The sequence below is a fragment of the Rhizobium sp. BK060 genome (genome assembly GCF_014193145.1).
Classification (GTDB): Bacteria; Pseudomonadota; Alphaproteobacteria; order Rhizobiales; family Rhizobiaceae; genus Rhizobium.
This window is the reverse complement of record NZ_JACHYW010000002.1, coordinates 281,748-338,423: the sequence shown is the minus strand read 5'-3', so window position 1 is coordinate 338,423 and position 56,676 is coordinate 281,748. Positions and strand designations below refer to the sequence as shown.

Here is a 56,676-nt window from a genome sequence, read left to right as displayed (position 1 = left end):
AACGTGACCTATGGTCATCGCTTCCATGCGCCTGAGGCCATCACCGTCAAGCGCTTCGACGACTACGTCGCCAATCTCGAAAAGGCGAAAGTCATTCTCGACGCCGATCGCCGCAAGGACATCATCCTGCACGATGCCCGCGACATCGCCTTTGCGAGCGGCCTGGAACTGGTCGAGGACGAGGGGCTGCTGGAAGAGGTCTCCGGCCTCGTCGAGTGGCCGCTGGTGCTGATGGGAAGCTTCGAGGAAGATTACCTCTCGATCCCGGCCGATATCATCCGGCTCACCATCAAGACGAACCAGAAGTGCTTCGTGACGCGCCCAGTCGGCGGCGACACGCTTTCCAGCAAGTTCATCCTCGTTTCGAACATCCAGGCGAGCGACGGCGGCAAGGAGATCATCCACGGCAACGGCAAGGTCGTACGCGCTCGCCTTTCCGACGCGCTGCACTTCTGGAAGCGCGACCAGGGCGATCTGCCGGATCTGGAAACGCTGGAGGCTTCGGCCGCAAAGTTCAACCTCGACCTTTCCAAGCCGCTCGACCAGCGCATGGCCAAGCTCGACGCGCTCAACGTGACGTTCCATGCCAAGCTTGGAACGCAGGGCGCGCGCGTGGAGCGCATTCGCGCACTGGCGGCCAAGCTCGTGATGCAGATCGGCGCCGACTACAAGCTGGTCGACCGGGCAGCAGTGCTTGCCAAGGCGGATCTTCGCACTGAGGCGGTTGGCGAGTTTCCGGAACTGCAGGGCCTGATGGGCCGCCGCTATGCGGCACTCCAGGGCGAGGATGCATCGGTGGCAGCAGCGATTGAGGACCACTGGAAGCCGATGGGTCCAACCGACCGCGTTCCGGAGGACAAGGTTGCGATCACTGTCGCGCTCGCCGACAAGCTCGACACGCTGACCGGCTTCTGGGCCATCGACGAGAAGCCGACGGGCTCGAAGGATCCCTTCGCGCTTCGTCGCGCAGCGCTCGGCGTTATCCGCATCCTGCTCGAGCGCAAGGTCCGCATTCCGCTGCTGACGCCGATTGCGTCGCATATCGCGCGGATTGATAGCGATCTCGGCGTGACGAAAGCTGCAAGTACGACGCTCCAAGACGGGGACGACCTTGTCTCACTTGGTGTTGCTGAAAGCGAATCGTCACGCGAACTCGACCTCCTCTCCTTCTTCCATGACCGCCTGAAGGTCTACCTTCGCGATCAGGGCGCGCGCTATGACCTCATCGATGCCGTGGTTACGCTCGAGGCCGACGATCTCTTGATGATTGCCCGTCGCGTCGAGGCGCTGACCGCCTTCATCACGTCGGAGGACGGCAAGAACCTTCTGGTCGGCACCAAGCGCGCCACGCAGATTCTGGCCGCCGAGGAGAAGAAGGGCACGGTGATCGCCGACGGCGTTTCGGAAAACCTGTTCCGGCTCGCCGCTGAGAAGGAGCTCTTCGCCGCGATCAACAAGGCCTCGGCCGAGGCTTCGGCAGCCGTGGACAAGGAAGACTTCCGCTCGGCCATGGAAGCGCTCTCCAGGCTGCGCGCGCCGGTCGACCGCTTCTTCGACGACGTGCTTGTTAACGACGAGGACGCCGCCATTCGCGCCAACCGATTGGCGCTCCTGCGTCTGATCCGCGAGGCAACCGGTACGGTCGCCGACTTCTCGAAAATCTCGGGCTAAGGCGCGCCCGCGCATCTGATGTGACGTGCGGATGGCACCTTAAGATCCGGCGTCATTTGCAGAATTTCCTCCTTGTTCAGATTCTGAACCAAGGATGGAATTCTGCCCGCGTCAGCTCATCACCCCGAGAGTGGCGGCAGCGAGAACGCCGTAACGAACGGTCTTCGCGATAGTCACGAGCAGCAGGAACATCGGGAACGGTTCGCGCAAAACACCGGCAACGATGGTGATGGGATCGCCGATGATCGGCATCCAGCTCAGAAGCAGAGACCACTTGCCATAGCGGTGATACCAGCGCTGCGCTTTGTCGAGCGCAGGCTGGCTGACCGGAAACCAGCGCTTGTCGCGAAATCGTTCGATGCCGACGCCGAGCAGCCAGTTGACGGTCGAGCCGAGAACGTTGCCTGTTGTCGCCACCACGATCAGCGCGAGGACCGGATACTGCCCGGTGAGGACGAGGCCGACGAGGCCGGCTTCCGACTGCATTGGGAAGATCGTTGCTGCCGCAAAAGCCACCAGGAAAAGGCCGGAATAGACCGCAAGATCGGTCATGCCCTGTCCGCGCGAATCCTTCGCTGCACCCTTTTCCCCTTCCTCACGTTTGATGGCGGACTGGAACTATCACGTCCTTGGGGTTATTCCAAAGCCATGGAGAAGATTCTCGTCAGTGCCTGCCTCATGGGCCATCCCGTCCGCTATGACGGCAAATCGAAGCCGCTCGCTCACCCTGCGATAGCGCAGTGGATCGAGGAAGGCAGGCTGGTAACCATCTGTCCCGAGATGTCTGCCGGAATGCCGGTGCCGCGCCCGCCGGCCGAAATCGACGGTGGGGCTGCGGGCGAGGATGTGCTTGCCGGCAACGCCCGCGTCGTCGAGATCACCGGTGGCAATGTGACGGACGAGTTCAGGCAGGCCGCCGAGAACGCCCTGGCGATCGCGACCCAGACCGGCTGCCGCTATGCGCTGCTGATCGACGGCAGCCCTTCTTGTGGCTCGGGCTTCGTCTATGACGGCACGTTCTCCGGGCACAGGCTCGCAGGGAATGGCGTGACAGCGGCGCTCCTGAAGCAGGCCGGCATTGGCGTCTACTCTGATCGCGATATCGAGGCGCTTATCGCGCGGCTCGCTGCGGACGAGGCAACGACGGGCGACTGAAAGACCCGATAGCTCCCCTTACGCAAAACGGCCGCCGAGTCGCTCCGACGGCCGTTTTCTCGTTTGGTCCTTGACTTCAGGCGGCGCGGCGAACCTGCGCGGCATAATCGTTGCCGCCGCCGACACGGAAGCCGCGGATCAGGTTGAGGAGCTCGTCTGTATCGTTGGCGAGCGACTCAGCCGATGCAGTAGTCTCCTCCGCCATCGCGGCGTTCTGCTGGGTCGCGGCATCGAGCTGGTTCATCGAGGACGAGATCGAACGCAATGTCGTATCCTGCTCGGAGGCGCTATGGGCGATCTTGGCGACGATCTCGTTGGCGGCCTTGATCTGGTCGGAGATGCGCTTCAGTGCCTCACCGGCTTCGCCGACCAGGCGGACGCCGTGATCGACCTGACCGGACGAACGGGCGATCTGATCCTTGATCTCCTTGGCCGCGGCGGCCGAGCGCTGTGCCAGTTCGCAAACTTCCTGAGCGACGACCGCAAAGCCCTTGCCGGATTCGCCGGCGCGTGCAGCTTCGACGCCAGCGTTCAGCGCCAGCAGGTTCGTCTGGAAGGCGATTTCGTCGATGACGCCGATAATCTTGCCGATTTCGGCAGACGACTTTTCGATGCCGCTCATCGCTTCGATCGCTTCGGAGACCACCGCATCGCTGCGGCTCGCTTCCGTGCTGACGGCATGAACGCGCTTGCTGGCTTCATGGGCGCCGTCAGCGGTCTGGCGGACTGCGACGGTCAACTCGTCGAGCGCTGCCGAAGTCTCCTCCAGGCTCGCGGCCTGGCGTTCGGTGCGCTGCGACAGATCGTTGGAGGCACGGCGGATCTCTTCCTTGCTGACGGCGATGTCGCCGCCCTTGGCGCTCACTTTGGCCATCGCGACTTCGAGATGCCCGAGCGCATCGTTGAAGTTCTCGCGGAGGGCAGCGTACTTCTGGCCGAGATCGGCGCAACGGACCGTCAGGTCGCCATGGGCAATCTGCTCCAGCGCCTGACCGATGGTCGAGACGACGTGGTTCTGGGCGACCGCTTCCTCGCGCTGCAAGCGCTGACTGCTTTCGCGCTCGCCGTCGAGGGCCATCTGCTGGGCGGCCTCGCGCTCGGACATGGCGTGGCGCTCCCTGACCTTCTGCTGCAGAGACTGCGTCGCCTTGGCCATCATGCCGACTTCGTTGTTCATGTCGGTGTGCGGGATTTTGATCGAGACGTCCTCATCAGCCACCGATTGCAGGGCATTGTGAACGTCCTTCAAGGGGTTTGAAATGCCGCGGATGACCAGGTAGGCAGCCACAATGGCGACGAAGAGTAGGACGATGCTGCTAGCCAATGCGGCCAGGATCGTGTCATCGACTTGGGCATCGAGATCATCCATGTAGACGCCGGTGACGACGACGACCTTCCAGGGGTCGAAGGCCAATGCATATGCCGTCTTGCGAAAATCTCCGGCCGGCTGGCCGGGCTTCGCTGTGGAGTAGTATTCGACGAGACCGCCGCCCTGCTGCCCAAGCTTGACCAGTTCTTCGCGATAGAGCTTGCCTTTGCTGTCCGGCTGCCCCTTGTTGAACTGCCCAACCTTCGAGGCATCGTAGTGGAACATCATCTGGATGTCGTAGCTATAGCCGAAGAAGTAACCATCGGGGTCGTATTTCATGCCGTTGAGCGTAGCGTAGGCCTGCTTCTGGGCCTCTTCCTGGGTCATTGCGCCGGCGGTCACCTTCGCCTGGTACTGCTTGAGAACGGAGACCGCGGACTGAACCTCAGAACGCAGCATATCATAGCGTTCCTTATAGATCGCATTGACCGAGGAGCGAACCTGGATGGTGGTTCCGATTGCAAACGCTACCATCAGGCCAACGACCAGCAAAATAAGCTGTCTGGAAATCTTCAAATTCTTCATCATGCCTCGCAACAGAGCTCGGTTGGGATATCCGGCGCGGTTTCCTACCGCGTATACGAGGGCTGATTGGCCACCCCCTCTTACTGCTGCGAAATTGACATGCGGCTACCGGTCGGCGCTAAAAATGGTCAGGTTATTCTAAGGAATGCTTAACCAGTCTCTACATGTTTCCATGATGATGAAATCGGGAAGTTTCTGAACAAATACAAACAGAAAAATGCGCCCCTATACGTTGGAGTTAGAGTGAAGGAATTGCCAATTTCCAAGTGATGATGGCCCGAAGGATAGCGGAAATTTCGCGTCAGTTGCGCGTCCGCAGGTTGAAACGCACACGCCAGAGCATGTTCTCCAGTTTTCCGCTGGCGGTCGTTAAGCTATATTTCCGGCATGGTTGAGGCTTTGCATGCCTTCGGTGAATTTGTTCTCGATCCCGGCTGCCGCCTGCTGCGGAACGGGCGCGCCGTCGCGCTCGGCCAACGTGGCATCGCCCTTCTTGAAGCGTTGCTTGAAGCCCGTGGGAGCATTGTTTCCAAGGATGTGTTGATGGAGCGTGTCTGGCCCGGAATTGCCGTCGAGGAGAGCAACCTGACCGTGCAGGTCGCGGCGTTGCGCAAGGCGCTTGGCCCTGCACCCGACGGACAGGAATGGATCGCTACGGTGCCGCGCGTCGGCTACCGTTTCATCCGGACGAATGCGGAGGCGAAAGCCGCTGCGACCGCCCCAGAATTGCGGCCGACACTCGCTGTCCTCCCCTTCAGCAATCTCAGCGGCGATCCAAGGCAGGACTATTTTGCCGATGGGATCGTCGATGACATCATTGCGGCACTAAGCCGGTTCCGAAGCTTTGCCGTGGTCGCCCGGGACTGCTCTTTTGCCTACAAGGGCAGTGCAATGGATGTGCGCAAGATCGCCGCCGAACTCGGCGTCGGCTACGTGCTCGAAGGCAGCATCCGACAATCCGGCAATCGGCTGCGTATCGTGGCTGAGCTTGTCGAGCGCCAGAGCAGCACGCACATATGGGCGCAGACTTTCGATGGTACTCTGGACGAGATATTCGACTTTCAGGATCGCATCACCGACAGCGTCGCAATGCTGATCGAACCACTGATCCAAACGGCCGAGATCGAGCGATCACGGCGCGAACGGCCCAGAAGCGTGGCCACCTACGACATCTACCTGCAGGCCCTGGCCAAGATCTCGACCGAAATCGAAGGCGACAATGCGGCCGCCTATGCCCTTCTCATGCAGGGGCTCGCCGCCGAGCCCAACAATGCGCAGCTGCTTGCCCATGCGACATGGGCGCTCGAGCATCGCTACACGATGGGCTGGCCAGCGCTCACCGAGGACGATGTGCAGGCATGTGGCGCACTGGCACGGCGGGCTCTGGAGCACGGCGCCGGCGATGCCATGGTCATGGCCCATTGCGGCGTCGCCTTGATGCAGACGGTGAAGGATTACGATTGGGGTCTCGCGGTTCTGCAAGCGGCGGCCGAATCCAATCCCAACAATCCGATGGCCGTCGTAAGGGCGGGCGTCGGACATCTTCATTGCGGCAATGTCAGCGATGCGCTCAGCCACTTCCACAGGGCCAACCGCCTGACGCCTGGCGACCGAGGCGCGCACTTCTCACTCTGCGGCATCGCTCACGCCCATATCGTCCTCGGTGAGTACGACCAGGCCCTGGCCTGGGCTTCAAGAGCGCTAGCCAGCAATGCGAATTTCGAGCCAACTCTATGGGTGCTCATTGCTGCGAGCGCGCATCTCGGGCGCATGGAGGAAGCCCAGCGGCACGTCGCGGCCTTGAAACGACGGACGCCTGATATCACGATTGAACGCATCCGCGCCGGTCAAGCGGGCAAATATCCGGATCGCATCGCTGCCGTCCTTGACGGGCTGAGAATAGCGGGTGTCCCGGAACGCTAGGGGCCTGATCCTAGTTTCGGATCGTTTCGGAACTTTTCCTTGAGCGTTTCAGGACCGGAATGGCTCATCCGGCAGAGACTGCTTCCCACAGCAAAACTGCAAGTGGGTGACGGCCATGATAACGACGCTGACCATCCTTTCCCTCGATCAGGGACGTATCTACTCCCCTCCGCCTGAGCCAGTTCCAGAACAGACGGCTATCGAAGGCGAGGTTGGAGCATCCGCCGTTGCGGAGGCGCAGGGCACTCAGCACTATCTGCGGCGGGTGAACGTTTCGACAGGATTGCAGGCCCTTGCGCATCTGCTTGCGCCGACCTTTGGAGGCACACCAGCCGGCAAGGCCCATTAGAGACGAAAAATGCGTCCCCGCTTCTCTCAGGGACGCATTTTATCCCCCGCGAGGGGTGGACCCGGTCGACCGAAACTTTGGTCAGGCTGGGGCAGGGAACTGGAGATCAGAACCGAAGTTCAAACTTGGAAACGTCGAGCGGGGCCGTTTGTTCCTTCGGCGCATCTGCCACGCCTGCCGCGATCGGCTTGACGTCGCCACCGATGACCGCAGCCGTCGTCGAGGCGCGGTCGATGTTGTCGGACGGCTGTGTAGCGGCCGTCATGGACACGGCCGGAGCCTTGGTTACGAAAACGACGGGTGACCCGCCCATCCAGCCTTCGGTGCGATAGAGCTTCTTCTCGCCGTTCACGTCGCGAATCTCAGAGGATTGCAGCGAGCCGGGTGTGAGGGTCGGGACGGTGTAGTCCTTCTTGCGCTCGACAGATTCGAGCGGCGGGCAACTTTGGCAGCTTTCCTGGCTGATGCTCCCGCCATTGGTGCGCGTGTCCTTGCCGACCACATCGATCGAAGAGGCGCAGGCGGAACCCGCGGCAAACACAGCTATCGCAGCAAAGAAGACCTGACGCATGGAACACTCCGTCTCACGTTGAGAAGAGACTAGCGCGCCTTTGTTTCCATCCCGTCAGGGGAAAGGGTAAAAATTTAGGGAACTGACCCGATTTCGCGTTTTGCTCACGCCTTTTCGCGCTGTTCGGTAGCAAATGCCGCCTGTGACCGCTTCTGCGCACAAAAGCCCGAGCGCTCTACCGGCTCACATGAAGCGTCGCGAAACCATCTCGACACATTGCAGGCTTCCAGCTTTTCGATCGCAGGATGTTTCTGGATCGGATCAGGATGTGCTAGAGGTTGTGCGAGGGTCGAGGGACGCAACATGTCCAACTTATTGCTGAGGGAGCTTTCCTTATTGGGGCACCGCTGCCCGATCATCACGGCGGACCATGAGGATTATGATCGCTATCGCAAAGTATGGAATGGTGTCGCCGATCGGCGGCCTGCGGCGATCGTCCGCCCGCAGAGTGTGGATGACGTCCAGAAGGCCGTGCACGCAGCTGCTGCATCTCGCGCCCTGCTTGCGGTGCGCGGCGGCGGCCACAGTCTTCCGGGATTCTCAACCTGCGATGCGGGACTTGTTCTCGATCTGTCGGAGCTAACCGCGATCGCCATCGATCGAGATACGCGCACGATCGAGGTAGGCGGCGGGGCACTCCTTGGCGATCTCGATCGCGCGACAGTTCCTGAAGGTTGCCTGGCGTGATCTCGCATACAGGTGTGATAGGTCTGACCCCGGGGTGGAGGCATGGGATGGGCCAGCAGGAGATACGGCCTTACCATCGACAGCTTGCTGGGCGCGGAAATCGCGACCGCGGCTGGAGGCATCATTTGGACAAGCGCAACGTCCGACCCTGAACTCTTCTGGAGCATCCGCGGCGGCGGTGGAAACTTTGGCGTCGTTACACGATTTAAGTTCAGCATGCATCCGCTTGGTTCCATCGTCGTCGGCCAATGGAACTATCCTGCGGGCGACATGAGGCAAGCCCTACAGGCGCTGCTCGACCGAGCGCCAAGGAGGCCTCGCTAAACAAAAGCAAGTTGGTGGCAGATCTACTGAACGTTTTTTTCGCGTTCGATCGCACGCCAGCCGATATCGCGGCGGCAGAAGCCGTTGTCCCAATCGACCTTATCGAGCAGCGCGTAGGCGCGCGTCTGCGCCTCGCCGACCGTCTTGCCCGTGGCAGTGACGTTGAGCACCCGCCCGCCGGTTGCAACCAGCGCACCGTCCTTCAGCGCCGTACCGGCATGAAACACCTTGACGCTCTCGCCCGCGTCCGGGATATGGCGGATCGGCGTGTTCTTATCGTAGGAGCCCGGATAGCCCTTCGATGCCATCACGACAGTCAGGGCCGGATCGTCCGTCCATTCGGCGGACACCTGATCGAGCGTGCCATTGGCGGTGGCAAACAGGAGCGGCAGAAGATCGCTCTTCAGTCGCATCATCAGCACCTGGCATTCGGGATCGCCGAAGCGGACATTGTATTCGATGAGCTCGGGACCCTTGGCGGTTATCATCAGGCCGGCGAAGAAGACGCCGGAGAAGGGATAGCCGCTTTCGGCCATGCCGCGCATGGTTGGTTCGATGATTTCCTTCATCGTGCGTTCGACCATGTCGGCCGTCATCACGGGTGCCGGCGAATAGGCGCCCATGCCGCCGGTGTTCGGGCCGGTGTCACCCTCGCCCACCCGCTTGTGATCCTGGGCGGTTGCGAGCGGCAGGACGTGCTTGCCGTCACAGAGGCAGAAGAAGCTCGCTTCCTCACCATCAAGATAGGCTTCGATGACGACCTCGGCACCCGCCGCACCGAAGGCACCCTCGAAGCAGTCGTCGACGGCGGCGAGCGCTTCATCGACGGTCATGGCGACGGTCACGCCCTTGCCGGCAGCAAGGCCATCGGCCTTGACGACGATTGGGGCGCCCTGCTCGCGGATATAGGCCTTGGCCTTAGGCGCATTGTTGAAGCGCCGATAGGCACCGGTAGGGATGTCGTAGCGGGCGCAGATATCCTTGGTGAAGCCCTTCGAGCCCTCGAGCTGAGCCGCGGCAGCCGACGGGCCGAAGACGGGAAAGCCTTCGGCGCGCAGCTTGTCGGCTATTCCCGCCACGAGCGGTGCTTCCGGGCCGACGACGACGAAATCGATCGCCTTGCCCTTGCAGAAGGCAATGACGGCATCATGGTCGTCGACATCGACGGCAACCATTGTCGCGTGCTCGGCAATGCCCGGATTGCCCGGAGCGGCGTAGAAGTCCGTCATGGCAGGCGATTGCGCCAGCTTCCAGGCCAATGCGTGCTCGCGTCCGCCCGATCCGATCAACAGAACCTTCATGCCCGTCCCTTTCACGTTTCCGTCTGGCGGTTAAGGGGAGAGCGCCGAAAGGTCAAGCAGGAATGCTTGAGCAAGAAGCCTTACCAGCCGCCGCCACCACCACCGCCACCGCCGCCACCGGAGAAGCCGCCCGAGGAACCGCCGCCGGAAAAACCGGAGGACGAACTGGAGGGCGGTGCCGGGATCGTGGAAGCAATCGTCGAGGCCATCGATGAGGAGAAGCCGCCGATGCGATCGGAGAAATTGCCACTGCCGAAATTGCCGGAATACCAGGATGGGGCGTAGGCGGCCGCGGCTACTCCCGCTGCTGCCGCGGCAAGCCAGGTCTCGAAGGCGCGCGACCAGGGCTTTTCGACGCCGAGCGCGACAGCATAGGGCAAGAGCTTCTCGAAATGCTGCGGCGACATCTCGGGCGCCCCCGCCATGTTCATGCGGTCCTTCTCAGCCAGCGTCATGTACTGACGCAGGCCGTCGATACCATCCATCAGCTTGGCCCCGAGCGGGGTCGGCGCACCCATGATGAAGACGTAGAGGAGGTTCAGCAGGATGACGCCGCCGATGGCAAACAGCATCGGCGTCTCGTGGAGTTCGACCAGCGACGAGAACAGCGCCAAGGCCAGAGACGACACGATGCTGAAGCCGACAAAGGTGGCGATACCGATGGCGATCACGGACATGATCTTCGCGCCGAGCGACCTGCCGGGGCGGAACGACTTGGCAAAGCCGGCAACGAAGACGGAAATAAAGACGACAACGACGATCGGAATGATCATCAAAGCGATGGTCTCCGGCTCCAGCGTGCCAAAGACGAAGAGGGCCACCAACGAGGCGGCGCTGAGTGCGATACCGCCCGTCGTGTAGCCGGTATTCGCGTTGTAGTATTTGCCGCGGTGCTCGCGCTCAATGGCGGCCCGGAAACTGTCCCCCGCCGACTTCACCTTCGTTCCGTTGGCCTCGTCAATCGTCAGGGAGCCCTTGGCGCCGACGGCATTCAGCAGGCTCGTTTCGCCGGCCTCAAGCTTCTCCTTACCGACCGGCTTGTCGGTGCGGCGGATGATGATCGCGTTCTTGAGGTCTTCCAGTACCACATAGCCGCGCACCGCCAGATTGAGGGCCGTGGCCGACAGCGCCGTCCAGCCCTGCCCGGAGAAACCGCGATTGTCGATATAGTTCACCAGTGCCGGCGAGATGCCGTCGGGCGGGTCCCAGCGCGGCACCAGCACGCCGCGGGCCGGATCGCGGCCGACCTTCAGCCAAGAACGCGTATAGTAGAGGAAGACGAGGAGAAGGCCACCGAAGCCGAGGAAGTAGTCGCGGTTGTCGCTCAGCCACCAGCGCCGTGTGTCGTCGGCGCTCGGCGGATCGATCGAGCCCTTCGGCATCTTGACGGCAATCGTCAGCCCTTCGCCTGCGTTGAGCGGCCGGGTCGTCGAAAACAGCAGTCGGCCGCCGCCCCCGGAAACGCTTGCATTCCTGTCCGTCGCCCCCCGCGGGCCAGTGAAAAAAGCAGTGTCGGTCGCGCTGACACCGTCAGGAAGGTTGACCGTCGCCGTCGCCGTCAGGATCGGGAAGATCCAGCCGTTGCCGGTAACATTCCAGTAGAGCTCATCGTGATTGTCGAAGTAGCGGATCTGGCGATTGGTGCGGTAGGTGAAGACGTATTCGTGGCGGCCATAGCTGACTGTGACGTCTTCCGAGCCGGCATAGATGCGGATACCGCCACTGATGGACTCGGTATGCCAAGGCTCGTCGCGACCATCGCGCTTGACCGAGATAACGTCGAAGTCGACGCGGCGGAGGCGGCCTTCTTCATCCTGATAGGTCAGCGGAAAATCGCGAAAGATGCCGCGCCGGATACGATTGCCTTCGGCATTGACGGTGATCGTCTCCGTCACCGTCATCGCCCCGCTCTTCTCAAGCGCGATGTTTGACGCGAAAGCGTTAATCACCTCCGCAGCGATGGCGCCACGCGCCGCAAGCATCAGAAACAGAACGAAGCAGAGGCCGGAAAGCCGTCGGATCATCATACCCCTCGCCTGCGGCGTCCCGGCCGCGTCAGATAGTGTCAGCCCTCGTCGGCATAGGTCACACCAAGCCCTGCCAGCGTCCGCCAGTAGGCAGGGAAGGTTTTGCCAACGCAGTCCGGATCAAGGATCGTGATGCCGGCGATCTTTAGGCCGGCGAGCGCAAAGCTCATGGCGATGCGGTGATCGGCGAAGGTGTCGATGTTGGCCGGCAGGCGCTGTCCGGCGAGATCCGGATCGGACTGGACGATCAGGTCATCGCCTTCCTCGCGCGCCAGATCCTGACGGATCTGCGTGAGGCCCGTCGAGACCGCTCGAATGCGATCGCATTCCTTGACGCGCAGATTGGCGATGCCGACGAAACGAACCGGCGTCTCGTTGAAAGCCGCAAGAACGGCAAGGGTCGGAACCGCATCCTGCATCTGCGAACCGTCGATGACGGCCGGAAGATGCGGGAACTTGGCGATCAGGTCATAGGCCTTCGCATCCGGCTGCGTGAACGCGCCGTTCGCAACGCCGAGGTCGATCTTGCCTGACGTCAGCACTTCCGCCGCCCAGAGGTAGGTCGCGGCCGAGGCGTCCGGCTCGACCACAAAGTCGGCCGCGGTGTAGCCGGTCGGCTCGACGCGCCAGGTCACCGGGCTGGTCTTCTCGACCTTGGCGCCAAAGGTGCGCATCGCCGCCGTCGTCAGATCGATGTAGCCGAGCGCGCCGATATCCTCGCCAAGTAACTCGATCGTCACCGGCTTGTCGCCGCCGGCGGCCATCATCAGGAGCGCCGAGACATACTGGCTCGACAGGCCTCCATCGATCTGGATGCGGCTCGCTTCGAAACGGCCGGTGCCCTTGACGGTAACGGGCGGGCAGCCGGTTTCGGTCGATGCGTCGATGCCAAGCGAACGCAGCGCATCGACGAGCGGGCCGATCGGGCGCTTGCGCATGTGTTGGTCACCATCGACGACAACCGTGCCATCCACCAGGGCGGCAGCGGCCGTCAGGAAGCGCGTCGCCGTTCCGGCGTTGCCGAGGAAGAGCGGCACCTGTGGCGGCAGCAGCTTGCCGCTGCCCGTGACGACGAAGCTCGTGTCATCCGGCTCCTCGATGATCACGCCCATGCCGCGGAGAGCGTCGGCCATATAGCGGGTGTCATCGCTCTTCAAAGCGCCGGTCAGGCGGCTGGTACCCTTGGCGAGACCCGCCAGAAGCAACGCGCGGTTGGTGATCGACTTCGAGCCGGGGGGGACGGCGCGGCCTGTCAGCGGCTTGTCCGGCGGGATGATGGTGAGCTTCTCTTTACTCATAACCTTGTCTTTTCCGTCTTTGCGCGAAGGCCGTTTCCAGCCACGATCATGCCCTGCTCATAGCAGCTTTTACGTAAAGGCAAATGGCGGATGTCAGAACTTTACCGTCGGAACGGCGCGATCCGCTTCGTTGGTGATCTCGAAATACTCGCGCTTCTGGAAACCGAACTGGCCGGCGACCAGATTGGACGGGAAGCTCTCGACCTTGACGTTCAGATCACGAGCCGCGCCATTGTAGTAGCGGCGGGCCATCTGGATTTCGCTTTCCATCGTCTCGAGCGAGGTCTGCAGCTCGCGGAAATTCTCGTTCGCCTTCAGGTCGGGATAGGCTTCGGCGAGAGCCAACACACGGCCGAGCGCCTGGCCAAGCAGGCCTTCCGCCTGGGCGCGACCGGCGACATCGCCTGCTGGAACTGATTGGGCCTTGTTGCGGAGGGCAACGACCTCTTCGAGCGTCGTCTTCTCGTGCGCGGCATAGCCCTTGACCGTCTCGATGAGATTGGGGATCAGGTCGGCGCGGCGCTTCAGCTGCACATCAATGCCGGACCAGGCTTCCTCAGACATCTGCCGTGCGCGAACGAGGCCGTTGTAAATGAAGACGGCATAAAGCGCGGCCAGAACGACAAGGCCAAGAATAATATACATCACGAATCCCCCGCAACGACCGAAAGTATGCCGGGAGACTATGCGCGTTACCGCAGATTGTCATCCCGCATTTCCGGTCTCTTCGGGACAATCAAAGACAAGGGTAGCGAAAAATCACGATACCGTCGCGCCGGCCGACGTCCCAATTTTCATCTTGCACGGTTGAAACAAACGTGCCCGAGAAACTTGCGACGAGGATCATTCAGACCATGGCGCAGTACTTTTCCTCCTCAACATGCTGGCCATCGCTTCGTACTTCTTTGTCCAGAAAATGGCGCGCCCGGTGGAGCGCCGTGTCGAGGCCAGAAGCGACGATCGCCACTGACTGCCGCCCTTCAAGCGGCAGTTTTCGCCAGATTCACCCCACCTGCATCCGTCATTAGGAAGGCCTCGCCGCAGGCCTTGGCGAGCGTCCGTACGCGCAGAATGTAGCTCTGACGCTCGGTAACCGAGATCACACCGCGGGCATCCAACAGATTGAAGACATGGCTTGCCTTGATGCACTGGTCGTAGGCCGGGAAGACGCACTTGTGCAGCTTCTGGTTATCGCTGTCGCCCGGCGCGCCGGCCGCGAGGAGCGCCTGGCATTCCTTCTCGGCGTCGATGAAGTGCCGGTGCAGCATTTCCGTGTTGGCGTACTCGAAATTGTGGCGGGAATATTCCTGCTCCGCCTGTAGGAAGACGTCGCCGTAACTGATCTTCTCGTCGCCCTCGCGACCGTTGAAGTTCAGGTCGTAGACATTGTCGACGCCCTGGACGTACATCGCAAGGCGCTCAAGGCCGTAGGTCAACTCGCCCGAGACAGGCGAGCATTCGATGCCGCAGACCTGCTGGAAATAAGTGAACTGCGACACTTCCATGCCGTCGCACCAGCACTCCCAGCCAAGACCCCAGGCGCCGAGCGTCGGGCTTTCCCAGTCATCCTCGACGAAACGGATGTCATGCAGCAGCGGATCGAGGCCGATCGCCGCGAGCGAGCCGAGATAGAGCTCCTGCAGGTTCGGCGGGTTCGGCTTCAGGAGGACCTGATACTGGTAATAGTGCTGCAGGCGGTTCGGGTTCTCGCCATAGCGGCCGTCCGACGGGCGACGCGACGGTTGCACGTAGGCAGCTTTCCATGGCTTGGGGCCGAGCGCACGTAGCGTCGTTGCCGGGTGGAACGTACCGGCGCCAACTTCCATGTCGTAGGGCTGCAGCACCGCACAACCCTTGTCCGCCCAATAATTGTGAAGCGTGAGGATCAGCGCCTGGAACGAGCGCTTCGGGTTCATGTGGTCGGGGATTGCTGCAGACATGGAACGGCTTCCGAATTCGTACAAAAGTGCGCGGACAGGTGCCACGACGCGCCAGATGGGTCAAGGCTTTTGCGGCTCTACTCGTCCTCGTCCTTTTTCAGATGGTATTCGCCCGTAACCGGATCCTTGACAAGTGTGCCGATGGCACCCGTCTGGCGCTCCTTCTCGGCACGGCGGGATCGCTCGGCGAGCCGCTTTGCATCAGCAATGAAGCGACGGTAGAGAAGCCAGGCGCCAACCACCAGCACGACAATGATTATCAGTTGCGGCATGATGCCAGCCTTTTAATCCCTCACAGCCCGTATCGACTCCACAATGCCTTCTCCTCGGCGGCCTCGACAAGTCCGATCGCGAGACCGGATCCGGCACCTTCCAAGTTGGCTGACGATATACCGGGAATGCGCCTTCCGAAAAGACCGCGCGCAGGCATCACCAGCTCGAGTTTGGTTTTGGCCCCATAGCGGCGCTTCAATTCCTGGCGCATGTCGCCGAGGCCGTCGATCAGGCCGAGTTCGAGGCCGCGCGTGCCCGTCCAGAAGAGCCCGGAGAACACCACATCGTCGTTCTTCAGTTTGCCGGCACGTCGTTCGCGAACCATGGAGATGAAGACCTGATGGATCTCCAGCTGCAGGGTCTTCAGGTATTCGATATCCTTTTCCTTCTCGGGCTGGAATGGATCAAGGATCACCTTGTTTTCCCCCGCAGTATAGACGCGGCGTTCCACCCCGATCTTCTTCAGCAGCTCCGGGAAACCGAAGCCACCGGAGACGACGCCGATCGAGCCGACGATGGAAGTGGGGTCGGCAATGATTTCGTCGCCAGCAAGCGCGATCATGTAGCCACCGGATGCCGCAACATCTTCTATGAAGACAAGAACCTTCTTCTGCTTTTCACGTGCGAGTTCGCGGATGCGGGTAAAGACGAGCCGCGATTGCACCGGGGAGCCACCCGGCGAATTGAGCGAGATCGCAACCGCCGGCGCATCCTTGAAGGTAAAGGCCTTCTCCAGGACCTGCGCCGCAGCGGCGAGATTGAGAGTGGGCCGGAACTGGCTTCCGCCGCTCATGATCGGGCCGTGAAGTCGAACCACGGGGATCACCACACCTTCCTTGCGGAAACGCTTCGGCAGCAACCTCTTCAAAAATCCGGCCATTTTCCATCCTTTGCGGCGACATCAGCAAACGTCTTCCATGTATGCAACGGAGCGACAAACGCAATGGTCGCTGCAGAAAACATCTCCCATTCACAAATCTTATTGCGAATGACTTGCATTATCATTCCAATCAGACATACTGCTCCTACTGGTAAAAAGGGCGAAATTGCATGGACATCGTAAATACGAACACAAAGGCCGGCTGGCGACACGAGCGCGAAGAGGCATCGCTTTCCGATGTCTACCGCTCAATCCAGACGCAGAAACATGGGACGCGCTGGCGGCGCATTGCCGCGTTCCTCGGGCCCGGCTACATGGTGGCCGTCGGCTATATGGATCCCGGCAACTGGGCGACTTCGCTCGCCGGCGGTTCGAAGTTCGGCTATGCGCTGCTGACCGTCGCCCTCCTGTCCAACCTGATGGCGATCGTCTTGCAGTCGCTCTGCGCGCGCCTCGCCATCGCGTCCGGCCGCGACCTTGCACAGGCCTGCCGTGACGCCTACCCGAAGTACGTCTCCATTCCGCTGTGGGCGTTTGCCGAAATCGCCATCATCGCGACCGACATCGCCGAAGTGATCGGCACGGCGATCGGCCTCAATCTGCTCTTCGGCATCCCGCTTGAGCTCGGCGTGCTTATCACGTCGCTCGACGTGTTCCTCATCCTCTATCTGCAGAAGATCGGCTTCCGCTGGGTGGAAGCTTTCGTGATCGCCCTGCTCGCCATCATCGCCGTGTGCTTTGGCGTGCAGATCTTCCTTGCCGACCCGGAATGGGGTGCGGTGATCCGGGGCTTCTTCCCGACGACCGAGATCGTTTCCAACCCTGAGATGCTCTATCTCGCGCTCGGCATTCTCGGCGCCACCGTGATGCCGCACAATCTCTACCTGCACTCGGGCATCGTCCAGACCCGCGCTTACGGCCACACGGTGCCGGAAAAGCGCCAAGCGCTGACCTACGCGACGATCGACTCGACCATAGCGCTCTGCTTTGCGCTCCTGATCAATGCATCGATCCTGATCCTTGCGGCGGCTGCCTTCCATGCGAACGGCAAGACGGACGTCGTGGAATTGGGCGAGGCATCTTCGTTGCTCGCACCGTTGCTTGGCCTGGCAATCGCTCCAACACTCTTCGGCATCGCACTCCTGTGCTGCGGCCTGAACTCGACGGTTACGGCAACGCTTGCCGGCCAGATCGTCATGGAAGGCTTCCTGAAGATCCGGCTTCAACCGTGGGTTCGTCGCCTGATCACACGTGCGATCGCCATTGTTCCGGCCGCCTTCGTCACGATCTGGTATGGCGACAAGGGTACGGCGGAACTGCTGATCCTGACCCAGGTCGTGCTCAGCCTGCAGCTTTCCTTCGCCGTCTTCCCGCTCGTGATGTTTACGGCGAGCAAGGCGAAGATGGGCGCGCTGGTCGCCCCGCGCTGGCTAAGCGCAATCGCCTATGTGATTGCAGTCCTGATTGCCGGTCTCAATGTCAAGCTGCTGTTCGACTTTGTCACCGGCTAGCGCCTGGCATAGGCCGCCCGGCCATTGTTGAGATCGTCAACGAAGGGGGAGAATTTATGCGTCCCCTCCTCGTGCATGATGAGTGGCGCGCGCAGCGAAAACCGCGCGCGCGACCCTTTTATGGCCGTGACGAGGATACGCACGGCGTTCTCGCCCTCGCGCGGATGGATCGCGGTGACTTCGATGCCGCCGAAACGGCGTCCGCAGGCATCGATGATTTCCGCAATCGATTCCGGCCGCGCGATCAGGGACAATTGCCCGCCGGGGATCATGATCGCCCCGGCCGTCCGCACCCAGCTTTCGAACGTTCCTTCCGTCATCGCGTGTGCCTCCGCCTTCAAGGCATCGGGTGTGCGGCGATCGCCCGCATCGTTGAACGGCGGGTTCATGATGACGTGATGAAAGCTCTCGTCGGGGAGACCGGCTTCGTTGCGCGCCTTCGCCCTTAGCGTCACATCCGCCTCGACGACGGAAACGCGGCCCGCCAGATAGGCATTTTCAGGCAGGAGGACGCTGCGGCGCGCATAGTCGGCCATCTCGGCGGAGCGCTCGAAGAGCACGACTTCGGCGGCCGGCAGCCGCGACGCGACGGCCAAGCCGGCGGCACCTGCGCCGGCACCGAGATCCGCGACCTTGATCGGACGGTCGTCGGCCACAAGCGCAGCTAGCAGCATTGCATCCATGCCGGAGCGATGCCCCCTGCCCTTCGGCTGTACCACATGGAACAGCCCCCGATGAAAAGCGTCGATCGTCTCGGCAACATCTCCCGTCATCTCAGGCTCACTTGGGAGCGCGCAGTTCGTCGCCGAGCCCGGCATCCGCGAGGATCCGCCGTGCCCGATCTGCCTCCTCGTCATCGACAAGCAGCCGGCGCTGCAACATGTCCAGCGACCCTTCCAGAACGCTCATGCCTTGATCGGCGATGAAGCAGTGGATCCCCGCATCCTTCAGCAGGCTCTCCGCGTAGGAGAGCAACACGGGATCATTGGCGCGAATAAGTTCATGCATTTGCCGGAAAATCCCTTTCAAATTTGCGCGACGCGACAATTCACCCCTTGCCGCGCCAATCGCCCCTTTCTATTGTCCAACTCAATAATTTAACAGGAGTCCGGGTCGTTGGGCGTGGTCATACCGCTTGAAGAAAGCAAAAACAAACTGGCATCCGTCAAGCCGCTGGTCGATTTGACTAAGGCGGACATGCAACGGGTGAACCAGCTTATCCTCTCCAAGGCCGGTTCCGATGTCCAGATGATCCCGGAGGTGGCCAACCATCTCATCTCGTCCGGCGGCAAGCGTCTCCGTCCGATGCTGACTTTGGCGTCGGCCGCGCTGTTCGGCTACAAGGGCGAGAACCACATCAAGCTTGCGACATCAGTCGAGTTCATGCACACCGCGACGCTGCTGCATGACGATGTGGTTGACGAGAGCGACCTTCGCCGCGGAAAGTCCACCGCCCGGATGATCTGGGGCAACCAGGCGAGCGTGCTCGTCGGCGACTTCCTGCTCGGCCAGGCGTTCCGCATGATGGTCGATGTCGGCTCGCTCGATGCGCTCGATGTGCTCTCCTCGGCGGCTTGCGTGATCGCCGAAGGAGAAGTGCTGCAGCTCTCCGTCGCTAAGAACATGGAAACGACCGAGGACGACTACCTCGCAGTCATCCGCGCGAAGACCGCGGCGTTATTTGCCGCCGCCGCGGAAGTCGGCCCGATCGTCGCCGATGCCGGCAAATCCGGCCGCAACGCGCTGAAGTCCTACGGCATGAATCTCGGCCTAGCCTTCCAGCTCGTCGACGACGCGCTGGACTACGGTGGCAAGGCAGCCGATCTCGGCAAGAATGTCGGCGACGACTTCCGCGAGGGCAAGATCACGCTCCCGGTGATCCTCGCCTATCGCCGCGGCACCGAGGAAGAGCGCGCTTTCTGGCGACAGGCCATTGAAGGCGGCGAGAGCAGCGACCAGAACCTCGAAAGGGCGCTTGGCCTGATTGCCAAGTACGGCACGCTGAACGACACCATTGCCCGGGCGGTTCACTACGGCACGATTGCACGCGATGCGCTCGCGCCGCTTCCCGAGACGGCATGGAAGTCGGCCCTGATGGAAGTCATCGACTTCTGCATTGAGCGCGTCAATTAATCGACGGTCACTGATCGCGGGCTGAATTTATTGCAGGGCCGCTTCAAAAAAGCCATCCTGTTGTGAGTCAGTCATTTCAACTGATTTTGCAGTCGGACGAGGCCGGCTGCCCGACAAGAGAGGTTTTCTAATGCGGCAAAAACTTGCCTTCCGTCTTCTTTCGAGCGCAGCCATGGCAGCGGTCCTATCGCTGGCAGCGCTCGGCGGCGTGAATGCCGAAGAGACGGCCAAGAAGGACGATGCCGCCACGGTGATCTTCGATCCGGATAGCGTCACGAGCTTCTCCGGCGCATTTTTGGCTGCCCGGACGGCCGATGTCGATCACGATTACGAGACGGCGATTGAGCTCTACAAGAAGGCGTTGCAAATCGAGCCGGGAAATCCGGAGATTCGCCAGCGACTGATGATCTCGCTACTTCTGAACGGCGACATCAAGGATGGCGTGAAATATGCCAACGACCTGAAAGGCGACCCGACGGTCGAGCGCATCACGACCATCGTGCGCAGCATGGATGCCATTCGCCGCGGCGAGTACAAGACAGCTGAATCACTTCTGAAATATACCGGCCCGAACGATCTCGACCGGATGATGAACGATCTGCTCGCTGCCTGGGCTCGTGTCGGCGCCGGCCGTGGCAAGGATGCGCTCGCCATGGTTCAGAAGATGAAGGGGCCGGATTGGGTCGGCATCTTCAAATCCTACAATGCCGGCGCGATCGCGATTGTGAACGGCGACGTAAGGGCGGCTCGCCAGAACCTCAACGACGCCGTGCTCGACAGGGACGGCGGCGCGACGGCTCCCGATACCTTCATGCGCGCCGTCATGGCTCTCGCTCGACTGGAAGCCTCGCAGGGCAACAAGCAAAAGGCACTCGACGCGATTTCCGTCGGCGACAACCTGCTGCCGAACTACGCGCCGCTGAACGCATTGCGCCAGAGCATCGAAAAGGGCGAGAAGCAGGAGCAGCAGATTCAGACCGCCAAACAGGGCGCTGCGGGCGTGCTGTTCTCCATCGGGGGCGCGCTGAACCGCGATGGCGCCGAGGATATTGTCTCGCTCTACCTGCAGACAGCCAAGACGCTGGATCCGGATAGCGCCGATACACTCGTCATGCTCGGCGGCATTGCCGAGAAGCAGGAGCAGATGGACCGCGCGATTGCGCTCTACAAGCAGGTGCCGGAGACCTCGCCGATGCGCCGCATCTCCGAGCTGCAGCTCGGTCTTGCCCTTGCGCAGGGCGGCAAGGTGGAAGAAGCGCGCAAGCACCTTCAAAGCCTGATCGCCTCTGATCCAAAAGACGTTCGCAGCTACCTCGCCTACGGCAGTGTGCTGTCGGATGCGAAGGATTACGCCGCCATGGCCGACAACTACGACAAGGCCGTCGAAGTCCTCGGCCCGCTGCCGGGCAAGGGCGCATGGACGGTCTTCTTCCAGCGTGGCATTGCCTATGAGCGCCTGAAGAAATGGGACCAGGCCGAGCCGAATTTCCGCAAGGCGCTGGAACTCAACCCCGACCAGCCACAGGTTCTGAACTACCTCGGCTACTCCTGGATCGACATGAACCGGAACCTCGATGAGGGGCTGGGGATGATCAAGAAGGCGGTCGATCTGCGTCCGGATGACGGCTATATCATCGACTCTCTGGGTTGGGCCTATTTCCGGCTGAACCGCTTCGACGATGCGGTGGAGGAGCTGGAGAAGGCAGCGCAGATCAAGGCCGGCGATGCGACGATCAACGACCATCTGGGCGATGCCTACTGGCGTGTCGGCCGCAAGCTCGAAGCTGTCTACCAGTGGAACCGCGCTCTCGGCTCTGAGCCTGAGGCTTCCGAGATCCCGAAGATCAAGGAAAAGATCGCCAACGGCTTGCCGCAGGATACGGACAACTCCAAGGCCGCCGACAAGAAGCAGCCGGATCCGGCCCCGGTCGAACCGAAGCCCACGGACAAGAAGTCCTGATAGGCGATGCCTGCGACGAGGTTGCGCGATGACGTAGCTGTCATCGAGGACGCTCCGGCAAAAATCAATCTGGCCCTGCATGTGACGGGCCAGAGGTCCGACGGCTACCATCTGCTCGATATGCTGGTGACCTTCACCCGGCTTGGCGACCGCTTGGAATTTAGGCCGGCGGAGGACGACGAGTTCGCGATCTCAGGGCACTTCGCCGAGGCGCTCGTCGACGACCGCGACGACAATCTTGTCCTGAAGGCGCGGGACATTCTGCGCGACACGATCACTTGCGAGGGTGGCTTTGCTCCCGCGGTTCGCATCCATCTCCAGAAGAACCTGCCGATTGCATCCGGAATCGGCGGCGGATCGGCCGATGCGGCAGCGACGCTTCGCGGTCTGATGCGGCTCTGGAACGTCTCGTTTTCGAATGCGACCATCGAGGCGATCGCCGTCCGGCTCGGTGCCGACGTGCCCATGTGCCTGGCGAGCAGACCACTGATCGCGCGCGGCATTGGCGAAGAGATCACGCCTGTCGACAACATGCCGGCCTTTGCCATGATACTGGCAAACCCGTTGAAAGGCGTATCGACGCCCGAGGTTTTCCGGAAGCTGGCGATCAAGACCAATCCGGCACTCGACATGACACCCCGTTCCACCTGGGTCGAGACGATAGGCTCGATGCGCAATGACCTTGAGCCGGTCGCTCGGGACCTGCTGCCCGAAATTACCGAGATCTCGGCGATGCTCAAGAAGCAAGGCGCTTCCCTTGTTCGCATGTCTGGTTCGGGCGCGACCTGCTACGGCATCTTCGATACGCTTGCAGCGGCTGAGGACGCGGTCGCAGCGCTTCACAGCGAGCGACCGGACTGGTATTTCGAAGCAACGGAAACGATCGCTGGAGGGCATGATGCCAAGACTGGATGAAACGCGTTCCTTCATCCCTGTCGGCATTGCCGTGCTGACGGTCTCGGACACACGGACGCTCGCCGATGACCGTTCCGGCGATACGTTGGTTTCCAGGATCACGGAGGCGGGTCACCGGTTGGTCGACCGCGCGATCGTCCCCGACGACCGACAGGCAATCGCTTCGCGTGTGAAGGCCTGGACCGAGCGCGACGATATCGACGTCGTGATCACCACCGGCGGAACAGGCTTTACCGGCCGCGACGTTACGCCGGATGCGCTGGAACCGCTTTTCGAGAAGAAGATGGATGGCTTTTCGGAGGTGTTCCACCGTATCTCCTACGACAAGATCGGCACGTCGACGATTCAATCACGCGCCACGGCGGGAGTTGCCAACGCGACCTTTATCTTCGCGCTGCCCGGCTCGCCCGGCGCCTGCAAGGATGCCTGGGACGGCATCCTGAAAGCCCAGCTCGACTACCGCCACTTGCCCTGTAATTTCGTGGAGATCATGCCGCGCCTCGATGAGCATCTGAAGCGCGGCGGGGGCAAGTAACGGACTGCTTCGGCAGAAAAATGCAAACCTGCAGCGCTATGTCCCAATGCCCGGAAGAGTAGGCATCGTCTCCCAGCTATCACCCGACAGCAGGATGCAGCTTACGCCGCGAACATCCGTGATGAGCAGCGTCCACGTGCCGCTCTGCGCGGCATAGACCTCAAGCATGGCGTTCTGGTTGACCAATCCGACTGCCGTCAGTTTTTCGGCAAAGTTCTTGTCGAGGAAATTAACGACCTCGGATCGGCCTGCGCAACTGCGCATCATCTGCGATGCTGCCGAATGCGGATGCGCGATCATCGATGTCGCCAATATGACGGCCGACAACAGGCCGCGGATCATATTGCGTTTCATGACGCACCTCCTTTTGCCGGAAACCGGCAGAAGAGGAGACTTCCGCTGACCTGTTCTGCCGTCTAACGGCATTCCATGGTCGACCGTCACGAAGCGAGGCGCTCGGGCGGCGCCATGCAGGAATTATAGCGCAAAATTGTATCGGGCGCCATCTTTTGCGGAGAGGTCGAAGGACCAGCACGCGTTTGCTATCGGGCGGCGCGCGCGACCCATGATGGAATCAGTTCGCTGGAAAGCTTGCGCAGCTTCTGCCCTTTCGCGAATTCGGAAAGGCGCATACCGCTTCTTGCCGTGGCCATCGCCTGCTTCTTGGGAAGGAGAAGTCCAAGCTCGAGCGGCGACGAGGCACGGCCGATGCGCTGCAGGAAGGGCCGTCGATATCCCCGCGAGGCAGTGAAGCGCGCCGGCAACTTGTTTAGCGCCATGTACTCGGCAATCTCGTCGATCCAGCCCGTCTGTGGCCGCGCTCCCGGCTCGACGAAAAGCAGCCACTCGCCCCGCGCCGAGCGCACTATATCCTTGATATCCCATTGCGAATGAAACCGGCAGCCGGCGGCATCGGCCACCCTTGAGGTCCCATCCCTTGAGTCGTGGTCAAGCACTACGACATCGCTGACGAGCCCCTCCACCGCGCCTGCAACCAACACCGATAACGTCTGCGCCAGTTCAGGTTCCTGATCCCGGCATTCGAGTACAACAGTCAACATTGCCTATTCATAGAGCGCCGCACAAAAATTTGCCAGCGGCACTTTCCTCATTTTGTTCTTGCATTGTTCTCATTTTGCCGATAGGAATTTAATCATCAAAACGGATGGAAGCAACGCTTCCGCCAGCGGAGAATCCGATGAACGAGCAGCCCCTTGCAGGGCAGGCCGCATTCGCGCCTGCCAATACGGCAGATATTGCCGATGCGATGATCGTATCTGCCGGCCTGCGGATCGATGTCGACCGCCGCCGGGGACGCGCAGCCGGACTCAATCCGAGCGGGCGCTTCGAGCCGTTGCGCCGTGAGACTTTCGACGACGGCTGGCAGAACCTTGAGGACCTACCTCCGTTCAAGACCGAGGTTCAGATCGAAAAGCCCCGTACGGCCATCACCCGCAATGAATCGCCGGACATTCCCTTCGACCGCTCGATCAATCCCTATCGTGGCTGTGAGCATGGCTGCATCTACTGCTTCGCGCGGCCGACGCATGCCTATATGGGGCTTTCGGCCGGCCTCGACTTCGAAGCAAAGCTCTTTGCCAAACCGGATGCGGCGAAGCTTCTGGAGCGCGAATTGGCGAAGCCCGGCTATAAGCCGCGCGTGATCGCGATCGGCACCAACACCGATCCCTACCAGCCAATCGAGAAGGAATGGCGCATCATGCGGCAGATCCTCGAGGTGCTTGAGAAGGCGAACCATCCGGTTTCGATCGTAACCAAGTCGGCAATGATCATGCGCGACATCGACATTCTCTCGGCGATGGCGGAGAGGAACCTTGTCCGTGTTTCGCTGTCGGTGACGACGCTCGACCGAAAGCTGGCGCGAACCATGGAGCCGCGCGCCTCGACGCCGACGCGTCGGCTGGAGGCCATCCGCGCGCTCTCCGAGGCAGGTATCCAGACATCGGTGATGGCTGCCCCGATGATTCCGGCGCTCAACGATCATGAACTGGAGCGCATTCTGGACTCGGCTCACGCCGCTGGCGCTGCGGAAGCGGGTTATGTGATCCTGCGCCTGCCGCTCGAAGTGTCACCGCTGTTTCGCGACTGGCTGCTGCAAAATTATCCTGACCGCTACCGCCACGTCATGTCGCTGGTTCGCTCGATGCGCGGCGGCAAGGATTACGACGCCGAGTTCGGCAAGCGAATGAAAGGTGCTGGACCCTATGCCTGGCAGATTGCGCGCCGCTTTGAAATGGCGACGAAACGGCTCGGTATGACCCGACGCAGCATGCCACTGCGGGACGACCTGTTCGTTCCGCCCGATGGCAGCGGCGTTCAACTCTCGCTGCTTTGATGTTTGAGTTTCGCGGATGGTCGCCCTGCCCTTCCGCGCTCAAGTCCCCGGCCCGCCGCCCTGATCCGGGGACTTGCAGGAAATCGGGTTGGCGTGCGAGGTTCAGCCGCATGAAACGTCGCACGTCACCCGATTCTCCCATGCTTTTCGAAGATGTCCCTCTCGTGCCGGATTTCCGGCTGGAACTGAAGGCGCGCAAGGCCGGCCACTGGCCGGTCGCCGGCGCCGATGAGGCGGGGCGCGGACCTCTCGCCGGCCCCGTCGTGGCGGCCGCTGTCATTCTCGATCCCAAACGCATTCCTGATGGGCTGAACGATTCGAAGCAGCTTTCAGCACAGAAGCGCGAGGAGCTCTTCGTGCAGATCCTCGCAACGGCGACGGTGTCTATTGCCTCCTCAAGCTCGACGCGCATCGACGAGACGGATATCCGCAAGGCGAGCCTCGATGCCATGCGCCGCGCCATCTGTGGCCTGTCGATTCCTGCAAGCTATGTCCTGACCGACGGGCTCGACGTTCCACCCGGTCTTGCCTGCCCCGGGCAGGCGGTCGTCAAGGGTGACGCACGCTCCGTGTCCATCGCTGCCGCCTCGATCGTTGCCAAGGTGACGCGGGACCGAATGATGGCACGCGCCGACAGCACGTTCCCGGCTTACGGCTTTGCCGCGCATGCAGGCTATGGCACCGCGCAGCACCGGGCCGGCATCGAAAAACACGGCCCCTGCTCGCTGCATAGGATGACGTTCAGTCCGCTGAAAAAAGGCGCGTTTGTCGACGGCGAATGACGTCAGGTCAGACTCGAGACGCCCGCTACGATCTGCTCCCTGTGGCGTTGGATATAGGCGATGTCCTGCCGGTAGAGCCGGTCATGCCCTTCCTCGATGTTGCGCTGATACTTCGCCGATCCCTTTGAAGCTTCGGTCTCCATGAAGGAAACGAGGGCTTCGAGCCGCGTGATGATGCCGTCGACTGCCGTAGCGCGAAGCTCGCTGTTCAGCCCATATTCTTCCAGGAAGACACGCGCCCTTTCGATCTGCCTCTCTATACGGGAGAGTTCATGTGCGACGATTGCCGAAGAGAGCGGCGCCCAGCGATAGATCGCATAGGCCAAATCCCATATCCGGGAACCCGGATGCGCAGTCTCGAAGTCGATCACTCCCGCGAGTTTGCCGTCTCTCAGGACGATGTTGTAAGGCGCGAAATCGCCATGGCAGATCACATCCAGTGGCTCGCGTGGCGGCAGTTGCCATGTTCGCTTCGCCCAGTTGGCGGCGATCGGCGCGGTACAGTCGTGGTAGCGGCGCAGCCAGCCTGCCGCCGATAGAAGTGCTGGAGCGGATTGCATCTCGGCATCCCGCTCAATGTCCGCAATCTTTCCCGGGAGAAAGGTGACACGCTCCCAATCCGCGTCGAGACCGGCCGGCCTCGGTGCAGTATCGAAACCGTGCGCCTGCAGATGCGCCAGAAGCGCCTGCACGCTCCCGCTCCACGGGCGGGCGCAACGCCACACCAGGTCGCCACGGCGGAACGGCCGGTCACCACTGCCTTCTCCCAACATTCAATCCCCGATGTGCTCCGGAGACGCACATGTGCGCACAAACAGAAAAGCCCCGCAATGCGGGGCCTTCTTTTCAGAAGCTGTTGCTCACCTCAGTTGAGGCGGCTCTTGACGTGGCTGACAGCGTCGCTGAAGAGCTCGGACTGAACCTTCGTGTCCGCCTTCTTCGCCAGGACGTTTTCGGCCGCAGCGATCGCCAGATCGACGGCAGCGGAACGAACCGCCTTCATCGCATCGGCCTCTGCCTGCTTGATCTTCTGTTCGGAAACCGCGGTGCGGTTCGCGACGAATTCTTCCGTCTTCTTCTTGGCTTCGGCGGTCAGCATTTCGGCTTCGCGCTCGGCTGCAGCAACGATGTGTGCAGCTTCGGCTTCGGCTTCCTTACGCTTGCGCTGATACTCAGCCAGCAGATGCTGGGCCTCTTCGCGCAGACGCTTAGCTTCCGAGAGCTCGTTGCGGATCTGATCTGCACGGTCGTCAAGCGACTTTGCCATCATGCCGGGAACCTTGAGGTAAACAACCAGCGCCAGGAATAGAACAAGGCCAACGAATGCGAAGAATGTTGCGTCGAGTGCAAATTCCATCGATCAAGCCCCCTTTTTTATGTCAGCGACCGCAGCGGCAACATCTGCCTTTGCCGAGGTGCCGATCAGCTGTTCCACCACAGCCGTTGCGGTTTCTTCCGCGATGGTACCGACGTCAGCGAATGCCTTCGCCTTGATGTCTGCGATGCGGCCTTCCGCAGCCTTGAGCTTTTCGGCCAGGCCTGCTTCAACGGCCTTGCGGTCGGCTTCCGCCTTCAGCTTGGCAGCGTCGCGAGCGGCAGTGCCGATCGAGTTCGACTTGGCGCGAGCAGCAGCCAATTCGGCTTCATAAGCGGCAACGTCGGCGTCGGCTTCCGCCTTCAGGCGGCTTGCCTCATCGAGGTCCTGCGAGATGCGATTGTGGCGCTGCTCGAGGATACCGCCGATGCGCGGCGTGATGACCTTTTGCATGAGCACGTAAAAGACGACGAACGTAATCGCCAGCCAAAGCAGCTGCGAGGCGTAAGTCGTCGAATCGAAAGGCGGGAATACGCCGCCACCATGATGCTCGGCTGGTACGCCGGTCTCGGTGTGGACATCGCCTGCTGCCGGGGCGGCATGCGTGTCTGCACCAGTTTCTGCGGTTCCCGCCGGGGCCTCTTCGGCGTAAGCCGGGGTCACAAAAAACATGCTCACCTCCAGGTGTACTGCAAATGCAAAGGATCACGGCATGCGGACTGCAGGCCGTGATCCTTCAATGCGCCTGTATTAAACGGCGAAGAGCAGGAGGAGAGCGACGAGCAGCGAGAAGATGCCCAGAGCTTCCGTAACGGCGAAGCCGAAAACCAGACGGCCGAACTGGCTGTCAGCAGCAGACGGGTTGCGCAGAGCGCCGGACAGGTAGCTGCCGAAGATGTTGCCGAGGCCGAGAGCCGTACCGGCCATACCAAAGCAAGCCAGACCTGCACCGATGAACTTTGCTGCTTCCGCTTCCATGTTGAACTCCTTTGAAATGGTTGTGTTGCGGCGAATTGACTGACGCCCGAGGGACGTCAATGTCGGTATCCCTTAGTGGCCACCCGGATGGATCGCGTCGTTGAGGTACATGCAAGTCAGCACCGCAAAGACGTAAGCCTGGAGGAAGGCGACGAGGAACTCGAGACCGGTCAGGGCGACCGTCATGATCAGAGGAAGAACGGCGCCACCGATGCCGACCGCACCCAGTGCTCCGAGCGAGGCGACGAAGCCTGCGAACACTTTCAGGGTGATGTGACCAGCCAGCATGTTGGCGAAAAGACGAACGGAGAGCGAAATCGGGCGGGACAGGAAGGAAATGATTTCGATCGACACAACGAGCGGCAGAAGAATGCCAGGAACCCCCGACGGGACAAAGACATTCAGGAAATGGAAGCCATGCTTGTAGAAGCCGTAGACGAGAACCGTACCGATAACGAGCAATGCCAGCGCGAAGGTGACGATGATCTGGCTGGTAACCGTAAAGAAGTACGGGAACATTCCGAGCAGGTTTGCCGTCAACACGAACATGAAGAGCGAGAAGACCAACGGGAAGAACTTCATCCCCTTGGATCCGGCGCCTTCCTTCAGCATGTTGGCAATAAACTCGTAGGACATCTCCGCAACCGACTGGGAGCGGCCCGGCACGATCGCCCGATTCGACGTCGAGAAATAGAGGAACCCAGCGGCAACGGCGGCGGAAGCCGCCATGAAGAGCGATGCATTCGTAAACGAGAAATCAATTCCGCCGACTTCGATCGGCACAATCTTCTGGATCAGGAACTGATGGGTCGGATCGTTAGACACCGCTTGTTCTCTCTATCTTTTAGCCCGCGCGAGACGGGATTATTGCACTGGATCGAACGCTGGAGCGCTCTGCCCTATTTTCCACCATTCTGGCGCTCGGCGGGATCAGGCTTTGCAACCTTCCCCGCAGCGCGCAGAACGTTCAACACGCCGGCACAAAATCCAAGAAGAAGAAGAACAATCAATCCCCAAGGCGCCGTGCCGACAAAACGGTCAAGGAGATAGCCAAGAACGGCGCCGACGACGATTGCGGAGATGAACTCGCTCGAAAGCTTCATCGCCTCGGCATAGCCTTTGCGGCTCGCTTCGGCGCTGGCTTCGATAGCCTCTTCCTTCCCCGCCTCTACGCGCTTGGTTGCGAGCTTCGCTTCCAGTTGCGCACGACGCTTCTCAAGACTTTCCTCGCGGTCATCCGCCATCGCGTTCTCCTCCTCCAGCCGCTGTCCGCGATCCCGCTACCCCGGTTTTCCGGACAACGACCCCAAGGTTTGAGAACCTTTCGGCCCGTTCTGAAGTCGCGCGCAACATAGTTTTAGCAAAAAGCATAGTCAAGGCGTGAGCGGCCGATGTCCAGCCATAAAATAGGCAATAGAAAACATACGCTTAGACCGATCTTGGCGCACAAGGCCAAAATCGACCGAACGAATCCGCTTTTGTGTGTGGCGATGAGACGCGAAATCGCGCCAGGATCCGCTTTTCCGTTAGCTCCAGCCGCCGCCGTAGGTGCGATAGAAGACGTGCAGGCCGATGCGGCCGACCTTCTCCATGGTCTTCGCCCATTTCGGACGAACGTAGACAGCATGATAATGCGTGGCGGAGCCAACCTGCGGGAGCCAGATCTTGCCGGCGGTAACCGCCATCGCAACTTCGCGGGCGATTCTCCAGTGATACTGCGAGTTCACCCGATCCTTGACGTTATCGCAGGCAAAGGAGAACTGGCATCGGTTGCGCCAGTCCTCGTTCTGGTAGACGACGCCGCAGATCGTCTTCGGGTAAGCCGGATTGCGGACGCGATTGAGAATGACTTGGGCAACGGCGGCCTGCCCCTTCACCGTTTCGCCACGCGCTTCGAAATAGATGCCGGATGCCAGGCACTGCTGCTCGGCGGCCGAGAATACCGACGGCGCCAAGATGCTTGCAGCCCAGGCGTGGTCACGCGGACCAATTTGCGGCACGAAGCGGCCGTCGTCGGCCTTGTCGGTCAGAATCGAATCGAACGGTGATTGACGGGAATAATCAGGCGCGGCCGGTGCATAGGCCGTCGCCAGCACGTCGGCCTTTGCGTTGGTCACGACGCCAGCCAGCATGGGCGAGACGCCGCGATCCGGCTGGGGCGGTTCCTTTTTATAGAAGTTGGTCGCGATCTGGATTTCCTTGCCCTTGATCTTCGGCTTCACGAAAGCCGACTTATCCTTCAGGTCAAAGGTGGGCTGAAAGAGCAAGCGCGTTCTGTGGAGGACAGACCCGGCGGAGAAATCCTTTGGCGGCTGCACCTTTTCGACGGCAACGACGCGGCCCTTCTTAGATGGACGATTGACGCGGTCTTCGTCCGGCGTCGCCTCATGTCCCTTGTCCTTCGCCATGAAGGCGACCTTGCGGCCGTCGGGCAGAACCATGCCTGCGCCGGCGGCGATCGTGCCTGTCGCGACAGGATCAGCAAAGGTCAGTTCCACCTGATGGATCGACCCTGCCGGCGAATTGGTCAAAACCATGCGCCAGTTCTCCCGCCCCTGGTCGAGGCCGGCAAGCAGAGCAGCAAGGTCAGCATGGGACGCCATCGTCGGTGACATCAGCCACCCGCAAACGCCGAAGAGCGCGGGTGAACTCCAGTTTTGAAGCAAGAAGCGCAGCTTGCCACGGGAACGGCTATTTCGACGCAACGCGAGACTCCGGCATGAGACGCATGAACATGCCGTTGAAAATGTCTCATTAACCTTGATGCTTGGTTAATGCGGACACCTTCCGGAGACGAAAGCATTAGCGGCAGGAAAAATAAAAGCCCGGCAGATTGCCGGGCTTTTAAATGGCGCTTGTTCGGCTAGATAATGACGTGCGAGCCGAGTTCCACCACGCGGTTTGCCGGCAGGCGGAAGTAGTCCGACGGATTTGCTGCGGCATTGGCGAGCGCGATGTAAAGGCGATCCTGCCAATAGGGCATGCCGGACTTCGCATCGGGAACCAGCTTGCGGCGGCCGAGGTAGAAGGAGGTCGACATGATGTCGAACTTCAGGCCCGACTTGCGCAGCGTCGCCAAGGCTTGAGAGACGTTCTGCGATTCCATGAAGCCGAACAGCAGTTCGACGCGCGAGAAGCGCTCAGAAATCTGCTCGACCTTATAGCGATCGGCGCTCGAAACACGCGGCTTGTTGATCGTACGGATCGTCAGAATCACGTTCTTGTCATGCAAAACGTGGTTGTGCTTCAGATTGTGCAGCAGCGCGGCGGGCGCCGATTCCGGATCGCTGGTCAGGAAGATCGCGGTGCCGGGCACCTGGGCGGGGGAATGGTCGCTCTTGCGTTCGATCGAGCTGACGAAAGATGCCATCGGGATATCGGTATGGCGCGTCTTCTCCATTAGTAGAGCCGAGCCGCGTCGCCAGGTCCACATGATGACGGTGAACACCGTGGCAATCATGATCGGAATGTAGCCACCGTCGTGGATCTTCAGCAGGTTCGCGCCAAGGAAGATGAGTTCAAGACCGACGAGCGGCGCCAACGCGAGCGTTGCCACCAGGATAGACCAGTTCCAGCGAACGCGCACGAACTCGAAGGCCATGATCGAAGTGACGACCATCGCGCCGGTGACCGAGATGCCGTAGGCCGTTGCCAGCGCATCCGACGTCTTGAAGCTGATGACGAGGAAAATGACGCCGAAGAAGAGCACAGCGTTGACGGACGGTACGAAGATCTGTCCCGTATTCGTCTCCGACGTGAAGAGGATTTCCATGCGCGGCAGGAAGCCGAGGTTGATGCCCTGGCGGACGAGCGAGAAGGCACCGGTGATGACTGCCTGGCTGGCAATGATCGTCGCAGCGGTCGCGAGGATGACGACCGGCAGCAGTGCCCATTGCGGATACATCAGGTAGAAAGGATCAGACATCGCCATCGGATTGCCGAGCACGAGAGCGCCCTGCCCCAAATAGTTCAGCGTCAATGCCGGGAAAACCAGCGCGAACCACGCCCACTGAATCGGACGACGACCGAAGTGCCCAAGATCGGCATAAAGCGCTTCCGCGCCTGTCACTGTCAGGAAGACTGCACCAAGCACCACGACGCCGTAAAATCCCTCATGCAGCAGGAAGCTGATCGCATAGTAGGGATTGAAGGCAGCAAGAATGCCGAAGTCATCGGAAATGTGCGAAATGCCGGCGGCGGCCATCACGATGAACCAGAGCGCCGTGATCGGCCCGAAAAACCGCGCGACGGCGCCGGTCCCACGAGACTGGACGGCAAACAGCAGCGCCAGAATGAAGACCGAGATCGGCACGATGTAGCTCGTCATGCTTGGCGCCACGAGCTTCAGACCTTCGACGGCCGACAAAACCGACAGCGCCGGCGTGATCATTGCATCGCCGAGGAACAATGCTGCACCGACAAGGCCAAGCAGCATCAGCAGCGCTGTATGCCCGTTGGCGGTCTTCATCAGCAACGCCAGCAGGGAGAGCGTACCGCCTTCGCCTTCGTTGTCAGCGCGCAGCAGGAAGAGCACGTACTTGATGGTGACGATAATGGTCAGAGCCCAGATCATCAGCGAAATAAGGCTGATCACCTCGAAACGCGTGAGGCCGTCGATCGCGACGGGCTTCAATGCTTCGCGGAACGCGTACAGCGGGCTGGTACCGATATCGCCATAGACGACGCCGACGGAGCCCAGCGCAAGATAGAACAGCTTGCGCGGCTTCATTTTTCGTTCGTGTGAATGGCTGCCTTCGTGCATGAAATGAAAACAGGCTCTTCAGAGCCAGCCTTTCCATCGGAAAAAGAAGAAGGGAATGATGGCGGACAACACCATGAGCCCAATCGAATACGGATATCCGTGGGCAAAGTGCAGTTCCGGCATGAATTCGAAATTCATACCGTAAATGGAGGCGACCAGCGTCGGCGGCAAGAACACCACGGATGCGATCGAAAATATCTTGATGATCGAGTTCTGCTCGATGTTGATCAGGCCGAGCGAGGCGTCGAGCAGGAAGGTGATATTGCCGGCGATGAAGGACGCGTGTTCATTGAGCGACTGGATGTCGCGCGAGACCGTCTTGCAGAGTTCCTTGGTGTCGCGATCCTGCTGAACGGCCGGGACATTGTAGAAAAACGTCATCAGTCGCGAAAGCGACGCGAGGCTGTCACGGATCTTGCTAACGAGGCGATGATGGCCGGCAATGTCCCTAAGCTTTTCTTCCAGATAATTCGACGGCTTGCGAACTTTTCTGGCGCGGTCGCCAAACACATGCGTCGACAGGATGTCGATACGCGCGACCGACAACTCCAGGATCTCGGCAGTCCGATCGATCACGGTTTCAAAGAGTTTTGCCAGCAGCGCGGCACCACTCCGCCACTGCTGCGGCACGCGGTGAAGAGCGGCAATGAATAGCGAAAAGGACTTTGGTTGCGCGTAGCGAATCGTGATCAACCGCTTGCCAGACAGGATGAACGCAACGTCGGTCAGCGTCGGCGCGTCCGTTTCAACCTTCCAGACGAGAGACGCGGTCATGAACACTGCATCGTTTTCCGTGTAGAGGCGGGCCGACGGCTCGATGTCCTTGAGATCGTCTCGCGTCGGGACCTCAATACCAAGGGTTCTTTCGACGAAAAGTTCCTCCTCGCGCGAAGGCTCGATCATGTCGATCCACATGACATCGTCACGCAACGAACCTTGCGACAGATCGCCGATTTCAATCGACTTGCAATTGGAACAGTATGCAGTGATCACCGGTTGGACCTCCGGCAATCCGGGCATGTCGCGCGCATCGCCCTGTTCATCGAAGGCCCTTCCACGGCGCGCCGATTGCGAGAGCGCGCGGGATGCAAGTTCCCGACCTTAACGAAAGCGATTGACGAAAGTTCATACGACTCCTGGCACATCCGGCACTCCGGATATGCAATATGCTCAACCGCATCGCAGTCACCAATCCTTCGGCCAAGATAACTCCGAACATGCAGGTGACCGGTCCCCATCGGGGCGGCCATCATCGAGCATTCGCAAAAACCGCCTCATGGCGACGGCGCGCCATATGACGGAAAGCTGCGAAAGAATCAAGACATCTTACGTTCACGGCGCCGTTTGACCACATTTCCTCCGCAATTGGGAGTCTAGCGGCGGTGACGCATTCACTCGAAAACAATGGCCGGCGCGGCCCTCTGCGGCTGCCCACCGAGCTGCTGCCAGACCTTAGCGGCGATCTCGCGATAGATGCCGGCAACAATGCCCTTCGGCTCCGTGGCGACGAGTGGCGTTCCGGCGTCCGATGTCTCGCGGATGTTCATCGTCAGCGGCACTTCGCCGAGGAAAGGAACGCCGATGCGTTCCGCTTCCCTGCGAGCGCCGCCATGCCCGAAGATATCATAGCGCGTGCCTGTATCGGGCGCGATAAAATAGCTCATGTTCTCAACGATGCCGAGCACAGGAACCTCGACCTTCTTGAACATGTTCAGCCCCTTGCGGGCATCGACGAGAGCGAGATCCTGCGGGGTCGAAACGATAACGGCGCCGGCGAGCGGCACCTGCTGTGCCATCGTCAGCTGCGCATCGCCGGTTCCAGGCGGCATGTCGACAACAAGCACATCGAGCTCGCCCCAGGCAACCTCACGCAGCATCTGCATCAGCGCTGATTGCACCATCGGACCACGCCAGATCATTGCAGTCTCCTCGTCAACGAGGAAGCCCATCGACATGACCTTGAGCCCATAATTTTCCATCGGATTGATGATGCGACCATCGATCTGGGTGGGACGGCCCGAGATCTTCAGCAGCCGCGGCATCGAGGGGCCATAGATATCAGCATCGAGGATGCCGACACGCAGGCCATTTGCCTGGAGACCGAGCGCAAGATTGACGGCAGTCGTGGATTTACCCACGCCCCCCTTACCCGAGGCGACGGCGATGATCGCGTTGATACCGGGAACGCCAAGCTTGCCTGCGCGCGGCTGCTGTTGCGGCGCGTGAGCATGGCCATGATGGTCATGTCCCGCCTGCGGTTGAGGGCGTGAAACCGGCGCCGAGCCTGAACCGGCCTTTTTGTCTGCCGTCAGCGCAACCAGCGCTCCCTTGACGCCCGGCATCTCCTTGATGACCCGTTCGGCCGCGAGGCGAAGCGGCTCCAGCTCCTTGGCACTTTCTGCCGGAACGGTGATGGAGAAATAGACCTTGCCGTCCGAAATGAAGACATCAGACACCATGCCGAGCTCGACGATATCGTGTTCGAGATCGGGCCCGCGGACCGTCTTCAGCGTTTCGAGAACCTGTTCCTTGGTGACGCCGGTCATTCCATCCTCACTGCCTATGTTGGCATTGTAGATAGAGGAGCGCCACCTCTTCGCCAAACAAAATCGGTGATCGAGATGGCAATTGAGAGAAACGAGGTCAACCGGAAGGCCGTTGCGTCCATCAAGTCCGCCGGGCTTTCGCCCTGATGGATGCAAAGGCCTTCCAGGATACCAAATAAGCCTTGCGAACTAGAGCAAGCGCGGCAAAAGGCCAGCACAAACAGCCCATCGGAAGAGTAAGCGTGGGGAATGCCGTCGGCGGCGTGTCCCAAACGCAACAACCGCCGCCGACGCCCAAGCCCGAGATCGGATACCGTGGCGTCGGCTGGCGGTGTGCGGTCGCGCCATTTATCCGGCGTCGTTACCAGGTCCCCTCTGGACCGCTGGAAACACGGAAGCAGAAAACGTGCCAATTGGCAAACATTCGCAAAAGCCAATGTCATCCAGTGACACGCTGATCGGCGGTGGTGAAGATTTAGGCGCGAATGTTTGCGAAGCCCACAATTTGCGCAACCGTCACTTTATGAGACCAATCCGCAAGGCTCTGGCAACTGCCTGGGTCCGGTTGACGGTATCGAGTTTCTTCGTCGCGCGATTGAGGTAGTGGTTCACCGTGTGTTCGGACAGATTGAGGATCTCGGCGATCTCAACACTGGTCTTACCGGCGGCAGTCCAGTTCAGACAATCGATCTCGCGATCAGTCAAGGAATCCGTGACCCGCGTGTCATAACCGCGGATCTCCGCCAGCCGATCGAAGACGTGGGTAGAGATATAGTGGAGTTCGCGCATTTCCTCGCCGGTAAATGCCTCACGATCGCCTGAGAATGATACGGCGCCGCGACCGCCGGAGGCCTCGTGAGTGGGGAAGTAGGCGCAACGCATCATGCGAAAGCGTTCAAAGAGGGCCGCAACAAAGCCGGCCTTTCCATCGACTCGCTCCAACTTGACCTGCGACACGTCATTGAAGAACGGCGTGGTCGACGCCCTCAACCGTTTCATGACGGGGCTGTTGGTCACAAGCCCCTCCTGGTCGTAAGCTGCCAGCAGCTCCACCGGCCAGCTTGAGATCACAGTGCTGCTCTGCAGATCGATCGCCGTCGTCGAAGGAAGGTTAAACACCATGAAGGCGCGCGCGCGATAGGCTTCCGTCACTTTCTTCATGAAGCGGAAAATATCAAACTGCGTTTTCAGTCCGGCGATCTCACTAACGTTGACGTCCACGGAAGATTTTGGATGCGATGGGGTCATGTGCTTACTCAACTCGAAAGAATGGAATCCTGTGGGCGTCTCGTCCACGTCGTCGCTAATTTGTAGTGCGGGTGACGAATTGCCTGCACATACACCCCAGGACGGGGGATTGACGAGCGTCAATTGTGATGATTCGTCAGAAAATCTCAATACTATGCTTTAGTTGAGTCCTGGCCGATCGCAGCCAGTGTTCAACGACGCGGCCCAAGTCCTACGCGCATGGCTTCCATGATCCGTCCAGCCGTCTCCCGGATCGGGGCCGCCCATTCCGATAGGCTTTCCATATCGAGCCTATAGGCCGGACCAGTGACGGAAACGCCGCCGACAAGCGACAGGTTTTCCGACCAGATCGGGGCCGCGATACAGCGGATTCCGACTTCGTGCTCCTCACGGTCGAAGGCATGGCCCACCTTTCGTATCTCCTCAATCTCGCCAAGAAGCGACTTGGCGGTATGCGTGTTGGCGGTGAAGCGATGGAAGGCGATTTCCGCCACCAAAGCCCTAACCCGCTCTTGGGGCAGGATAGACAAGGCAGCCTTGCCTACACCAGTGCAATAGACCGGCGACGCGTTGCCGATCTGCGAGTACATTCTGACGGGCTGCTGCCCTTCGAACTTGTCGAGGTAGATGATCGAGGTGCCGCGAAGCACGCCGAGATGGACCGTTTCACCGGTCATATCCTGGAGAGCCTTAAGGTGGGGCTCGGCAATGAGGCGGAATTCGTTGCGTCCCCAACTGCGAGAGGCAAAGTCCAATAGCCTCAAGCCAGGCAAATAGAGGCCGTCCTCATCGATTTCGAGCAGCCCCTCATCCACGAGATGACTGAGCTGGCGGTGAACCGTACCGCGTGGCTGATCGGTGACCGCCAATATGTCGGTGAAGCGCATGGGGCCGTCGGCGTGGCTCACAACATCGAGAAGGACCATCAGCTTGCCCAGGGTGCCCGTGTCGCGCTTCCCGTGCGCACTCTCTTTTGCCGCAGTCATCGTTGCCCCAAATGCCTTGACAGGGACATCAGCGTAATCGGATAATTCCACATAGTCAAATTGAGTTCCAAATAATAGAACAACTACGGCCGGGAGGAAATGGTGACGAGTATTGTTGCGCAGTTTCCGGAATTTAGGGATCGAACCGTGCTGATCACCGGAGGCGGGTCCGGCATCGGGGCAGCGATCGTCGAGGGTTTTGCCCGGCAGGGCGCCAAGGTTTCGTTCATCGATATCGCGGAAACGGAAAGTCATGAACTTGTCGAGGGGCTGTCGCGCGACACGCTGCATCCCGTTCGCTTCCACAAGGCGGATTTGCGGGATGTTGCGGAAATCCGCAGGACGGTCGACGCGGTTGTCGCTCATTCGGGCCCGATCAGCGTGCTCGTCAATAATGCCGCGCGTGACGACCGGCACGATTTCGAAACTGTGACTGAGGAATATTGGAACGACAACCAGGCGACCAACCTGCGCCACGTCTTCTTCACCACACAGGCCGTTGCGCCCTCGATGCGTGCTGCTGGCGGCGGCGCGGTGATCAACATGTCGTCGATCGCCTTTCTCCTCAACATGCCGGAATTCCCTGCCTATTCTGCAGCAAAAGCCGGTGTGATCGGGCTGACAAAAAGCCTGGCCGGCCAGCTCGGACCTGATAACATCCGCGTCAATTGTATTCTGCCGGGTATGATCGTGACGGATCGTCAGATGAAACTCTGGCTCACCGAGGAAGGCATCGCTCGGACCGTGCAACGCCAGTGCGTCAAGAAGGTCCTGCACGCCGATGCAATCGTTGGTCCTTGCCTGTTTCTGGCGTCGAGTTGCGCGGCAGCGATCAGCGCACAATCTCTTATTGTCGATGGAGGCATTTTCTGATGGCGGATCCCGCTTATGTCGCGGTGGATTGGGGAACGAGCAGTTTCCGGCTTTGGCTGATCGGCAAGGATGACAGCATCCTTGCCGAAAGTCGCAGCAATGAAGGCATGACGACGGCTGCGAAGACCGGCTTTGCCGAGGTTTTGACCTCGCACCTGGCCAAGGTGAATGCGCCAGGAAATCTTCCGGTCATCATCTGCGGCATGGCAGGTGCAAAGCAGGGATGGGTCGAGGCCGGCTATGTCGACGTGCCGACATCGCTATCTTCTATCCTCACCGGCGCGGTATCCGTTCCCGGCCAGAGCCGCGACGTCCGCATTCTTCCGGGACTTGCCCAGAGGGATCAGGCAAGGCCCGACGTCATGCGTGGCGAGGAAACGCAGCTTCTCGGCGCGCTTGGTCCCGCAAGCACCGGATCACAGGCAGTCTGCATGCCCGGCACGCATTCGAAGTGGGTGCACGTCACGGATGGACGGGTCACCGGCTTCTCCAGCTTCATGACCGGCGAACTCTTCGATGCGATATCCAAGCATACGATCCTGTCGCATGCCGTCGCCGGAGCGGAGCAGACGCCGACAGATAAGCCAGCCTTCGAAAGCGCGATCAAGGTAGCTTACGAACAGCCTGCAATGGCGACCAACCTCTTCTTTACGGCGCGCTCGGGACAATTGCTGCACGGTCTGACGGCCGCAGCCGCACAGGCCAAGATATCGGGCACCCTGATCGGTCTGGAAGTTGCGGGCGCCATGGCGGACGCTGGAACCGGCGTCAGCATTACACTTGTCGCCGCCGGGCGGCTGCAGAACCTTTATGAAACAGCCTTCAACGCACTATCTTTACCCTTTGACACGATCGACGCCGATACAGCTGTCCGTAGTGGGCTTGCTGCCGCCGCCAAAGCTATTTGGCCGAATTAAGAAAGCACCAAAGCGATGAACCGCATCCCCTTCCCCACGATGAAGCGCCCGCTGATTGCCATTCTTCGGGGCATCAAGCCCGAGGAAACCGAAAGCGTGGTCGGTGCGCTGATCGAAAACGGTCTGACAGCCATTGAAATCCCGCTGAACTCGCCCGAGCCGTTTAAGTCGATCGAGATCGCCGCGAAGATGGCACCTGCCGATTGCCTGATCGGTGCCGGAACCGTGCTGACCACAGAGGCCGTCGACAGCCTGCATTCGGCGGGTGGCAAGCTGCTGGTTACGCCGAACGTCGAGCCCGAGGTTATCGTGCTTGCCCGCAATTATGGCATGGTCACGATGCCCGGCGTCTTCACGCCGACGGAAGCGCTGGCCGCCGCCCGCGCTGGCGCAACGGGGTTGAAATTTTTCCCGGCCAGCGTTCTGGGGCCGTCCGGCATCACGGCAATCCGCGCAATTCTGCCGGCGGAGCTCGTGATCGCAGCCGTCGGCGGTGTCTCGGACAAGAACTTCGCTGACTACACCAAGGCCGGCATTCATGCCTTCGGCCTCGGCACCAGTCTCTACAAGCCGGGAATGACCGCGGCGGAGGTTGCCGAGCGCGCCAAGGCGACCATTTACGCCTATGATGCAGCGGTAGGAGCTTAAGGCGTATGACGGAAATTCATGAGTTCGCGGGCAGGACACTTTGCAACACCAACTCCGTACTGGGTGAAGGCCCCACCTATGATCCGGACACGAACACGGTCTGGTGGTTCAATATTCTCGGCAAAGAGCTGCACGAGCTGAACCTTTCGACGGAAGAGAAGAAGGTGCATGCGCTGCCGATGATGGCGAGCGTGCTTGCCCGCATCGATGCCGGGCGCCAGCTGCTTGCGACTGAACAGGGCCTCTTTGTCCGCGACACGAAAAGCGGCAATCTGACCTTCTATGCAGCGCTTGAAAGCGACAAGCCGGAAAACCGCTCGAACGACGGCCGCACACATCCATCCGGCGCACTGTGGATCGGCACGATGAGCAAGCGGGCGGAAACCCGCGCAGGCGCTATCTATCATGTCGCCGGCGGTCGAGTGACCAAGATCTTCGAGGGCATCAGCATTCCGAATTCGATCTGCTTCTCGCCGGATGGGACCATCGGATATTTCACTGACACTCGCCTCAGCCGCCTCATGCGGGTGATGGTCGATGCGCAGACCGGCCTTCCGACCGGCGAACCGATTGTCCTCGTGGACACCATGGATGAGCCGGGCGGCATCGATGGCTCGGTTGTCGACGCCGACGGATATATCTGGAATGCGCGTTGGGGTGCCGGCACGGTCGATCGATACAGCCCGGACGGGCTGCGCATCTCGCGTTACAAGGTGCCTGCGGCCCAGCCCTCCTGCCCCGCCTTCATCGGAAGGAACGGCGACCGCCTCGCAGTCACCACGGCATGGGAAGGACTGGATGACGATGCGCGGTCCATGCAACCACAGGCTGGGTCCCTGCTCGAGCTTGACGTCACGGTGAAGGGAATTTTTGACCCCGTTTATGTGATCTGACGCGAAACCGGGCACAATGCAAAGGGCACCCCCTGGGCGCCCTTTTTGTTTCCATCGGTGGGTTGATTGGTGAGGCCCCTGCAGCATTTGCGATAGAAGTCCCGCGAAATTAGCAATCTTTGCGCGATTTTTTTCGGGAACCAATAGAAATCCCATTCATTTCAATAGGGAACCGGCCAAATGGACGCCCGACCGCGAAGGGACGGCAAAATGGCTAGAGATCACTATTGAACTGAAAAGGTAGGTTCGAAATGACACGCAAACTTCTCACAACCGTTGCCGCTGGTGCCTTGTTTGCCACGGCTTTCGCACCCGCGGCATTCTCACAGAGCACAACCCAGCCGGCTGATCCGAACGCTCCGGCCACACAGGCGGCGCCAGGGGATCCGGCAGCTCCGCCAAAGGTTCCGGATGCAACGGCTCCGGTCCCGGCAGGTGACGCGGCTCAGGCTCCGGCGCCGGCTGAGACGACCGATACCGCGCAGGCGGGCGGCGGCGCGTATCTGACCGAGCAGGCTGCCGACCAGGTGAGTGCGAACACCTATATCGGCCAGTCGGTCTATAATAGTCAGAACGAAAGCATCGGTAGCGTCAACGACCTGATCATGAAGAAGGACGGCGGCTTGGTCGCAGCGATCGTCGGTGTCGGCGGCTTCCTCGGAATCGGCGAGAAGAATGTTGCCGTTCCGATGGATAAGATCACCGTCGCCCAGAACACCCAGGACGGCAGCGTCAAGCTGACCACCTCTGAAACCGCGGAATCGCTGAATGCGGCACCGCAGTTCAAGACGCTTCAGATGCTCGCAGCCGAGAAGGCCCCCGCGCTAGGTGGTACAACAGACACCACGGCCACAGGTTCGACAACGAACAATTAAGATATGCGCAGTGAGGACCGCGGAACCGGTGGCGTCCGAAAGGGCGCCATCGGCGTTTCAGGCGCTGACGCGATCCGACGTATCGTAGTAATTCTCGTGCAGGAACCGCAGCGTCGCGATGCCATCGGCGGGCTTGCCGAAGTGATAGCCCTGCCCCATGCCGCAGCCGAGCGAGCGCAGCTTGACTGCTTCCGAATAATCCTCGATCCCTTCCGCGACCACTTCCAGATCAAGCCCCTCGCACATCGTGAGGATCGCCTTGATGATGTGCTCGGAAGCGCGGTCGGAGTTGATCCGCGACACAAAGGCGCGATCGATCTTGATCTTGTCGAACATGAAATCACGCAGGCGACCGAGGCTCGACTGGCCGGTCCCGAAATCATCCAGCGAGATGCGCACACCTGCCTGGCGCAGATCGGCGATGATCCGATTTGCCGTATCGGCCGAGCCCATCACCGCAGTTTCGGTGATCTCCAGTTCGAGCCGGTGCGGGTCGAAACCGACCCGGCCGAGGATCGACAGGATACTGCTGCTCGTGCCCGGATCCATCAACTGCGCCGAGGAGAGATTGAAGGAGAGGAAGAGTTCGCGCGGCCAGGAAAGTGCCGCTTCCGCCGCCTTGCGCAGCAACGCCTCAGACAACGCGTCAATAAAACCGCGTTCTTCAGCAAGCGGCACGAAAACGCCCGGTGAAACGAAGCCCAGATCCGGATCGTTCCATCGCGCCAAAGCTTCGAAGCCCACGACCTGGCTGTTGGCGAGTGCGACGATCGGCTGAAAATGCACGTCGATCGCGTCGGAGATGATGGCGTTGCGCAGCGCCTGTTCCAATTGCGTCGCGCGCTTCATTTCCTGGGCGATCTCGCGGGAATAGACGGTGATCTGGCCACGGCCGCGCCGCTTTGACCGGTAGAGTGCGGTCTCAGCGCTTTTCAGCAGTTCCTCGAACTCCTCGCCAGCAAATGGATAGATCGAAAAGCCGAAGGATGCCGACAGCCTCACATTGCGATCGCCGAGATCGTAGGGCGCCGACAGCACCTCGCGGATCATCTGGCCGAATTTCTCGGCGCTGGCCCGCTCGAATACCAGCGGCAGGACAAAGGCAAATTCGTCGCCGTCATGACGCGTGACCAAGGCGCCATCCGGAATGCAGGCCTTCAGCCGATGGGCGACCTGGCAGAGAATCTCGTCGCCCGCCGATGAGCCGAAGAGATCGTTGATCGGTTTGAAGGAATCGAGATTGGCGATGCCGACCGTAAATGGTGCAGGATCACTCGCGCGTTCCGCGGCGATCTGGGCAATCCGGTCGCGCATGCGGTAGCGGTTGCCGAGGCCGGTCAGCAGATCAGTATAGGCCATCGTCTGAAGTTCATTCTGACTTACAGGCACCAAAGGCATTTCAGCCGACATCATCATTCAGACCCAGACTGCACCAATGCGGGAAAGGATGGCGGGCAAGTCTTAAGAATTCGATAGTGGATCGGCCGCGTTGAAACCGTGTTCTGTCCCAAGATTTAGGGAGTTGACGAGCTTTGTTCGTCACATGCTGGCCCGTTGGAGATCCCCCGCAAGGTACTTCTGAAAGATCCCCTGAAGAATATCGGGGCTCACCGGCTTCATGATCACATCGTCCATTCCGGCCTTTGCGCACTCAGCTCGATCACGCTCGAAGGCCTGATTAAGAACGCCGATAATCGGCGTTCTTGAGCTGCCGCCTTCCTCTGTCTGGCGGATCAACCGCGCCGCTTCGAAACCATTGAAGCCTGGCAGCGATATGTCCATCAGGATGATTTTCGGCTGATGCTCGGTCCACAAACGAACCGCTTCATCGCCGCTTGGAGCGATCAGGTAGCGATAGCCGAGACCTTCGAGAATCTGCGAGAAGACGATCTGGTTGATGTCGTTGTCTTCGGCAACGAGCACGTCGAGCGTGCTCATCTCCTCGACGGTGGTGATTTCCCAATCGGTGTCGATGCCTTCGGCGATTTGGCCCCGATTGCTGCGGTTGAAATGCCGAGCGATCTGGAAGGTGAGCTCATTGGCGAGCTGGAAGCCGTCCATCACCAGCGCCGGGATGCCATACTGCTCGGCAAGCTCAAGGCAGCGCATGCCAAGCTGGTTGTCGATCACAAGCAGGTCAAGCGAGATGCCGGAAGAGCTCGCGATCTCCAGGAAGTGCTCTTCCTCATCCTCACCGCGGACCGAGCAAGCCTCGAAGCCATATTTGGCGAGGGTCCGCAAGGCCGCTGCTTCGGCCACCACGTCCGACGTCACCACCAGGACTTTCCGACCCGAGAAGTTCTCCGGGACGATCGCCTCCATCGCGGCCGGTTCGCGGCGCTCGCCGCTGCCGCCCATGGGAACGTAGGCGCGCCGATAGGAATTCTTGCTCGATGTTGTGACCGTCGACGCAAACCGGAATTCATCGAGGTCGGCGCCGTCCCGCGGCAGGTCCTGCATCGTCGAGACGAGAAAATAGCGCCCGGGCTTGCCGATGCGGTGCTTGCGCGCGACGATGTCGCGTTCCGCGCCGTCGCGGGAGACCTGCCGCTGGCGGGAGATCGACATTTCGCCGGTCTCCAGTACATGACGGTCACTTTCCTCGAAGCGCTGGGCAACCTCCTTGGAGAACAGGTCTCCGCTCTTGCGGCCGAGCACTTCATCGACCGTCGTCTGGTATTTTTCGCAAAAGGCGATGTTCACGGCGACGTAGTTCAGGTTGCGGTCCTTGACGAAGAGCGGGAACGGCAGGTTGTCGAGGATATCCTCGGTGAGCTGCACGCGTTCCAGATCGGAGCGCCACTGTTCCTCACGCTTCTTGTCCTCGGAGATGTCCTGGATGACGCAGACGCCATAGCCGCTCGCGAGGCGACGCTTGCCGAACCGAATCCAGCGGTCCGTACCGTGCCGCTCGACCGCTTCGAAGCGTTCGCGCCAATGCGAGGCGATTTTCTGGGACAACCAATCCTCACGGCTCATCGCGCCCTGGTAGCTTGCCGACTGCGTGCCGATGCCGGTGTCGTAAATCGCGCCCAGGAAGTCTCGCAACCGAGTGCCGGGCTTGAGCATGGTCTCCGATATCGGAAAGAAATCGAGAACCTGGTGGCTCGCAAAGATCATGTGATCGGTCTTGTTGTAGACGATGAACGCGGCGCCTAGACTCTCGCATACCGCGTCAAACAGCGCCGTCTGCAGGCTGGTGTCAGCCGACATTTCGCTACTCACAGATGATGTGTCCGCTTTTTCGGAGCCGGCACTCATTCCTACGCGTCCCACATCTGTCCGATTAAAACCCAGTCCTCGGAAGTAAGTCGCAAAATGGCACCTTTGTCTTAAGGCGCGCTTAACGTTAAGCAATCGGAATTGGAGCGTGCAGAACGGTGATCGGCCCGCGCTTTGGCACTTCCCTCCGCTCCACGAATCCAAGAGAATAGGCGCATGGCCATCAGACAGCTTTCAGAAACCCTCATCAACCAGATTGCGGCCGGCGAAGTCATCGAACGGCCGGCCAGTGCCGCCAAGGAGTTGATCGAGAACGCCCTTGACGCAGGGGCGACTCGCATCGAGGTGGCGACATCGGGCGGCGGAAAGAGCCTGCTGCGAGTTTCCGACAATGGCTCGGGCATGGATGTTGCCGATCTGGAGCTCGCCGTACGCCGCCATTGCACCTCCAAGATCACCAATACGCTGGACGACATTCGCACGCTCGGCTTTCGCGGCGAGGCGCTGCCATCGATCGGATCGGTAGCGCGGCTCAGCATTTCCAGCCGCCGTCGGGACGGCGCCGGTGGCAACGAAATCACCGTCGAGGGTGGCAGAATTACGCATCTTCGCCCGTCACCCGGCAATCCGGGCACGATCGTCGAGGTTCGCGATCTCTTCTTCGCGACCCCCGCCCGCCTGAAATTCCTCAAGACGGAGAAGGCCGAGGCTGCGGCGATCACTGAGGTCGTCAAGCGCATGGCGATTGCGTTTCCCGGGGTGCGCTTCGTGCTCTCCGGGACTGACCGCACGACACTGGAATTGCCGGCGACGGGCGACGACCATCTGGCGCGCATGGCGCAGATCCTCGGCAAGGACTTCCGCGACAACGCCATCGAAATCGATGCCGAGCGGGAAGGCGTATCGCTGACAGGCTTTACGGGCGTGCCGACGTTCAATCGTGGCAACTCGGCCCATCAGTACGCCTTCGTCAACGGCCGCCCGGTGCAGGACAAGCTCATCCTCTCGGCAATCCGCGGCGCCTATGCCGAGACGATCCCTGCCGGGCGCTATCCGGTTGCGGTGCTGTCGATCAGGCTCGATCCAGTCCTTGTCGATGTCAACGTGCACCCGGCCAAATCAGACGTGCGGTTCCGGGACCCGCAACTGGTGCGCGGCCTGATCGTCGGGGCCGTACGCGAGGCGCTGGCGCGCGATGGCAGCCGCGCAGCGACAACCGGCGCAGACGGGATGCTGCGCTCCTTCCGGCCCGGCTTCCAGCCTAGCGCCCAGCGGCCGCAACAGCCCTGGTCGGCGGCGACATCGCCGTCGCGCCCGTTTTACCAGGCCGCAAACAGCGGCTTCGGGGAGCGGCGGCAGGCTTCCTTCGACGGGCTTGTGACGCCGACAGCGCGCAACGACGCCGCGTCGTCCCCGAGAATGCCGGTGGTGCCAGAAGAGCCGCCGCAGCTCTATCCGCTTGGTGCGGCCCGGGCGCAGATCCACGAAAACTACATCGTCGCACAGACGGATGACGGCTTGGTCATCGTCGACCAGCACGCCGCACACGAACGCCTCGTGTTCGAGGCGATGCGCAAGGCGCTGCATTCCAAGCGGCTGGCCTCGCAGGTGCTTCTTATTCCCGAGATCGTCGACCTGCCTGAAGAGGACTGCGACCGGCTGATGCAGTTTGCGGCGGATCTCGGCGAGCTGGGCCTGGCCATTGAACGCTTCGGGCCGGGCGCCATCGCGGTGCGCGAGACACCTGCCATGCTTGGAGAGGTGGATGCCACGGGGCTCATTCGGCAGCTGGCGGACGAGATCGCCGAATGGGATACGGCCTCCGGCCTGTCGGCCAAGCTCGAATATGTGGCGGCGACCATGGCCTGCCACGGATCCGTGCGCTCAGGACGGCGGCTGCGCCCGGAAGAAATGAACGCGCTTCTGCGCCAGATGGAAGTGACCCCCGGTTCCGGACAGTGTAACCACGGACGCCCGACCTATATTGAGCTCAAGCTTTCGGACATCGAACGGTTGTTCGGCCGCAGTTGAAAAAGCTGGAAAAGGCCGCGGCGGCACGTTATGGCAGGGATATGACAAGCCTGTAAGGAAACGGAGCGCATGAATTTGTTCGAAGGAAATGGAAACCGCGAAGCGCAGATACGCTATCTCGATGCGGATTTTCAGATCCTGTCGCCGGGCTCCTACGTCGTCTGCGCGATTACCGGCAGGCAGATCCCGCTCGATGAACTGCGCTACTGGAGCGTCGCGCGCCAAGAGCCCTATGCCGACGCCGTGGCTTCGCTGGAGGCAGACAAGCGCGCCGGCGTGTTGCCCAACCGGAAGCGCTAGCGCGGCTGCAGATTCGCTCACCGCGCTTTCGAGAGACATACCGTTTAGGTCTTCCGCCCTTCCCTCAGGCGCCGGTCGCGACAGGCATTGATCGCGCGGTCGATGATAAGCCTTGGCGCCAGCGTGTCAGCGAAAGCCATCTCCACCTCGATCACCCGGCACTTTGCCGCGAGCTCTTCGGCTCTGCCATGGTGGCCGGCAAGACGGACGAAATCCTTGGAAGTCGTAACGATCTGAAGGCCGTCGCGCTCTGCCGTCGTTAGAATGTCGTCTATCTCGTCATCGGTCAGATGCTCGTGATCGCCGAACGAGCGGCGAGCGGCGATGTTCGCCCCGACGGATTCGACCGTCCGGAAGAATTTCGACGGATCGGCAATGCCCGCGAAGGCCAGCACATTACTGCCCGCAAGATCGACGCTATCGCACACCTTGAGCGAGGCTGTGAAATAGGGCTTGGCGGCACGCGCGGCGATCCGAACAATGCTGTCAGCGGCCTCTCCCGCGCCAACCTTCAGAAGCGCCGTGGCATAGCGCAATTGCTGGCGGATCGGCGCGCGCACGGGACCGCCCGGAACGATGTGGCCGTTGCCCAATCCGCGCGTGGCATCGATAACCAACAATGCATAGTCGATCGCCAGCCGCGCGCTCTGGAAGCCATCATCCATGATGATCAGGTCCGCGCCCTCCTTGACGAGGCGCTGGGCGCCTTCGACGCGGCGGCGGGAGATCACGGTCAGGGCCTCGCGGGCGAGAAGAAGAGGTTCGTCACCAACCGCAAGGGCACGGTGATGAGCCGGATCGACGACCGTCGTGACATCGAGCGAGCCACCATAGCCGCGGCTCAGGAAACCCGGCTTCAGGCCCTTCGCCTTCGCCGCGCGGGCGATGGTCAGCGCCGTCGGCGTCTTGCCCGCGCCACCGACCGTAAAATTGCCGACGCAGATGACGGGCACCGGAACCGAGGCGCGCTTGGCATTGGCCATACGATACCCGGCGATGCGCCCGTATAGGAAGGAAATCGGATAGAGCGTCCAGGCACGCCAATCGGCTTTCGACCACCAGAAGGGTGGCGCTTCGGATATCATTTTCCCCGCCCTGCCTTTCGGACCCCGAGCGTCATGCTGACGGGTTATGTCCTCGACCGGGCGAAAAGAAAGGGTAATTTTCAAGAAAAAGCAAGCCCTTGGTCAATCAGGCAAGCTGAAGGTCGGGCAGCAGCCGCTCGAGCTCGGTGATGTCGTTCAGGCAGTAGTCCGATGCGGCGGAGAGCGATTCGCGCGATCCCGTGCCTGTGAGTACAGCCACGGTGACGCCGACCTTGGCGTTGCGGCCCATATGCAGATCATGGTTGTTGTCGCCAACGACGGCGACCTCGGAGGGATCGAGGCCGGTCGCGGCGCAGAAGCCAAGCACCATTCCCGGTTCCGGCTTGGTGCCGAAGCCGCTGTCATAGCCGGCCACGTAGTCGATGAACGGCGCAAAGCCGAAACGCTGGGCCGTCTGTCTGATCGAACGCTCATTGTCGCTTGATGCGACGCCGAGGCGAAAGCCGCGCCCATGCAGGCGACCGAAAAAAGCTGCAAGATCGGTGACTGCGACGGAAAAGTCGGCCGCATGCGAAAAGAGTTCGTCCAGCTTGATCGTCAGCTCGATTACGTCGAGCTTCGAGCCCGCGGCGATCAGCCCTTCCGAAATCTGGCGCGTGTTTCCGGCGGCAAGCAGGCTATCGGGAACGATGTGGCCGGTGAGCGGATCCATGCCGCAAGCTAGAAGCAGCCGGTCCGCAAGTTCCAGATCGCCCTCTGAAGCGATGCGGGCCAGTTCGCGGTTCACCGGCAGCCAGCTCTCGTCATAATCGAGAAGCGTACCGTCCTTATCGAAGAGTATTCCCTTGACCGCCTTCATATCCTGCCCTCAGCGCTGCACAGCCGCCTTCGGCAGCAGTCTCGCCTTCACCGTCAGCGGATTGATATAGGGCTCCAAGCCCTTGACCGTCGCCGTCAGCGCGCCACGCATTTCTTGCACGGCGCCGATCCCGGCCTCGATCATGTTGCGGCGTGCGCCGTCGTTGGTGAGCAAATAATGGACGCCCTTGGCGAGCATCTCCGTGTCGCGGACCATGCGCGCGCTGCCTCGCCGCGCCAGCTTCTGATAGGCTTCTCGGAAATTCTGCACATTGCTGCCCGACAGCACCGCGCAACCCAGCATCGCCGGCTCCAGCGGATTTTGCCCGCCCTCGGCAAACAGCGAGCGTCCAACGAAGGCGACCTCGGTCAAGCGCAGGTAGAGGCCCATTTCGCCGATCGTGTCTCCGAGAAAAACATCTACATCGGGGGTGAGCACGTCATCGCGCGTGCGGCGGGCCACCTTGAGACCCAGCTTGACGAGCTCAGCCTCCACCTCATCGGCGCGTTCCGGATGGCGAGGGACGATGATCGTCAACTGCCCGTTTCGCTCCTTCAGCGCGCGATGGACGATGCCCGCTGCCTTTTCCTCGCCGTCGAAGGTGGAGATTGCCGCCCAGGTCTTGCGGTCGCCGAGCTGCTTCTTATAACCGGCAAACACTGCGGCATCATAAGGCGGAGCGTCGGTATCGACCTTGAGATTGCCGGACATCATGACGTGGCGCGCGCCGAGATCGCGGAAGCGCTCCGCGTCGACATCCGACTGCGCAATCACCAGCGCCAGGTTTTCGAACAGGGCCTCGGCAAGTGCCGGGCGTCGGCTCCATCGCTCGAAGGAGCGATCAGACATACGGGCGTTGACGAGTATCTGCGGGATGCGACGCCGGCCGAGCTCCATCAAGGTCGCCGGCCAGATTTCGGATTCGGCGATCAACGCACAGTCCGGCTGCCAGTATTCGAGGAAGCGGCTAACGGCCGGCTTCAGGTCGAGCGGCACATACTGGTGGATCGCTTCATTGCCGATACGCTCAGCGGCCAGCTTGGCGGAGGTGATCGTTCCGGTCGTCAGGATGACGTGGACGTCGCGACGGCGAATTTCGCGGATCAGCGGAATGACCGCGTTCGTTTCACCGACACTCGCGGCATGAAACCAGACCAGCGGTCCGGCCGGGCGGTCGGCGCTCGCATAGCCCGAGCGCTCCAAACGGCGGGCACGGTCTTCCTTGCCCTTGGCCGCTCGATAGGCGAGATATCCACCGACGAACGGAGTCAGCAACGTCCCTGTTGCCTGATAGGCGCCCAGCGCGAGCCGCGCCATGCGACCGCTCATCTGCCAATTCTCCGATCGCAAATGATCGACATCAACCCATTCCCAATTATTGTTGCGGCCGCAATGGCCGATCAGTTTGTCCAGAATGCGTCAGGCAGTCAGTGTCAGTTCGCGGTCACACCAGCCGCCACCGCGGGAGGGTTACTGCGCAGACTTGTTTTCCGGGTCCAGCAAACGGTGCATGTGGACGATGAAATAGCGCATGTGGGCGTTGTCGACGGTCGACTGAGCCTTGGCCTTCCAGGCTGTCAGTGCGCTGGCGTAGTCCGGAAAAATGCCGACGATATCCAGGTCCTTCAAGTCCCGGAACTGAACGTCTTCCAGGCTTTCCAGTTCGCCGCCGAATACGAGATGCAGGAGCTGCTTCTTGCCGCTGGATTCAGTCATTTTCTTCTCTTTCTGCTCTGTTCTCCCCCACAGTGTCATCTGAGGGATTTTGACGGAAACGTCAACTGCCTCGTCGCTGGCCGATCCCGGTTATCAAGTCAGCAAGCCGTGCTGGCGCGGCAGCGCAAAGCTCGCCGTGGCTGACCTGCTCGCGGTTATAAAGCGGCGCGTTGCCCTGCAGATCCACCAGCTGGCCACCGGCGCATTCCAGTATCAGATCGGCAGCAGCGAGATCCCAATCGTGGGAGTTGTGCTTGACGAAGGTACCGTCAATCCGGCCGTCCGCAACCATGGCAATGCGATAGGCAAGAGACGGTACGTGCCGGACACGCTCGATGCGATTTTTGAGCGCGTCTGGAAACGCCTTCAGCACGTCCTCGGCGATGGCAAAGCGCCCAGGTGTCTCGAGAGCTGTCGTCGAAACAACGATCGGCCGGCCGTTTTTTAAAGCCACGCCGCCCTCTACCGCCTCGTAGAGTTCTTCGAGAACGGGAGCGTAGAGAACGCCGGCGACGGGCCGGCCATGGCGCACGACCGCGACGCTGACACACCATAAATCCTGGCCGGCCAGGAATGCCCGCGTGCCGTCGATCGGATCGATGATGAACAGCGTTTGGCGCGACAGGCGCGCGGCGTCGTCGTCGGTTTCTTCGGAAAGCCAGCCATAGTCGGGCCGGGCAGCACGCAGGATGGATTCAAGTTTCCGGTTGGCCGCGAAATCGGCGGCGCTGACAGGCGATCTGCCCTCGTTCTTCCACCAGACCTCCGGCGATTGATTGAAGTAGCCGAGCGCGACTTTGCCGGCCTGCCTGGCGGCATCTGCGATCAATTCCAGATCGCTCCGCCAGAGGGCTGTGTCCACGTCAGTCATTTCGGCAATCCAATCTATCAGCGCCCGGCGAGCGTCATTCCTTCGATCGCAAGCGTCGGAGCGGCGACGCCGAACTTGCGGTCTATGTCGTTTGCAGGTGTTACCCGCATGAACATGTCCTTGAGGTTCGAAGCGATCGTCACCTCGGATACGGCAAAGGTCAGTTCGCCGTTCTCGATCCAGAAGCCGGTAGCACCACGGCTATATTCGCCGGTGATCATGTTGACGCCCTGACCGATCAGCTCTGTCACATAGAAGCCGTTGCCGACACCGCGGATCAGGTCCTCCGGCGCGATGTCGCCTGGCTCGAGAGCAAGGTTCGTCGCCGATGGCGTTACCGAATTGCCGCCGCGCACGCCTCGACCGTTGGTTTCCATTCCGATCTCGCGGGCAGTCGACGTGGAGAGGAACCAGTGTTTGAGAATGCCGTCCTCGATCATCAGCAGCCGTTCGCCTGAGATCCCTTCGCCATCGAAGGGTCGCGACGATGGGCCCCGAACGATAAGCGGATCGTCCGAAATCGTAAGCCCCGATTTCAAAACCTGCTGGCCCATCTTGTCGCGCAGGAAGCTCGTCTTTCGCGCAATGGAGGCGCCGTTGATAGCCCCGGCAATATGGCCGACGAAGCCGCGGGCAACACGGGGATCGAAGACAACCGTTACATCCTTGCCGGTATCCACCTGGCGCGGGTTGATGCGCTTGACCGTGCGTTCGCCTGCTCTGCGGCCGATCTCCGCGGCATCATCCAGCTCGCTGAAATAGATACGACTGTCGAAATCGTAATCGCGCTCCATGGCCGTGCCTTCGCCGGCGATGACGCTGACGGATCGGCCGAAGCGCGAGCCCATGTAGCTGCCCTCAAAACCGTGGGAGGTAACGAGCACCAGGCCCCCCCTGCCGGCCGAAGCCCCGGCGCCGGACGAATTGGTGACGCCTTTGACGGCAAGTGCGGCAGCTTCCGCCTCGAGGGCGGCTTCGCGAAGTTGGTCAGAAGAGACTTCGGTCGTATCGAGTAGCTCGAGGTCCGGATAGGATTTCGCGAGCTTGTCCTCGTCCGCCAGGCAGGCAAACGGATCTTCCGGGGACACCTTGGCCATCGCCACGGCCCGTTCGGCCAGTGCGGAAAGATCGAAGCCCGGATTTGCTGAGACGCTCGCAACGCGCTTGCCGACGAAGACGCGCAGTGAGAAATCATCGCTTTCCGACGATTCCGTACCCTCGACCTTGCCGAGGCGCACGCTGACCGATTGCGAGCGCGAGCGCACGACCACCGCATCTGCGGCGTCGGCTCCGGCCTTCTTCGCCAGGTCGATCAATTGGCTTGCGCGGGAAAGAAGCGTCGAGGAGTCGATTTCTGAGGACATGATTTGGCCTTTCCTTCGCGTTCCATTTATTGTGCACTACGAAAAGCATCAAGGCCGCGCGCGCCGATTCTTTTGCCCGCCGCTTGCATGCCTCCCTGCATTGAAAGAAACTCGCTGCATGTCCGAGCCCAACACTCTTTTCACCGAGACGATCCTGCTGCTCGGTGGCGCCGTTGTTTCGGCACCGATCTTCAAGCGCCTCGGGCTCGGCACGGTGCTCGGCTATCTGGCCGCCGGCGTCGTCATCGGCCCGATCTTTCACGGCTTGACGGATGGCGAGCAGATCCTGGATGTAGCCGAACTCGGCGTCGTTTTCCTCCTCTTCATCATCGGGCTCGAGCTGAAGCCTTCGCGCCTTTGGCAGATGCGGCGCGACATCTTCGGGCTCGGAACCGCGCAGGTGGTGGCGACCGGTCTGGTGCTCACGCTACTGACCTATCTTTCCGGCGTTCTGGACTGGCGCGGCAGCATCGTCGCAGGTTTTGGGCTTGCCCTCTCCTCCACCGCGTTTGCGATGCAGATCCTCGAGGACGAAGGCGATGTGAATACCCGCTACGGGCAGCGCTCGTTCTCGATGCTGCTGTTTCAGGATCTTGCAATCGTGCCGCTGCTTGCGCTGGTCAGTATTCTTGATGGCGGCAAGGGTAGCGGCACGCCGCTGTTGGACTTCGCGATTGCCATCGCAGCGGTCGCCGCGATGATCGTCATGGGACGCTATCTGCTCACGCCGCTGTTTCAGGTCATCGCCCGCACAGGCGCCCGCGAGGCGATGATCGCCGCTGCCCTCTTCGTGGTGATGGGGTCGGCGAGCCTGATGCAGCTTGCCGGATTGTCTATGGCCATGGGCGCCTTCCTTTCCGGCGTGATGCTTGCCGAGTCCTCCTACCGCCATGAACTGGAAGCCGATATCGAGCCCTTCCGCGGTGTGTTGCTCGCTATCTTCTTCATCGCAGTCGGTCTTTCGATCCAGTTGGAGGTACTTAGAGACAACGCGCTCTTCATCATCGTCGCCGTGCCAGTCGTCATGGCCGCGAAGGCGCTGGTGATCTACGTTCTCTGCCGCGCGACCGGATCGCCGCATGACGACGCTATCAGGATCGCTTTCCTGCTGCCGCAAGGCGGCGAATTCGGCTTCGTCCTGTTTACCGCCGCCGGCATTGCGGGCCTGATGCCGACGAGTACCGCCTCGCTGCTGATTGCGATCGTCACCCTTTCAATGGCACTGACCCCGATCGGGACCATGTTTGCCAAGCGGCTGTTGTCGGGCAAAGAGCAAGAACAGCTGGATGAGGATTTCGAAGGAGCCGGCGCGGATGTGCTGATGGTCGGCTTCTCGCGTTTCGGACAGATCGCCGCCCAGATCCTGCTCGCCGGCGGGCGTGCCGTGACCGTCATCGACTTTTCAGCCGATCGCATCCGGCAGGCTTCCTCTTTCGGTTTCCGGATCTACTTCGGCGACGGCACGCGCAAGGACGTGCTGAGGGCCGCCGGCATCGACCGGGCCAAGATCGTCGTCGTCTGCACCCAGAAGCGCGAGATTACCGACAAGATCGTCGAGCTGGTGCAGGCAGATTATCCGGATGCCAAGCTCTTCGTGCGCTCCTACGACCGCATCCACTCGATTGCGCTCCGCAATCTCAATGTCGATTATGAACTGCGCGAAACGCTGGAGTCCGGTCTGCTGTTCGGCCGACGTACGCTCGAGGCATTGGGTGTCGGCGAGGCGGAGGCCTATGAAATCGGCGAGGATATCCGCAAACGCGACGAGGCGCGCCTGGTGCTCCAGGTCACGGAAGGACTGCAGGCCGGCCGCGACATGCTTTTCTCCCAGCCGGTGAAACCCGAGCCGCTCGTCAAGCCAAAGCGCGCCGCGAACTTCGACGAGGACCCGTTGGCGGGCACGGCAGAGGTAACCGCCGACGCTTAGAGCCGTTTCAGGTTGAATTGAAACGTTCTGTCGGTTCAACCGATGAAGGAAGCTCCTTCGGCTCCTGCGCACGATCCGCCTGAGTTCTCCTGCTCTCCTTCTCCGCTCTGCACCGGTCCCTTGGCCTTAGCATCCGACGTGAACTTTCCCTGCAGTTGGCAATCGCACCATCAGCGAGTGCGTCGCAGCCTTGGGGCAAGTATCAGTATATTTCGATCATCTGCGCTTCGGCCTGTGGGGACAGGCCAACACAGATCCCTCAAAGCACCCATCCTGTGTTGACAGCTTTGCGGCCTAGTAACGCAATAAAGGAGTGTTCGGCTCTGGCTGCCACTCCTTGCATATGGCTTGCCAATGCCAACCATATGAGGGATTGTCCCAACTCTGGCCCCTGAGGCCCGCGCAGTCTCCAATGATAGGACAATGCCATGCCTCTACGCTATCTTTTCGCCGCTGTGGCCATCGCGCTCGTTGCCCTCTCCGGGTGCACGACCACCGGCTCAGGCGCGGAGAATACCACCTACGCAACTCCCGCAGGTATTGGGCCAGTTCGTGGCAGCGGCATTAACGGCTACTGATCTTAGGTAGGTGCCGGGCTCCCCTCCCCGCTGGCAGCTGGCGATGGTCGCATACCCAGCGCGTCCAAGGTCGGGGCGTAACGGATTCCCCTGGTACTCATGCCGCAGTCTGCTTAGCCAGTCTCCGGCGCGCCGTCGCCTATTTTTCGTTTCGGCCCAGGCGAAATCTCTGGCTTCATTGTCGCAGTCGGATGGTCGACCAAGCGGCCCGTGAGCCAACAGTACGTTTCAATTTA

Annotated in this window: 55 protein-coding genes (1 of these 55 cut by a window edge); 21 read left to right on the top strand and 34 right to left on the bottom strand. The window is 60.8% G+C overall.

Annotation, left to right across the window (positions count from 1 at the left end; translation table 11 throughout):
* Positions 1-1,671, top strand: the 3' portion of a protein-coding gene (glyS, locus tag FHT71_RS03800; RefSeq protein ID WP_183718928.1) for a glycine--tRNA ligase subunit beta. It extends 558 nt beyond the left edge of the window; only the last 1,671 of its 2,229 coding nucleotides appear in the window; its start codon lies off the left edge, out of view; its stop codon occupies positions 1,669-1,671.
* Positions 1,672-1,782: 111 nt separating this feature from the next.
* Here glyS and FHT71_RS03795 read toward each other — a convergent pair whose 3' ends face one another.
* The gene (locus tag FHT71_RS03795) at positions 1,783-2,223 is read right to left on the bottom strand and encodes a YqaA family protein (RefSeq protein ID WP_132588439.1); all 441 of its coding nucleotides are present in this window, start codon (positions 2,221-2,223) and stop codon (positions 1,783-1,785) included.
* Positions 2,224-2,319: 96 nt separating this feature from the next.
* On the opposite strand from FHT71_RS03795, the gene FHT71_RS03790 reads away from it, so the two are divergent.
* Positions 2,320-2,826: a DUF523 domain-containing protein gene (locus FHT71_RS03790; protein WP_132588438.1), complete on the top strand. Its 507-nt coding sequence runs from the start codon at positions 2,320-2,322 to the stop codon at positions 2,824-2,826.
* A 76-nt stretch (positions 2,827-2,902) separates the two neighbouring features.
* Here FHT71_RS03790 and FHT71_RS03785 read toward each other — a convergent pair whose 3' ends face one another.
* Positions 2,903-4,720: a methyl-accepting chemotaxis protein gene (locus FHT71_RS03785; protein ID WP_183718926.1), complete on the bottom strand. Its 1,818-nt coding sequence runs from the start codon at positions 4,718-4,720 to the stop codon at positions 2,903-2,905.
* Between the two features lie 387 nt (positions 4,721-5,107).
* Between FHT71_RS03785 and FHT71_RS03780 the strand changes: the two genes are divergently transcribed.
* Together FHT71_RS03780 and FHT71_RS03775 are read left to right on the top strand one after the other, a co-directional pair.
* Positions 5,108-6,643, top strand: coding sequence for a winged helix-turn-helix domain-containing protein (locus FHT71_RS03780; RefSeq protein ID WP_183718924.1), 1,536 nt, complete (start codon positions 5,108-5,110; stop codon positions 6,641-6,643).
* A gap of 115 nt (positions 6,644-6,758) precedes the next feature.
* Positions 6,759-6,992 carry a hypothetical protein gene (locus tag FHT71_RS03775; RefSeq protein ID WP_132588436.1) on the top strand — a complete coding sequence of 78 codons (234 nt, stop codon included), beginning with the start codon at positions 6,759-6,761 and terminating at the stop codon, positions 6,990-6,992.
* Positions 6,993-7,098: 106 nt separating this feature from the next.
* On the opposite strand, the gene FHT71_RS03770 is transcribed toward FHT71_RS03775, so the two are convergent.
* Entirely contained in the window at positions 7,099-7,563 is a 465-nt protein-coding gene (locus FHT71_RS03770; RefSeq protein ID WP_132588435.1) for a plant virulence effector HPE1-like domain-containing protein, read from the bottom strand.
* A 303-nt stretch (positions 7,564-7,866) separates the two neighbouring features.
* Here FHT71_RS03770 and FHT71_RS03765 point away from each other — a divergent pair, with 303 nt between their 5' ends.
* Positions 7,867-8,250 carry an FAD-dependent oxidoreductase gene (locus tag FHT71_RS03765; protein WP_183718922.1) on the top strand — a complete coding sequence of 128 codons (384 nt, stop codon included), beginning with the start codon at positions 7,867-7,869 and terminating at the stop codon, positions 8,248-8,250.
* 347 nt (positions 8,251-8,597) lie between these two features.
* Here FHT71_RS03765 and purD read toward each other — a convergent pair whose 3' ends face one another.
* The 7 genes from purD to FHT71_RS03730 all read right to left on the bottom strand — a co-directional run bounded on the left by purD (position 8,598) and on the right by FHT71_RS03730 (position 16,293).
* Positions 8,598-9,875, bottom strand: coding sequence for a phosphoribosylamine--glycine ligase (gene purD, locus FHT71_RS03760; RefSeq protein ID WP_132588434.1), 1,278 nt, complete (start codon positions 9,873-9,875; stop codon positions 8,598-8,600).
* Positions 9,876-9,955: 80 nt separating this feature from the next.
* Positions 9,956-11,899 (bottom strand): DUF2207 domain-containing protein, encoded by a 1,944-nt coding sequence (locus FHT71_RS03755; protein WP_183718946.1) that lies wholly within the window; start codon positions 11,897-11,899, stop codon positions 9,956-9,958.
* 41 nt (positions 11,900-11,940) lie between these two features.
* Complete coding sequence (gene aroA / locus FHT71_RS03750; RefSeq protein ID WP_183718920.1) at positions 11,941-13,200, bottom strand: 3-phosphoshikimate 1-carboxyvinyltransferase; 1,260 nt, start codon at positions 13,198-13,200, stop codon at positions 11,941-11,943.
* A gap of 93 nt (positions 13,201-13,293) precedes the next feature.
* A complete protein-coding gene (locus FHT71_RS03745) occupies positions 13,294-13,845 on the bottom strand; it encodes a LemA family protein (RefSeq protein WP_007789130.1) in 552 nt (183 codons plus the stop codon).
* Between the two features lie 335 nt (positions 13,846-14,180).
* Entirely contained in the window at positions 14,181-15,140 is a 960-nt protein-coding gene (locus FHT71_RS03740) for a glycine--tRNA ligase subunit alpha (RefSeq protein ID WP_007789131.1), read from the bottom strand.
* Positions 15,141-15,217: 77 nt separating this feature from the next.
* Complete coding sequence (locus FHT71_RS03735; protein WP_007789132.1) at positions 15,218-15,412, bottom strand: membrane protein; 195 nt, start codon at positions 15,410-15,412, stop codon at positions 15,218-15,220.
* A gap of 20 nt (positions 15,413-15,432) precedes the next feature.
* Positions 15,433-16,293 (bottom strand): S49 family peptidase, encoded by an 861-nt coding sequence (locus FHT71_RS03730; RefSeq protein WP_132588432.1) that lies wholly within the window; start codon positions 16,291-16,293, stop codon positions 15,433-15,435.
* Between the two features lie 170 nt (positions 16,294-16,463).
* On the opposite strand from FHT71_RS03730, the gene FHT71_RS03725 reads away from it, so the two are divergent.
* A complete protein-coding gene (locus tag FHT71_RS03725) occupies positions 16,464-17,804 on the top strand; it encodes an Nramp family divalent metal transporter (RefSeq protein WP_007789134.1) in 1,341 nt (446 codons plus the stop codon).
* Here FHT71_RS03725 and FHT71_RS03720 read toward each other — a convergent pair.
* Together FHT71_RS03720 and FHT71_RS03715 are read right to left on the bottom strand one after the other, a co-directional pair.
* A complete protein-coding gene (locus FHT71_RS03720) occupies positions 17,801-18,577 on the bottom strand; it encodes a methyltransferase (protein ID WP_183718918.1) in 777 nt (258 codons plus the stop codon). The genes FHT71_RS03725 and FHT71_RS03720 overlap by 4 nt on opposite strands.
* 7 nt (positions 18,578-18,584) lie before the next feature.
* Complete coding sequence (locus FHT71_RS03715) at positions 18,585-18,812, bottom strand: DUF2007 domain-containing protein (RefSeq protein ID WP_007789138.1); 228 nt, start codon at positions 18,810-18,812, stop codon at positions 18,585-18,587.
* Positions 18,813-18,920: 108 nt separating this feature from the next.
* Here FHT71_RS03715 and FHT71_RS03710 point away from each other — a divergent pair, with 108 nt between their 5' ends.
* From FHT71_RS03710 to moaB, 4 genes are all read left to right on the top strand, one after another.
* Positions 18,921-19,937, top strand: coding sequence for a polyprenyl synthetase family protein (locus tag FHT71_RS03710; protein ID WP_007789141.1), 1,017 nt, complete (start codon positions 18,921-18,923; stop codon positions 19,935-19,937).
* A 130-nt stretch (positions 19,938-20,067) separates the two neighbouring features.
* The gene (locus FHT71_RS03705; protein ID WP_007789144.1) at positions 20,068-21,897 is read left to right on the top strand and encodes a tetratricopeptide repeat protein; all 1,830 of its coding nucleotides are present in this window, start codon (positions 20,068-20,070) and stop codon (positions 21,895-21,897) included.
* A gap of 6 nt (positions 21,898-21,903) precedes the next feature.
* Positions 21,904-22,812 carry a 4-(cytidine 5'-diphospho)-2-C-methyl-D-erythritol kinase gene (locus tag FHT71_RS03700; protein ID WP_132588431.1) on the top strand — a complete coding sequence of 303 codons (909 nt, stop codon included), beginning with the start codon at positions 21,904-21,906 and terminating at the stop codon, positions 22,810-22,812.
* Positions 22,796-23,347: a molybdenum cofactor biosynthesis protein B gene (moaB, locus tag FHT71_RS03695; protein ID WP_007789150.1), complete on the top strand. Its 552-nt coding sequence runs from the start codon at positions 22,796-22,798 to the stop codon at positions 23,345-23,347. Before FHT71_RS03700 ends, moaB begins: the two co-directional genes overlap by 17 nt.
* Before the next feature lie 36 nt (positions 23,348-23,383).
* Here the strand turns inward: moaB and FHT71_RS03690 are convergent, their stop codons facing one another.
* Positions 23,384-23,701 carry a hypothetical protein gene (locus FHT71_RS03690; protein ID WP_007789152.1) on the bottom strand — a complete coding sequence of 106 codons (318 nt, stop codon included), beginning with the start codon at positions 23,699-23,701 and terminating at the stop codon, positions 23,384-23,386.
* Positions 23,702-23,889: 188 nt separating this feature from the next.
* Complete coding sequence (locus tag FHT71_RS03685; protein ID WP_007789153.1) at positions 23,890-24,408, bottom strand: glycosyl transferase; 519 nt, start codon at positions 24,406-24,408, stop codon at positions 23,890-23,892.
* Positions 24,409-24,545: 137 nt separating this feature from the next.
* Here FHT71_RS03685 and FHT71_RS03680 point away from each other — a divergent pair, with 137 nt between their 5' ends.
* Together FHT71_RS03680 and FHT71_RS03675 are read left to right on the top strand one after the other, a co-directional pair.
* Positions 24,546-25,703: a PA0069 family radical SAM protein gene (locus FHT71_RS03680; protein ID WP_007789154.1), complete on the top strand. Its 1,158-nt coding sequence runs from the start codon at positions 24,546-24,548 to the stop codon at positions 25,701-25,703.
* 110 nt (positions 25,704-25,813) lie between these two features.
* Positions 25,814-26,485, top strand: a complete 672-nt coding sequence (locus tag FHT71_RS03675; RefSeq protein WP_132588430.1) for a ribonuclease HII — start codon at positions 25,814-25,816, stop codon at positions 26,483-26,485.
* Between the two features lie 2 nt (positions 26,486-26,487).
* Here FHT71_RS03675 and FHT71_RS03670 read toward each other — a convergent pair whose 3' ends face one another.
* The 12 genes from FHT71_RS03670 to FHT71_RS03615 form a co-directional block, all read right to left on the bottom strand.
* Positions 26,488-27,177 (bottom strand): aminoglycoside phosphotransferase family protein, encoded by a 690-nt coding sequence (locus FHT71_RS03670; protein WP_245505406.1) that lies wholly within the window; start codon positions 27,175-27,177, stop codon positions 26,488-26,490.
* Between the two features lie 173 nt (positions 27,178-27,350).
* Complete coding sequence (locus FHT71_RS03665; protein WP_007789157.1) at positions 27,351-27,842, bottom strand: F0F1 ATP synthase subunit B; 492 nt, start codon at positions 27,840-27,842, stop codon at positions 27,351-27,353.
* A gap of 3 nt (positions 27,843-27,845) precedes the next feature.
* Complete coding sequence (locus FHT71_RS03660) at positions 27,846-28,472, bottom strand: F0F1 ATP synthase subunit B (RefSeq protein WP_007789158.1); 627 nt, start codon at positions 28,470-28,472, stop codon at positions 27,846-27,848.
* Between the two features lie 78 nt (positions 28,473-28,550).
* Positions 28,551-28,778 carry a F0F1 ATP synthase subunit C gene (locus FHT71_RS03655; protein WP_003588243.1) on the bottom strand — a complete coding sequence of 76 codons (228 nt, stop codon included), beginning with the start codon at positions 28,776-28,778 and terminating at the stop codon, positions 28,551-28,553.
* Between the two features lie 72 nt (positions 28,779-28,850).
* On the bottom strand, positions 28,851-29,603 hold the full coding sequence (locus tag FHT71_RS03650) for a F0F1 ATP synthase subunit A (protein WP_132588428.1): 753 nt from the start codon (positions 29,601-29,603) through the stop codon (positions 28,851-28,853).
* A 74-nt stretch (positions 29,604-29,677) separates the two neighbouring features.
* Positions 29,678-30,022, bottom strand: a complete 345-nt coding sequence (locus FHT71_RS03645) for a F0F1 ATP synthase assembly protein (RefSeq protein ID WP_007799129.1) — start codon at positions 30,020-30,022, stop codon at positions 29,678-29,680.
* Between the two features lie 282 nt (positions 30,023-30,304).
* A complete protein-coding gene (locus tag FHT71_RS03640; protein ID WP_132588427.1) occupies positions 30,305-31,483 on the bottom strand; it encodes a cell wall hydrolase in 1,179 nt (392 codons plus the stop codon).
* A 158-nt stretch (positions 31,484-31,641) separates the two neighbouring features.
* Complete coding sequence (locus FHT71_RS03635; RefSeq protein WP_037083674.1) at positions 31,642-33,540, bottom strand: potassium transporter Kup; 1,899 nt, start codon at positions 33,538-33,540, stop codon at positions 31,642-31,644.
* An 18-nt stretch (positions 33,541-33,558) separates the two neighbouring features.
* Positions 33,559-34,533: a magnesium transporter CorA family protein gene (locus FHT71_RS03630; RefSeq protein ID WP_132588426.1), complete on the bottom strand. Its 975-nt coding sequence runs from the start codon at positions 34,531-34,533 to the stop codon at positions 33,559-33,561.
* 398 nt (positions 34,534-34,931) lie between these two features.
* Positions 34,932-36,086, bottom strand: a complete 1,155-nt coding sequence (gene apbC, locus FHT71_RS03625; protein ID WP_132588425.1) for an iron-sulfur cluster carrier protein ApbC — start codon at positions 36,084-36,086, stop codon at positions 34,932-34,934.
* Between the two features lie 516 nt (positions 36,087-36,602).
* Positions 36,603-37,334 carry a LuxR family transcriptional regulator gene (locus tag FHT71_RS03620; protein ID WP_132588539.1) on the bottom strand — a complete coding sequence of 244 codons (732 nt, stop codon included), beginning with the start codon at positions 37,332-37,334 and terminating at the stop codon, positions 36,603-36,605.
* A gap of 191 nt (positions 37,335-37,525) precedes the next feature.
* Positions 37,526-38,320: an IclR family transcriptional regulator gene (locus FHT71_RS03615; RefSeq protein WP_132588424.1), complete on the bottom strand. Its 795-nt coding sequence runs from the start codon at positions 38,318-38,320 to the stop codon at positions 37,526-37,528.
* Positions 38,321-38,422: 102 nt separating this feature from the next.
* Here FHT71_RS03615 and FHT71_RS03610 point away from each other — a divergent pair, with 102 nt between their 5' ends.
* The 5 genes from FHT71_RS03610 to FHT71_RS03590 all read left to right on the top strand — a co-directional run bounded on the left by FHT71_RS03610 (position 38,423) and on the right by FHT71_RS03590 (position 42,526).
* Complete coding sequence (locus FHT71_RS03610; RefSeq protein WP_007799152.1) at positions 38,423-39,193, top strand: SDR family oxidoreductase; 771 nt, start codon at positions 38,423-38,425, stop codon at positions 39,191-39,193.
* Positions 39,193-40,110 carry a 2-dehydro-3-deoxygalactonokinase gene (locus FHT71_RS03605; protein ID WP_183718916.1) on the top strand — a complete coding sequence of 306 codons (918 nt, stop codon included), beginning with the start codon at positions 39,193-39,195 and terminating at the stop codon, positions 40,108-40,110. Before FHT71_RS03610 ends, FHT71_RS03605 begins: the two co-directional genes overlap by 1 nt.
* 15 nt (positions 40,111-40,125) lie before the next feature.
* Complete coding sequence (locus tag FHT71_RS03600) at positions 40,126-40,758, top strand: 2-dehydro-3-deoxy-6-phosphogalactonate aldolase (RefSeq protein WP_132588422.1); 633 nt, start codon at positions 40,126-40,128, stop codon at positions 40,756-40,758.
* A 5-nt stretch (positions 40,759-40,763) separates the two neighbouring features.
* Positions 40,764-41,651 (top strand): SMP-30/gluconolactonase/LRE family protein, encoded by an 888-nt coding sequence (locus FHT71_RS03595; RefSeq protein ID WP_007799158.1) that lies wholly within the window; start codon positions 40,764-40,766, stop codon positions 41,649-41,651.
* Positions 41,652-41,902: 251 nt separating this feature from the next.
* Entirely contained in the window at positions 41,903-42,526 is a 624-nt protein-coding gene (locus FHT71_RS03590; protein WP_132588421.1) for a PRC-barrel domain-containing protein, read from the top strand.
* A 57-nt stretch (positions 42,527-42,583) separates the two neighbouring features.
* Here FHT71_RS03590 and FHT71_RS03585 read toward each other — a convergent pair whose 3' ends face one another.
* Entirely contained in the window at positions 42,584-43,942 is a 1,359-nt protein-coding gene (locus tag FHT71_RS03585) for an EAL domain-containing protein (RefSeq protein WP_132588420.1), read from the bottom strand.
* A 123-nt stretch (positions 43,943-44,065) separates the two neighbouring features.
* The gene (locus FHT71_RS03580; RefSeq protein WP_183718914.1) at positions 44,066-45,787 is read right to left on the bottom strand and encodes a response regulator; all 1,722 of its coding nucleotides are present in this window, start codon (positions 45,785-45,787) and stop codon (positions 44,066-44,068) included.
* Between the two features lie 177 nt (positions 45,788-45,964).
* Here FHT71_RS03580 and mutL point away from each other — a divergent pair, with 177 nt between their 5' ends.
* Together mutL and FHT71_RS03570 are read left to right on the top strand one after the other, a co-directional pair.
* Positions 45,965-47,779 carry a DNA mismatch repair endonuclease MutL gene (gene mutL / locus FHT71_RS03575; RefSeq protein WP_132588418.1) on the top strand — a complete coding sequence of 605 codons (1,815 nt, stop codon included), beginning with the start codon at positions 45,965-45,967 and terminating at the stop codon, positions 47,777-47,779.
* Between the two features lie 69 nt (positions 47,780-47,848).
* A complete protein-coding gene (locus FHT71_RS03570) occupies positions 47,849-48,079 on the top strand; it encodes a DUF2093 domain-containing protein (protein ID WP_132588417.1) in 231 nt (76 codons plus the stop codon).
* A gap of 44 nt (positions 48,080-48,123) precedes the next feature.
* Here FHT71_RS03570 and lpxK read toward each other — a convergent pair whose 3' ends face one another.
* The 6 genes from lpxK to FHT71_RS03540 form a co-directional block, all read right to left on the bottom strand.
* Positions 48,124-49,164, bottom strand: coding sequence for a tetraacyldisaccharide 4'-kinase (gene lpxK / locus FHT71_RS03565; protein ID WP_183718912.1), 1,041 nt, complete (start codon positions 49,162-49,164; stop codon positions 48,124-48,126).
* Positions 49,165-49,270: 106 nt separating this feature from the next.
* Positions 49,271-49,984, bottom strand: a complete 714-nt coding sequence (locus FHT71_RS03560) for an HAD family hydrolase (RefSeq protein ID WP_132588415.1) — start codon at positions 49,982-49,984, stop codon at positions 49,271-49,273.
* Positions 49,985-49,993: 9 nt separating this feature from the next.
* Positions 49,994-51,313 (bottom strand): lipid IV(A) 3-deoxy-D-manno-octulosonic acid transferase, encoded by a 1,320-nt coding sequence (gene waaA / locus FHT71_RS03555; protein ID WP_132588414.1) that lies wholly within the window; start codon positions 51,311-51,313, stop codon positions 49,994-49,996.
* Positions 51,314-51,454: 141 nt separating this feature from the next.
* Positions 51,455-51,700: a DUF4170 domain-containing protein gene (locus FHT71_RS03550; RefSeq protein ID WP_007799177.1), complete on the bottom strand. Its 246-nt coding sequence runs from the start codon at positions 51,698-51,700 to the stop codon at positions 51,455-51,457.
* Between the two features lie 61 nt (positions 51,701-51,761).
* Positions 51,762-52,571: a 3'(2'),5'-bisphosphate nucleotidase CysQ gene (locus FHT71_RS03545; RefSeq protein ID WP_007799179.1), complete on the bottom strand. Its 810-nt coding sequence runs from the start codon at positions 52,569-52,571 to the stop codon at positions 51,762-51,764.
* 17 nt (positions 52,572-52,588) lie between these two features.
* Positions 52,589-53,935, bottom strand: coding sequence for a TldD/PmbA family protein (locus FHT71_RS03540; protein WP_132588413.1), 1,347 nt, complete (start codon positions 53,933-53,935; stop codon positions 52,589-52,591).
* Positions 53,936-54,053: 118 nt separating this feature from the next.
* Between FHT71_RS03540 and FHT71_RS03535 the strand changes: the two genes are divergently transcribed.
* Positions 54,054-55,862 carry a monovalent cation:proton antiporter-2 (CPA2) family protein gene (locus FHT71_RS03535; protein WP_007799190.1) on the top strand — a complete coding sequence of 603 codons (1,809 nt, stop codon included), beginning with the start codon at positions 54,054-54,056 and terminating at the stop codon, positions 55,860-55,862.
* Positions 55,863-56,290: 428 nt separating this feature from the next.
* Entirely contained in the window at positions 56,291-56,440 is a 150-nt protein-coding gene (locus tag FHT71_RS03530) for a hypothetical protein (protein WP_007799191.1), read from the top strand.
* Positions 56,441-56,676 lie beyond the last annotated feature (236 nt).

Coding starts and splice junctions, on each gene's coding strand:
- FHT71_RS03795 (WP_132588439.1), bottom strand. CDS start 2,223: ATGACCGATCTTGCGGTCTATTCCGGCCTTTTCCTGGTGGCTTTTGCG.
- FHT71_RS03790 (WP_132588438.1), top strand. CDS start 2,320: ATGGAGAAGATTCTCGTCAGTGCCTGCCTCATGGGCCATCCCGTCCGC.
- FHT71_RS03785 (WP_183718926.1), bottom strand. CDS start 4,720: ATGAAGAATTTGAAGATTTCCAGACAGCTTATTTTGCTGGTCGTTGGC.
- FHT71_RS03780 (WP_183718924.1), top strand. CDS start 5,108: ATGGTTGAGGCTTTGCATGCCTTCGGTGAATTTGTTCTCGATCCCGGC.
- FHT71_RS03775 (WP_132588436.1), top strand. CDS start 6,759: ATGATAACGACGCTGACCATCCTTTCCCTCGATCAGGGACGTATCTAC.
- FHT71_RS03770 (WP_132588435.1), bottom strand. CDS start 7,563: ATGCGTCAGGTCTTCTTTGCTGCGATAGCTGTGTTTGCCGCGGGTTCC.
- FHT71_RS03765 (WP_183718922.1), top strand. CDS start 7,867: ATGTCCAACTTATTGCTGAGGGAGCTTTCCTTATTGGGGCACCGCTGC.
- purD (WP_132588434.1), bottom strand. CDS start 9,875: ATGAAGGTTCTGTTGATCGGATCGGGCGGACGCGAGCACGCATTGGCC.
- FHT71_RS03755 (WP_183718946.1), bottom strand. CDS start 11,899: ATGATCCGACGGCTTTCCGGCCTCTGCTTCGTTCTGTTTCTGATGCTT.
- aroA (WP_183718920.1), bottom strand. CDS start 13,200: ATGAGTAAAGAGAAGCTCACCATCATCCCGCCGGACAAGCCGCTGACA.
- FHT71_RS03745 (WP_007789130.1), bottom strand. CDS start 13,845: ATGTATATTATTCTTGGCCTTGTCGTTCTGGCCGCGCTTTATGCCGTC.
- FHT71_RS03740 (WP_007789131.1), bottom strand. CDS start 15,140: ATGTCTGCAGCAATCCCCGACCACATGAACCCGAAGCGCTCGTTCCAG.
- FHT71_RS03735 (WP_007789132.1), bottom strand. CDS start 15,412: ATGCCGCAACTGATAATCATTGTCGTGCTGGTGGTTGGCGCCTGGCTT.
- FHT71_RS03730 (WP_132588432.1), bottom strand. CDS start 16,293: ATGGCCGGATTTTTGAAGAGGTTGCTGCCGAAGCGTTTCCGCAAGGAA.
- FHT71_RS03725 (WP_007789134.1), top strand. CDS start 16,464: ATGGACATCGTAAATACGAACACAAAGGCCGGCTGGCGACACGAGCGC.
- FHT71_RS03720 (WP_183718918.1), bottom strand. CDS start 18,577: ATGACGGGAGATGTTGCCGAGACGATCGACGCTTTTCATCGGGGGCTG.
- FHT71_RS03715 (WP_007789138.1), bottom strand. CDS start 18,812: ATGCATGAACTTATTCGCGCCAATGATCCCGTGTTGCTCTCCTACGCG.
- FHT71_RS03705 (WP_007789144.1), top strand. CDS start 20,068: ATGCGGCAAAAACTTGCCTTCCGTCTTCTTTCGAGCGCAGCCATGGCA.
- FHT71_RS03700 (WP_132588431.1), top strand. CDS start 21,904: ATGCCTGCGACGAGGTTGCGCGATGACGTAGCTGTCATCGAGGACGCT.
- moaB (WP_007789150.1), top strand. CDS start 22,796: ATGCCAAGACTGGATGAAACGCGTTCCTTCATCCCTGTCGGCATTGCC.
- FHT71_RS03690 (WP_007789152.1), bottom strand. CDS start 23,701: ATGAAACGCAATATGATCCGCGGCCTGTTGTCGGCCGTCATATTGGCG.
- FHT71_RS03685 (WP_007789153.1), bottom strand. CDS start 24,408: ATGTTGACTGTTGTACTCGAATGCCGGGATCAGGAACCTGAACTGGCG.
- FHT71_RS03680 (WP_007789154.1), top strand. CDS start 24,546: ATGAACGAGCAGCCCCTTGCAGGGCAGGCCGCATTCGCGCCTGCCAAT.
- FHT71_RS03675 (WP_132588430.1), top strand. CDS start 25,814: ATGAAACGTCGCACGTCACCCGATTCTCCCATGCTTTTCGAAGATGTC.
- FHT71_RS03665 (WP_007789157.1), bottom strand. CDS start 27,842: ATGGAATTTGCACTCGACGCAACATTCTTCGCATTCGTTGGCCTTGTT.
- FHT71_RS03660 (WP_007789158.1), bottom strand. CDS start 28,472: ATGTTTTTTGTGACCCCGGCTTACGCCGAAGAGGCCCCGGCGGGAACC.
- FHT71_RS03655 (WP_003588243.1), bottom strand. CDS start 28,778: ATGGAAGCGGAAGCAGCAAAGTTCATCGGTGCAGGTCTGGCTTGCTTT.
- FHT71_RS03645 (WP_007799129.1), bottom strand. CDS start 30,022: ATGGCGGATGACCGCGAGGAAAGTCTTGAGAAGCGTCGTGCGCAACTG.
- FHT71_RS03635 (WP_037083674.1), bottom strand. CDS start 33,540: ATGCACGAAGGCAGCCATTCACACGAACGAAAAATGAAGCCGCGCAAG.
- apbC (WP_132588425.1), bottom strand. CDS start 36,086: ATGACCGGCGTCACCAAGGAACAGGTTCTCGAAACGCTGAAGACGGTC.
- FHT71_RS03620 (WP_132588539.1), bottom strand. CDS start 37,334: ATGACCCCATCGCATCCAAAATCTTCCGTGGACGTCAACGTTAGTGAG.
- FHT71_RS03615 (WP_132588424.1), bottom strand. CDS start 38,320: ATGACTGCGGCAAAAGAGAGTGCGCACGGGAAGCGCGACACGGGCACC.
- FHT71_RS03605 (WP_183718916.1), top strand. CDS start 39,193: ATGGCGGATCCCGCTTATGTCGCGGTGGATTGGGGAACGAGCAGTTTC.
- FHT71_RS03600 (WP_132588422.1), top strand. CDS start 40,126: ATGAACCGCATCCCCTTCCCCACGATGAAGCGCCCGCTGATTGCCATT.
- FHT71_RS03595 (WP_007799158.1), top strand. CDS start 40,764: ATGACGGAAATTCATGAGTTCGCGGGCAGGACACTTTGCAACACCAAC.
- FHT71_RS03590 (WP_132588421.1), top strand. CDS start 41,903: ATGACACGCAAACTTCTCACAACCGTTGCCGCTGGTGCCTTGTTTGCC.
- FHT71_RS03585 (WP_132588420.1), bottom strand. CDS start 43,942: ATGATGATGTCGGCTGAAATGCCTTTGGTGCCTGTAAGTCAGAATGAA.
- FHT71_RS03580 (WP_183718914.1), bottom strand. CDS start 45,787: ATGAGTGCCGGCTCCGAAAAAGCGGACACATCATCTGTGAGTAGCGAA.
- mutL (WP_132588418.1), top strand. CDS start 45,965: ATGGCCATCAGACAGCTTTCAGAAACCCTCATCAACCAGATTGCGGCC.
- FHT71_RS03570 (WP_132588417.1), top strand. CDS start 47,849: ATGAATTTGTTCGAAGGAAATGGAAACCGCGAAGCGCAGATACGCTAT.
- lpxK (WP_183718912.1), bottom strand. CDS start 49,164: ATGATATCCGAAGCGCCACCCTTCTGGTGGTCGAAAGCCGATTGGCGT.
- FHT71_RS03560 (WP_132588415.1), bottom strand. CDS start 49,984: ATGAAGGCGGTCAAGGGAATACTCTTCGATAAGGACGGTACGCTTCTC.
- waaA (WP_132588414.1), bottom strand. CDS start 51,313: ATGAGCGGTCGCATGGCGCGGCTCGCGCTGGGCGCCTATCAGGCAACA.
- FHT71_RS03550 (WP_007799177.1), bottom strand. CDS start 51,700: ATGACTGAATCCAGCGGCAAGAAGCAGCTCCTGCATCTCGTATTCGGC.
- FHT71_RS03545 (WP_007799179.1), bottom strand. CDS start 52,571: ATGACTGACGTGGACACAGCCCTCTGGCGGAGCGATCTGGAATTGATC.
- FHT71_RS03540 (WP_132588413.1), bottom strand. CDS start 53,935: ATGTCCTCAGAAATCGACTCCTCGACGCTTCTTTCCCGCGCAAGCCAA.
- FHT71_RS03535 (WP_007799190.1), top strand. CDS start 54,054: ATGTCCGAGCCCAACACTCTTTTCACCGAGACGATCCTGCTGCTCGGT.
- FHT71_RS03530 (WP_007799191.1), top strand. CDS start 56,291: ATGCCTCTACGCTATCTTTTCGCCGCTGTGGCCATCGCGCTCGTTGCC.